Annotated in this window: 50 protein-coding genes, 1 tRNA gene and 1 pseudogene (1 of these 52 running past the window's edge); 36 read left to right on the top strand and 16 right to left on the bottom strand. The window is 72.9% G+C overall.

Annotated features, from left to right (window positions below; genetic code table 11):
* The first annotated feature begins 73 nt into the window (after nucleotides 1–73).
* The 3 genes from AB0883_RS08730 (at nucleotide 74) to AB0883_RS08720 (ending at nucleotide 3498) form a co-directional block, all read left to right on the top strand.
* Nucleotides 74–661, top strand: a complete 588-nt coding sequence (locus tag AB0883_RS08730; RefSeq protein ID WP_121399042.1) for a YqgE/AlgH family protein — start codon at nucleotides 74–76, stop codon at nucleotides 659–661.
* A gap of 88 nt (nucleotides 662–749) precedes the next feature.
* A tRNA-Ala gene (locus tag AB0883_RS08725) sits at nucleotides 750–822 on the top strand.
* A 180-nt stretch (nucleotides 823–1002) separates the two neighbouring features.
* Nucleotides 1003–3498, top strand: a complete 2496-nt coding sequence (locus tag AB0883_RS08720) for a helix-turn-helix domain-containing protein (RefSeq protein ID WP_366640672.1) — start codon at nucleotides 1003–1005, stop codon at nucleotides 3496–3498.
* Nucleotides 3499–3547: 49 nt separating this feature from the next.
* Here the strand turns inward: AB0883_RS08720 and AB0883_RS08715 are convergent, their stop codons facing one another.
* On the bottom strand, nucleotides 3548–6790 hold the full coding sequence (locus AB0883_RS08715; RefSeq protein ID WP_366640671.1) for a S8 family serine peptidase: 3243 nt from the start codon (nucleotides 6788–6790) through the stop codon (nucleotides 3548–3550).
* A 760-nt stretch (nucleotides 6791–7550) separates the two neighbouring features.
* Between AB0883_RS08715 and AB0883_RS08710 the strand changes: the two genes are divergently transcribed.
* Nucleotides 7551–8492, top strand: a complete 942-nt coding sequence (locus tag AB0883_RS08710) for a phytanoyl-CoA dioxygenase family protein (RefSeq protein WP_366640670.1) — start codon at nucleotides 7551–7553, stop codon at nucleotides 8490–8492.
* Nucleotides 8493–8500: 8 nt separating this feature from the next.
* On the opposite strand, the gene mgrA is transcribed toward AB0883_RS08710, so the two are convergent.
* Complete coding sequence (gene mgrA / locus AB0883_RS08705; protein ID WP_366640668.1) at nucleotides 8501–9490, bottom strand: L-glyceraldehyde 3-phosphate reductase; 990 nt, start codon at nucleotides 9488–9490, stop codon at nucleotides 8501–8503.
* An 83-nt stretch (nucleotides 9491–9573) separates the two neighbouring features.
* On the opposite strand from mgrA, the gene AB0883_RS08700 reads away from it, so the two are divergent.
* From AB0883_RS08700 to AB0883_RS08685, 4 genes are all read left to right on the top strand, one after another.
* On the top strand, nucleotides 9574–10542 hold the full coding sequence (locus AB0883_RS08700) for an aldo/keto reductase (RefSeq protein ID WP_366640666.1): 969 nt from the start codon (nucleotides 9574–9576) through the stop codon (nucleotides 10540–10542).
* Between the two features lie 324 nt (nucleotides 10543–10866).
* Entirely contained in the window at nucleotides 10867–12321 is a 1455-nt protein-coding gene (locus AB0883_RS08695) for a magnesium chelatase (RefSeq protein ID WP_366640664.1), read from the top strand.
* Between the two features lie 2 nt (nucleotides 12322–12323).
* Nucleotides 12324–14279, top strand: a complete 1956-nt coding sequence (locus AB0883_RS08690; RefSeq protein ID WP_366640662.1) for a VWA domain-containing protein — start codon at nucleotides 12324–12326, stop codon at nucleotides 14277–14279.
* 85 nt (nucleotides 14280–14364) lie between these two features.
* Nucleotides 14365–14829: a hypothetical protein gene (locus AB0883_RS08685; protein WP_121396436.1), complete on the top strand. Its 465-nt coding sequence runs from the start codon at nucleotides 14365–14367 to the stop codon at nucleotides 14827–14829.
* A gap of 8 nt (nucleotides 14830–14837) precedes the next feature.
* On the opposite strand, the gene AB0883_RS08680 is transcribed toward AB0883_RS08685, so the two are convergent.
* Nucleotides 14838–15122, bottom strand: coding sequence for a DUF427 domain-containing protein (locus AB0883_RS08680; RefSeq protein ID WP_121396435.1), 285 nt, complete (start codon nucleotides 15120–15122; stop codon nucleotides 14838–14840).
* Between the two features lie 109 nt (nucleotides 15123–15231).
* Here AB0883_RS08680 and AB0883_RS08675 point away from each other — a divergent pair, with 109 nt between their 5' ends.
* From AB0883_RS08675 to AB0883_RS08625, 11 genes are all read left to right on the top strand, one after another.
* A complete protein-coding gene (locus AB0883_RS08675) occupies nucleotides 15232–16632 on the top strand; it encodes an FAD-binding oxidoreductase (protein WP_366640659.1) in 1401 nt (466 codons plus the stop codon).
* A complete protein-coding gene (locus AB0883_RS08670) occupies nucleotides 16629–17972 on the top strand; it encodes a class I SAM-dependent methyltransferase (RefSeq protein ID WP_366640657.1) in 1344 nt (447 codons plus the stop codon). The genes AB0883_RS08675 and AB0883_RS08670 overlap by 4 nt, the downstream gene beginning before the upstream one ends.
* 87 nt (nucleotides 17973–18059) lie before the next feature.
* Entirely contained in the window at nucleotides 18060–18617 is a 558-nt protein-coding gene (locus AB0883_RS08665; RefSeq protein WP_366640655.1) for a helix-turn-helix domain-containing protein, read from the top strand.
* A complete protein-coding gene (locus AB0883_RS08660) occupies nucleotides 18610–19488 on the top strand; it encodes an SRPBCC family protein (RefSeq protein ID WP_366640653.1) in 879 nt (292 codons plus the stop codon). Before AB0883_RS08665 ends, AB0883_RS08660 begins: the two co-directional genes overlap by 8 nt.
* A 91-nt stretch (nucleotides 19489–19579) precedes the next feature.
* Nucleotides 19580–19813, top strand: coding sequence for a zinc-ribbon domain-containing protein (locus AB0883_RS08655; RefSeq protein ID WP_366640651.1), 234 nt, complete (start codon nucleotides 19580–19582; stop codon nucleotides 19811–19813).
* Nucleotides 19814–20062: 249 nt separating this feature from the next.
* Entirely contained in the window at nucleotides 20063–20536 is a 474-nt protein-coding gene (locus AB0883_RS08650) for a hypothetical protein (protein ID WP_366640650.1), read from the top strand.
* 91 nt (nucleotides 20537–20627) lie between these two features.
* Nucleotides 20628–21737, top strand: a complete 1110-nt coding sequence (locus tag AB0883_RS08645) for a hypothetical protein (protein WP_366640648.1) — start codon at nucleotides 20628–20630, stop codon at nucleotides 21735–21737.
* A 121-nt stretch (nucleotides 21738–21858) separates the two neighbouring features.
* A complete protein-coding gene (locus AB0883_RS08640; RefSeq protein ID WP_366640646.1) occupies nucleotides 21859–23391 on the top strand; it encodes a hypothetical protein in 1533 nt (510 codons plus the stop codon).
* Between the two features lie 172 nt (nucleotides 23392–23563).
* Nucleotides 23564–25771 carry a tachylectin-related carbohydrate-binding protein gene (locus tag AB0883_RS08635; protein ID WP_366640645.1) on the top strand — a complete coding sequence of 736 codons (2208 nt, stop codon included), beginning with the start codon at nucleotides 23564–23566 and terminating at the stop codon, nucleotides 25769–25771.
* Between the two features lie 174 nt (nucleotides 25772–25945).
* Nucleotides 25946–26704 carry a MerR family transcriptional regulator gene (locus AB0883_RS08630; protein ID WP_366640643.1) on the top strand — a complete coding sequence of 253 codons (759 nt, stop codon included), beginning with the start codon at nucleotides 25946–25948 and terminating at the stop codon, nucleotides 26702–26704.
* A 24-nt stretch (nucleotides 26705–26728) separates the two neighbouring features.
* Complete coding sequence (locus tag AB0883_RS08625; RefSeq protein ID WP_366640641.1) at nucleotides 26729–27013, top strand: antibiotic biosynthesis monooxygenase family protein; 285 nt, start codon at nucleotides 26729–26731, stop codon at nucleotides 27011–27013.
* A gap of 109 nt (nucleotides 27014–27122) precedes the next feature.
* Here AB0883_RS08625 and AB0883_RS08620 read toward each other — a convergent pair whose 3' ends face one another.
* A complete protein-coding gene (locus tag AB0883_RS08620) occupies nucleotides 27123–28670 on the bottom strand; it encodes a gluconokinase (RefSeq protein ID WP_366640639.1) in 1548 nt (515 codons plus the stop codon).
* Nucleotides 28671–28842: 172 nt separating this feature from the next.
* Here AB0883_RS08620 and AB0883_RS08615 point away from each other — a divergent pair, with 172 nt between their 5' ends.
* Nucleotides 28843–31221, top strand: a complete 2379-nt coding sequence (locus tag AB0883_RS08615; RefSeq protein WP_366640637.1) for an acylase — start codon at nucleotides 28843–28845, stop codon at nucleotides 31219–31221.
* Nucleotides 31222–31967: 746 nt separating this feature from the next.
* The gene (locus tag AB0883_RS08610; RefSeq protein WP_366640636.1) at nucleotides 31968–33110 is read left to right on the top strand and encodes a hypothetical protein; all 1143 of its coding nucleotides are present in this window, start codon (nucleotides 31968–31970) and stop codon (nucleotides 33108–33110) included.
* Between the two features lie 200 nt (nucleotides 33111–33310).
* Here AB0883_RS08610 and AB0883_RS08605 read toward each other — a convergent pair whose 3' ends face one another.
* Nucleotides 33311–33868, bottom strand: coding sequence for a hypothetical protein (locus AB0883_RS08605; protein WP_366640634.1), 558 nt, complete (start codon nucleotides 33866–33868; stop codon nucleotides 33311–33313).
* Nucleotides 33869–33984: 116 nt separating this feature from the next.
* Between AB0883_RS08605 and yidD the strand changes: the two genes are divergently transcribed.
* On the top strand, nucleotides 33985–34422 hold the full coding sequence (gene yidD, locus AB0883_RS08600) for a membrane protein insertion efficiency factor YidD (RefSeq protein ID WP_366640632.1): 438 nt from the start codon (nucleotides 33985–33987) through the stop codon (nucleotides 34420–34422).
* A gap of 91 nt (nucleotides 34423–34513) precedes the next feature.
* Nucleotides 34514–35002, top strand: a complete 489-nt coding sequence (locus AB0883_RS08595; RefSeq protein ID WP_366640630.1) for a hypothetical protein — start codon at nucleotides 34514–34516, stop codon at nucleotides 35000–35002.
* 82 nt (nucleotides 35003–35084) lie between these two features.
* Here the strand turns inward: AB0883_RS08595 and AB0883_RS08590 are convergent, their stop codons facing one another.
* The 5 genes and pseudogenes from AB0883_RS08590 to AB0883_RS08570 form a co-directional block, all read right to left on the bottom strand.
* On the bottom strand, nucleotides 35085–35537 hold the full coding sequence (locus tag AB0883_RS08590) for a SitI3 family protein (protein ID WP_366640628.1): 453 nt from the start codon (nucleotides 35535–35537) through the stop codon (nucleotides 35085–35087).
* 14 nt (nucleotides 35538–35551) lie between these two features.
* Nucleotides 35552–35950 carry a hypothetical protein gene (locus tag AB0883_RS08585; RefSeq protein ID WP_366641681.1) on the bottom strand — a complete coding sequence of 133 codons (399 nt, stop codon included), beginning with the start codon at nucleotides 35948–35950 and terminating at the stop codon, nucleotides 35552–35554.
* A gap of 219 nt (nucleotides 35951–36169) precedes the next feature.
* A pseudogene (locus AB0883_RS08580) lies at nucleotides 36170–36670 on the bottom strand (DUF6244 family protein); the annotation flags it as partial.
* A gap of 63 nt (nucleotides 36671–36733) precedes the next feature.
* Complete coding sequence (locus AB0883_RS08575; RefSeq protein ID WP_366640626.1) at nucleotides 36734–37201, bottom strand: VOC family protein; 468 nt, start codon at nucleotides 37199–37201, stop codon at nucleotides 36734–36736.
* 82 nt (nucleotides 37202–37283) lie between these two features.
* A complete protein-coding gene (locus tag AB0883_RS08570) occupies nucleotides 37284–37727 on the bottom strand; it encodes a MarR family transcriptional regulator (protein ID WP_121396415.1) in 444 nt (147 codons plus the stop codon).
* Between the two features lie 79 nt (nucleotides 37728–37806).
* Between AB0883_RS08570 and AB0883_RS08565 the strand changes: the two genes are divergently transcribed.
* Nucleotides 37807–39039 carry a multidrug effflux MFS transporter gene (locus AB0883_RS08565; protein WP_366640624.1) on the top strand — a complete coding sequence of 411 codons (1233 nt, stop codon included), beginning with the start codon at nucleotides 37807–37809 and terminating at the stop codon, nucleotides 39037–39039.
* Nucleotides 39040–39182: 143 nt separating this feature from the next.
* Here AB0883_RS08565 and AB0883_RS08560 read toward each other — a convergent pair whose 3' ends face one another.
* Nucleotides 39183–39734: a heme-binding protein gene (locus AB0883_RS08560; protein ID WP_366640622.1), complete on the bottom strand. Its 552-nt coding sequence runs from the start codon at nucleotides 39732–39734 to the stop codon at nucleotides 39183–39185.
* A 182-nt stretch (nucleotides 39735–39916) separates the two neighbouring features.
* Between AB0883_RS08560 and AB0883_RS08555 the strand changes: the two genes are divergently transcribed.
* The 4 genes from AB0883_RS08555 to AB0883_RS08540 all read left to right on the top strand — a co-directional run bounded on the left by AB0883_RS08555 (nucleotide 39917) and on the right by AB0883_RS08540 (nucleotide 43655).
* The gene (locus AB0883_RS08555) at nucleotides 39917–41044 is read left to right on the top strand and encodes a sensor histidine kinase (RefSeq protein ID WP_366640620.1); all 1128 of its coding nucleotides are present in this window, start codon (nucleotides 39917–39919) and stop codon (nucleotides 41042–41044) included.
* On the top strand, nucleotides 41041–41673 hold the full coding sequence (locus AB0883_RS08550; RefSeq protein ID WP_357867558.1) for a response regulator transcription factor: 633 nt from the start codon (nucleotides 41041–41043) through the stop codon (nucleotides 41671–41673). Before AB0883_RS08555 ends, AB0883_RS08550 begins: the two co-directional genes overlap by 4 nt.
* Nucleotides 41670–42350: an ankyrin repeat domain-containing protein gene (locus AB0883_RS08545; protein WP_366640618.1), complete on the top strand. Its 681-nt coding sequence runs from the start codon at nucleotides 41670–41672 to the stop codon at nucleotides 42348–42350. Before AB0883_RS08550 ends, AB0883_RS08545 begins: the two co-directional genes overlap by 4 nt.
* A 99-nt stretch (nucleotides 42351–42449) precedes the next feature.
* Nucleotides 42450–43655 (top strand): aminoglycoside phosphotransferase family protein, encoded by a 1206-nt coding sequence (locus AB0883_RS08540; RefSeq protein WP_366640616.1) that lies wholly within the window; start codon nucleotides 42450–42452, stop codon nucleotides 43653–43655.
* A 183-nt stretch (nucleotides 43656–43838) separates the two neighbouring features.
* Here AB0883_RS08540 and AB0883_RS08535 read toward each other — a convergent pair whose 3' ends face one another.
* Entirely contained in the window at nucleotides 43839–44849 is a 1011-nt protein-coding gene (locus AB0883_RS08535; RefSeq protein ID WP_366640614.1) for a hypothetical protein, read from the bottom strand.
* A 6-nt stretch (nucleotides 44850–44855) separates the two neighbouring features.
* Between AB0883_RS08535 and AB0883_RS08530 the strand changes: the two genes are divergently transcribed.
* From AB0883_RS08530 to AB0883_RS08520, 3 genes are all read left to right on the top strand, one after another.
* Nucleotides 44856–45167, top strand: coding sequence for a hypothetical protein (locus AB0883_RS08530; protein ID WP_366640612.1), 312 nt, complete (start codon nucleotides 44856–44858; stop codon nucleotides 45165–45167).
* Between the two features lie 71 nt (nucleotides 45168–45238).
* Nucleotides 45239–45592, top strand: a complete 354-nt coding sequence (locus AB0883_RS08525) for a type II toxin-antitoxin system RelE/ParE family toxin (protein WP_366640610.1) — start codon at nucleotides 45239–45241, stop codon at nucleotides 45590–45592.
* Nucleotides 45589–45888, top strand: a complete 300-nt coding sequence (locus tag AB0883_RS08520) for a helix-turn-helix transcriptional regulator (RefSeq protein ID WP_366640608.1) — start codon at nucleotides 45589–45591, stop codon at nucleotides 45886–45888. Before AB0883_RS08525 ends, AB0883_RS08520 begins: the two co-directional genes overlap by 4 nt.
* A gap of 40 nt (nucleotides 45889–45928) precedes the next feature.
* Here AB0883_RS08520 and AB0883_RS08515 read toward each other — a convergent pair whose 3' ends face one another.
* Together AB0883_RS08515 and AB0883_RS08510 are read right to left on the bottom strand one after the other, a co-directional pair.
* On the bottom strand, nucleotides 45929–46825 hold the full coding sequence (locus AB0883_RS08515) for a phosphorothioated DNA-binding restriction endonuclease (protein WP_366640606.1): 897 nt from the start codon (nucleotides 46823–46825) through the stop codon (nucleotides 45929–45931).
* Nucleotides 46822–49896, bottom strand: a complete 3075-nt coding sequence (locus tag AB0883_RS08510) for a DUF3427 domain-containing protein (protein WP_366640604.1) — start codon at nucleotides 49894–49896, stop codon at nucleotides 46822–46824. The genes AB0883_RS08515 and AB0883_RS08510 overlap by 4 nt, the downstream gene beginning before the upstream one ends.
* A gap of 488 nt (nucleotides 49897–50384) precedes the next feature.
* On the opposite strand from AB0883_RS08510, the gene AB0883_RS08505 reads away from it, so the two are divergent.
* Nucleotides 50385–51587 carry a DNA sulfur modification protein DndB gene (locus tag AB0883_RS08505; RefSeq protein ID WP_366640602.1) on the top strand — a complete coding sequence of 401 codons (1203 nt, stop codon included), beginning with the start codon at nucleotides 50385–50387 and terminating at the stop codon, nucleotides 51585–51587.
* 177 nt (nucleotides 51588–51764) lie between these two features.
* On the opposite strand, the gene AB0883_RS08500 is transcribed toward AB0883_RS08505, so the two are convergent.
* Both AB0883_RS08500 and AB0883_RS08495 read right to left on the bottom strand, forming a co-directional pair.
* Nucleotides 51765–52562: an inositol monophosphatase family protein gene (locus AB0883_RS08500; RefSeq protein ID WP_366640600.1), complete on the bottom strand. Its 798-nt coding sequence runs from the start codon at nucleotides 52560–52562 to the stop codon at nucleotides 51765–51767.
* Entirely contained in the window at nucleotides 52559–53617 is a 1059-nt protein-coding gene (locus AB0883_RS08495; protein WP_366640599.1) for a DUF5919 domain-containing protein, read from the bottom strand. The genes AB0883_RS08500 and AB0883_RS08495 overlap by 4 nt, the downstream gene beginning before the upstream one ends.
* A gap of 294 nt (nucleotides 53618–53911) precedes the next feature.
* On the opposite strand from AB0883_RS08495, the gene AB0883_RS08490 reads away from it, so the two are divergent.
* The 4 genes from AB0883_RS08490 to AB0883_RS08475 form a co-directional block, all read left to right on the top strand.
* Nucleotides 53912–54205 (top strand): hypothetical protein, encoded by a 294-nt coding sequence (locus tag AB0883_RS08490; RefSeq protein WP_366640598.1) that lies wholly within the window; start codon nucleotides 53912–53914, stop codon nucleotides 54203–54205.
* The gene (locus AB0883_RS08485) at nucleotides 54202–55278 is read left to right on the top strand and encodes an FAD-binding oxidoreductase (RefSeq protein ID WP_366640596.1); all 1077 of its coding nucleotides are present in this window, start codon (nucleotides 54202–54204) and stop codon (nucleotides 55276–55278) included. The genes AB0883_RS08490 and AB0883_RS08485 overlap by 4 nt, the downstream gene beginning before the upstream one ends.
* A 74-nt stretch (nucleotides 55279–55352) precedes the next feature.
* Nucleotides 55353–55952 carry a class IV adenylate cyclase gene (gene cyaB / locus AB0883_RS08480; RefSeq protein ID WP_366640594.1) on the top strand — a complete coding sequence of 200 codons (600 nt, stop codon included), beginning with the start codon at nucleotides 55353–55355 and terminating at the stop codon, nucleotides 55950–55952.
* A 74-nt stretch (nucleotides 55953–56026) separates the two neighbouring features.
* Nucleotides 56027–57085: the 5' portion of an HNH endonuclease gene (locus AB0883_RS08475; RefSeq protein WP_366640592.1), read on the top strand. 666 nt of this gene lie beyond the right edge of the window; 1059 of the gene's 1725 nt are visible here — the first part of the coding sequence; its start codon is at nucleotides 56027–56029; the stop codon falls past the right edge of the window.

Below are 57085 nucleotides of genomic sequence, written 5' to 3'. Positions count from 1 at the left end.
CATGGCGTTCACAGCGCGGATGACACCGGTGCCCCCGGGCGTCCCGGTCCGGTCGGTCTGACGGGTGTCCGGCATGCAGGGAGAGGGGCAGGCGATCGGCGGGCGGACGGGGTCGATGACCGGGCGGCTGCTGGTCGCGACGCCGGCGCTCAAGGACCCGAACTTCGACCGTACGGTGGTGCTGCTGGTGGCGCACGAGCCCGGCGGCGCCCTCGGCGTGGTGCTCAACCGGGCCACCGAGGTGCCGGTCGCCGACGTGCTCGGCGACTGGAGCGACCTGGCCCGCGACCCGGCGGTGCTCTTCGAGGGCGGCCCCGTGCAGCCCGACTCGGCGATCTGCCTGGCCCGGATGCGCCACCCGGTGCAGCGGCTCAGGGGATTCCACCAGGTCTCCGGGGCGGTCGGCACGCTCGACCTCTCCGTCGACCCGGGGCCGCTGCGGGAGGGCATCACCGGCATCCGGGTCTTCGCCGGCTACTCCGGCTGGGGCACGGGGCAGTTGGAGCAGGAGATCGAGGACGGCTCCTGGTTCGTGCTGGACGCGCTGCCCGGCGACGCCTTCGTCGACCGGCCGGACGACCTGTGGCCGATGGTGCTGCGCCGCCAGGGCGGCATGATGGCGGCGGTGGCCCACTTCCCGCCCGACGTGGCGCTCAACTGAGCCGCGCACGGGTGGGCCCCCCGCGAGATGACCATGCGGCGGGCGCTGTGTATAGTTCTCTCGTGCCCGGGTGACCGGGACGAGGCAAGGGGCCGTGGCGCAGCTGGTAGCGCACCACACTGGCAGTGTGGGGGTCAGGGGTTCGAGTCCCCTCGGCTCCACCCTTGTTTTGCAGGTCAGCGGCCTGGTCGAGAGTGATTCGACCAGGCCGCTGGTGTGTTTCCGGCTCGTCCGTCCCACCGCTTCGCCCGCCTGCTTCGTGCGCCACCCAGCGGCCGGGCGCCCGCCGCCGGCGTGGTTGCCGGCGGGCGCGGCGTGATGCCCCCGGCACACGCCACCCGATGGCGGCGAACGCCTGCTCATCGGGGGTTACACCCGGCACGGACTGCTGGCATGATCGGGCACATGCCGCAGGTGATCGACTCGTCCCCCACGGACCAGGTGACCCGTGGCCACGAGGCGACCCTGCCGCCGACCTGATGGCTTCCCCCGGTGGCGGGCCACCGCGGAGGGTGGGCGGGCAGGCGGCATCGCATCGCTCGTCCCCAGCAGACTGCCTCGACCCGACCGAGCCGAACCACTTCGGTCTGCGACTACGCCGGCATCGCAGCGACGCCGGCCTGACGATCGAGGAGTTGTCGGCAGCGTCGCAGGTCAGCGTGCGGGCGATCAGCGACATGGAACGTGGGCGGAGCCGGGTGCCGCAGCGGCGTACCGTCGAGGCGCTCATTCGGGCGCTGGGTCTGTCGGCCAGCGTGGCCACCGCGCTACGGGAGACCGCCCGCGCCGGCCGTCGCGTCGCGCGGTCCGCGCCGGCGTTGGCGCCGCCGCGGACCGTCGCCGACTTCACCGGTCGGCACGGCGAACTGCGCTGGTTGGGCGACCTCGTCGCCCGCAGCGCCGAACCACCCGGCCGGCAGGGCGCTCCCGTGGTCGCGGTCGTGTCCGGGCCCCCCGGCCTGGGCAAGACGGCGCTCATCTTGCAGGCCGCGACCCGGTACGCCGAGTCGTTCCCGGACGGTGTGCTCTTCGTCGACCTACGCGGCCTGGACGCCGACCCGCCCCGCCCGGAGGATCTGCTGCTACGCCTGCTGACCGCGCTGGGCGTGGAGGAGACCCAGGTGCCGGGTGACGCGCACGCCCGCAGCGCCCAGTACCGGGCCCTGCTGGCCGAGCGGCGCAGCCTGCTGCTGCTCGACAACGCCGTCGACGAGGCGCAGGTCCGCCCGCTGTTGCCGGGCGTCGGGAGCACGATGACGATCGTCACCAGCAGGCGCGGGCTGGTGGGCCTGGAGGCGGTCGACCGGCTTCCCCTGCCGGCGCTGGCCAGGGGTGAGGCGGTCACGCTGCTGCAACAGATCATCGGGCCGGACCGCGCCGCCGCCGAGCCGGACGCCATGCTGCTCGGCCTCGCGCAGGCCTGCGGAGACCTGCCGCTGGCGCTGCGGATCGCCGGCAACCGCCTGCTCAGCCGCCCGGACTGGAGCATCGAGTTCCTGTTGCGCCGGCTGGCCGACCAGGACGACCGGCTCGACCTCCTGGTCGCCGGCGACCTCCAGATCGCGGCGCCGTTCATGCTCTCCTACCGGCAACTGTCCCCTGCCGCCGCCCGCACGTTCCGGCGGCTGTCCCTGATCCCCGGCCCGGACGTCGGCCTGAAGCTGGCCGCGCAGGCGGCCGGCCTGGGCGGCCGGGAGACCGAGGTGGCCCTGGAGGAGCTGGCCGAGCTGGGGCTGCTCCAGCCGGCCAGCGACGGCCGCTACCGGTTCCACGACCTGATGAGGTTGTTCGCCCGGGCACGCATGTCCGCCGAGGAGACCTCGGAGGCGCGGCGACAGGCCGAGAACCGGATGGTGACCTGGTTGCTCGACGCCGCGGTCGCCGCCGGGCGGTGGTTCGAGCCGGAGTACGCCGGCGGGGCCGGCGGCGGGCCGGCCTCGGCCGCGGAGGCCAGCCGCTGGATCGAGCAGGAGAGCCTGAACTGGCTTGGCGCGCTGCGGACGGCCTTCGCCACGGGCCGGCACACCGAGGTGACGGCGGTCGCCGACGCCATGCACTGGTTCTCCGACCGGTGGACGCACTGGGAACACTGGCTGGAGGTGTACCAGCTCTCGGCGGCCTCCGCCGAGGCGCTCGGCGACCCGCGCGGGCGGGCCGTCCACCTGAACTACGTCTCGTGGGCGTACACGATGTGTGCCATGCGTCCCGACCTGGCGGAGGTGCCGGCCCGGGAGGCGTTGCGGCTGGCCGTCGCCGCGGGCGACCCCCGCCAGCAGGCGTGGGCGTGGACCTACCTCGGGTCCGCGGCCCGGCGTCGTGGCGACGCCACCGGGGCGCAGGCGGCGGCCGGACGGTCGCTGCCGTTGTTCGAGGCCGCCGCGGACTGGGACGGTTACGCGCAGGGGCTGTCCCTGCTGGCCGGCAGCCTCGCCCAGGGTGGCCGGCACCGCGAGGCCATCGAGCAGTACCGGCGGCTGGAAGCCCTGCTGGCCGACCCGAGCCGGGCGCTATCCCCGCAGATCGGTGACCTGACCGCCGGTCACCTGCACCTGAACGTCGGCCTGAGCCTGCTGGCGCTGCGCCGGTGGGCGGCCGCCGCGTCCAGCTTCCGGGTGGCGTTGCCGCTGCTGCAACGGTCCGGGGTGCGGCAGAGCGAGGCCCGCTGCCGGTACGGGCTGGGCAGCGCGCTCGCCCGGCTGGACCGGGTGGACGAGGCGCGCGGCGAGCTGCGGCGGGCGGTCCGCATCGCCCGGCACGTCGGCCCAGCGGATCTGGTGGACCAGGCCCTCAGCCGGCTCGCCGAGCTCGGGCCGCCCGCCGGTCGCCGGGTCTCCTGAGACCGCGGGGCCGGGCAGATCATGCCCGACCCCGCGGGTCCCACACCGTTTACCTGACCTGGTAGGCCCGGTAGACGGTGGTGGTGACGGTGTTCCCGTCGCTGTCGACGGCGGTGGCGCGCAACGACGCGAAGACCGACGCCTTCGGGTTCCGCACGGTGGCGGTGTACTTCCCGTGCTTCTCGGCCGTCCGGGCCGCCGTCCAGGTCCGGCCGTCGTCGAACGACACCGACACCTTCGCCGACGTCACCCGGCCCGCGGTCGCCTGCTGGGCGAACGTCAGCGGGACGGTCAGCGAGCTACCAGCCCGGACGCTGTTGTCCAGCGCCAGCGCCGGCTGGAACCCGATCGAGGTGAGCGGTAGCGCCCCCGCCTTGTCCGCGGAGGTGGTGAAGGTCCACTCCGTCTCCAGGCGCCGCGACAGCCGGTACGGATCGGGCAGGTCGAACGCGTACCGCATCCGGTATGAGGTTGGCTCGGGGGCCACCTCCCACGATCCGTACAGGTAGTCGAACTCTTTGAGCAGCGTGTCGCCCTGGTGCAAGGTGAGCTGGTGGTTGTGCATCGCGTACGGCAGACCCACGTGGCCGGCGCCGTCGGTGTAACCACTGAAGGTGGCCCGTACCGTGTTGTCCTCCCGCGAGACGGCCGGCGAGTCGGCGTACACCGGGATCAGGGTGGTGTTGAGCGCCGCGCCGCCCCAGCGTTCGACGTAGCGGCCGCCGGGCCGGTAGGTGACCGAATCCTGCTGCGCCAGGTTGAGGATCAACAGGCCGCCGTCGACGGTCTTCTCCTGGACGTCGGCCTGCCAGGGCCCGTCGCCGCCGTAGTACTCGGTGCGGCGTCCCGGCGTCGGCACCGCCGGCAGGACGCTGGTCAGCACGATCCCGCCGCCCGGTAGTTCGGGGTCGGGGCTGCCGTTGGTGCGGTCCACCGCCACACCGGTCGCGTTCTGCGCGTACTGTGCCTCGACGGTCGACAGGTCACGCCGCGAGACGTGCTTGACGAAGCCGTTGATGAAGGATCCCCGGATCCGCCAACCGAGCTGGTAGACGTCCGGCGCCTGGTCCCGGCGGGCCGGCCCCTCGAAGACCGCGTGCACCTGGGTGGTCACGCCGGGCAGGTCGGTCGGGCCGACGTCGGCGGTGTGGATCTTGTCCAGCTCGCCGCTGACACCGGCGTAGGTCCGCAGCGGGTCGCCGCTGCGCAGAACCAAGACCCCGGCGTCCCGCGCCTGCGCCCGGTCGTCCGGAACGGTGATGTCGAGCGGTCGCGCCCGGCGCGCGTCGAGCACCACCTCCTGGTTGCTGTCGGCGATGATCCGGTTGTTGGTCAGCAGGGAGACCGTGCCGTCGTCCTCCTCGATGTACGCGGACAGCCGCCAGGAGCTGTTCAGCGGCACCCGCAGCGACGTGCTCGACGTGTAGAACGTGTAGTTGGCGTAGTTCTTCGGATCGGGGTTGAACAGCTCGATCAGCACCGTGTCGGCGGCGGCGCCGTCCCGGCCGATGGCGTTGATCTTCAGGCCGGCCGCCGGCTCCTCGTGGTAGACGCTGAACGGGGTCTGGAGCTTGAGGTCACCGGCGGTGGCCACCAGGTGCCCCTTGAACAGGCCGTACGAGGTGCTCGCCCGCTCGTCCACGGTGACCTGCACGGTCGCGTCACCGCCGGCGGGCACGGTCAGGGTGCGGGCGCTCAGCGCCAACAGGCCCGCCGGAGCGTCGCCGGCCAGCGCCAGGTCGAGCGTCAGCGGCTGGTCGCCGCGGTTGTGGTAGGTCATGGTCCGCGCGGTCGGCGCCTCGGTGTGCGGCCATTCGAGGACGCCGAGGCTGAGCGACGGCGGGGTGACGGTCAGCGGCTGGGTCAACGCCCTGCCCACGTTGACGAGACCGGCGCCCTGGGCGAAGACGTCGTACGCCGGGTTCGGCAGGGCCGAGGCCATCAGGGCCTCCTTGAGCTGCGCCGCCTTCCAGCCCGGGTTGGCCTGGGTCAGCAGCGCGGCGGCGCCGGCCACGTGCGGGGTGGCCATCGAGGTGCCGGTGGCGGCGAAGTACGGCCCCACGGGCAGGTGGCCGAGCGCGCTCGGCGACCGGGCGGCCGTGATCTCGGTGCCGGGCCCGCCGATGTCCGGCTTGATGCCGAAGTCACCGAGCCGGGGACCGCGCAGCGACGACCAGTTCAGCTCGCCGGCCTTGTCGAAGTTCGCCACCGACAGCGCCGCGTCCGCCGTGGACGGCGACCCGACCTGGAGCTGCCAGCCGTTGTAGTTGCCCGCGGCGACGACGAAGAGGGTGCCGTACTCGGCGGTCAGGTCGTTGACCGCCTGCTCCAGCGGGTCGACACCGGCGGCGTCCTGGCCGCCCAGGCTCATGTTGACGATGGTCGCGCCGGACTCGGCCGCCCACTGCATGCCGGCGAGGATCGCCGAGTCGGAGCAGCTGCCCTGGCCCCCGACATTCCAGCACACCTTGCCGTCGAGCAGGGTCGCGCCGGGAGCCACGCCCTTGTACCTGCCACCCGAGGCGGCGCCACTGCCGGCGATCGTCGACGACACGTGGGTGCCGTGCCCGTTGAGGTCGACGCCGGTCTCCCTCTCGGGGACGAAGTTGCGCCGCCCGACCACCTTGCCGGTGAGGTCGGGGTGGCTGTCGTCGATGCCGCTGTCGAGCACCGCGACCTTCACGCCGGTGCCGTCGTATCCGGCACCCCAGGCGGCCGGGGCGCCGATCATCGGCACGCTGGTGTCCAGCTTGGACTCGCGGACGCCGTCGGCCCAGATCTTGCCGCTGGTCAGCGACGTCCGGGTGGTCTGCCAGGTCCTCCCCAGGTCGGCGCGAGGCACCTTGGTGGCGAAGCCGTCGACCGCCTCCAGCTCGCGGCCGGTGGCCAGGCCCCGCACGGCGGTGGCGTCGGAGACCACCAACGGCAGGTACGACAGCTCGTCGAAGCCGAATTCGAGCAGCGCGGTGACGTTGAACAGCCGCTCGTCCAGCCGGTCGGCCTTGAGCAGGGGGATGGCGTCGGACGGGATGACGTAGTCGGCCTTGTTCCGCTGGAGGCGCACGAAGTGGACGCCGTCGCGCGGCGTGACGCTCACCTGCTTGCCGCGTACGGTGACCTGGTCGCCGGTGAGCAGGGTCAGGCTCCGCGTGGGCTCCGGGTCGCCAGCCGAGGGGGCTGCCGGAGCCGGTGGTGCCGCCGCGGGTTGGGCGGCGGCGGGTGTGACTCCGACCAGCAGAGTCGCCAGCGTGGCGCCGAGCGCGCCGTACGCCAGGAAACGGCGTTGTCGCATGGGTGGGTCGTCTCCACTTCGGGGTATTGATCGGCACGGTCGCTCGATCGGGTGCGGGGGCAATCGGAATGACGCCACCCGCACGTTTCGTAGCGGCGGCGGCAGCGTGCCGCAATGGTTTCGCCAGTGGCGGCGGTCGCCGGGAGCCTCGACGTATCCGCAGGTCAACTCGATGCGGTCGACAGTTGCCTGTGACATTCACCATCCCTGGCGGCGGGCCTTCCGCAGGCGCTTCTGCCTGTCGTTCTGCCGGAGCCGAACGGCCTGCCGCTCGTCCTGGGCGCACAGCTCCGCGATGACGTCGGGTCCACCACGGCCATCCTCAATGAACTGCCCGACGCCGACGCCCCCCTGGCGGAGGCCGGTCAGCCTGATCGGCACGGACCGGCCCGCCCGCAGCATCGAACTACCACTGGCGCAGATCGGTGATCCGCGTCAGCTCGCGCCCGTCGTGGACCTGCCCGACGTCACCGAGCAGGCCCGAGCCGGTCTGGGCGCCGGATGGCTGGCCCCCACCGGCGGAGCAGGTGGCAGAGTCGACCGATGACCTGCGCCAGTTGGGGTGACAACGCACCCGATCCGCGCAGGTTTGCCGGGTGCCCCGTGCCGCCGGTCGGCGACGGTCTCCGGGAATAGGGGGCCTGTCGCACAAATGAGGCGTTGTCGCACACCGGGCCTTCTGCCACGATCGCCGCACTGGAGGCCCTTCCCCCGTCCGGTGGTGGGGCCCGATCCCGTGCGGCCAGCGAAGGAGCCGATGGTGGACCACCCCCACGCGTTGACAGCCGAGCAGCTGGACCAGTTCCGGCGCGACGGGCACCTGATCCTGCGGGGCGTGCTCCCGACCGGGACGCTGGACGCGCTGCACGGCTCGTTCAGCCGCGTCGTCGACCACCTCGCCCGGCAGTGGCAGCAGCGCGGGGTGATCACCGAGACCTTCGCCGATCTGCCGTACGACCAGCGCTACCTGCGCCTGATCGAGTCCAGCCAGGTCCGCGTACCGGCCGCCTGGCGGCGGATCCTGGTGGGACGGCCGGTGTACGACCTGTGGCGCACCCCGGAGCTGCTCGGCCCGGTGCGCAGCCTGATCGGAGACGAGGTCTACGCGCACGGCGTCTGGAACGCCCGGCCGCGCGACCCCCACGGGCGCACCCAGCAGGTCGCCTGGCACCAGGACGCCTACTACTACAAGGGTTGGGACGCCTCGGTCGGGCCGTTGCTGTCGGTGTGGATCCCGCTGGTGCCCGTCGACGAGGACACGGCCTGCCTCCAGTTCGTCACCGGCTCGCACACCCGGGGCTGGATTCCCCGCGACCGCCTGCCGAACGGCGAGTACGGCACGTCGGACGCGGCCGTCGGGGACGGCCCGGTGAGCACTGCCCGGATGGAGCCCGGCGACGCGGTGATCTTCACGGACACCACGCTGCACCGCTCGACGCCCAACGTGTCGGACCGCATCCGGTGGAACATCGACATCCGGTTCGCCCCCGCTGTCGACGAGGTGATCCGGAACTCGCCGCGCGGCTACCGCTGCTTCAGCGGCACCGACCCGGCGCAGGTCGAGTCGTTCGAGACGTGGGCCGGCCGGTACCGCTACGAGCCGGAGGACCTGCTGACGGAGCTGACGAACTTCGAGGAGGGCTACGACCTCGACGCGCTCAGGGCGTTCTCCCGGGCGTCGCCGTACGCCGACATCTACTGAGGCCCGGCTCAGCCGAGGTGGCGCTCGATCTCGGTCAGCTCCTCGGCGCTGAGGTCGAGGTTGTCCAGCGCGGCGACGTTCGCCTCCAGCTGCGGCACGCTGCTCGCCCCGATGATCAGGCTGGTCATCCGCGGGTCGCGCAGCGCCCAGGCGAGCGCGAGCTGGGCCAGCGACTGGCCGCGCCGCTCGGCGACCGCGCCGAGCGCCCGGATGGTGGCCATCTTCTCCTCGCCGAGGTCGCTCTCGCTGAGGAAGACGCTGGTGCGCACCCGGGAGTCCGCCGGGATGCCACCCAGGTAGCGGTCCGTGAGCAGGCCCTGGGCGAGCGGGCTGTACGCGATGCAGCCCGCGCCGACGCGCTCCAGCGTGTCCAGCAGGCCGTCGTCCTCCGTCCAGCGGTTGAGCATCGAGTACGACGGCTGGTTGATCAGCAGCGGCGTACCCAGGTCGCGCAGGATCGCGGCGGCCCGCTCGGTCTGCGCGGAGTCGTAGTTGGAGACGCCGACGTAGAGCGCCTTGCCGGCCCGGACGACGGCGTCGAGGGCGCCCATCGTCTCCTCCAGCGGGGTGTCCGGGTCGAAGCGGTGCGAGTAGAAGATGTCGACGTGGTCCAGCCCGAGGCGGCGCAGCGACTGGTCCAGCGAAGAGACCAGGTACTTGCGGGAGCCCCACTCGCCGTACGGGCCGGGCCACATCAGGTGACCGGCCTTGGTGGAGACGACGAGTTCGTCCCGGTACGGCCGCAGGTCGGTGGCGAGCATCCGGCCGAAGTTCTCCTCGGCGGCGCCCGGCGGCGGTCCGTAGTTGTTGGCCAGGTCGAAGTGGGTCACGCCGAGGTCGAAGGCGCGACGGACGACGTCCCGCTGCCGCTCGTACGGCCGGTCCGGTCCGAAGTTGTGCCACAGCCCGAGCGAGATGGCGGGCAGCCGCAGTCCGCTGCGCCCGCTGCGCCGGTAGGTCATCTGGTCGTAGCGCTCATCCGCGGCGAGGTAGGTCACGGTGACCGAGCCTATCCCCGCCGGTAGCGGGCGTGCGCGGCGAACGGGCCTGCGACAACGGATGCCGGGGTAGTTTCGGGACCATGCGTTTCGTCCCGCTCGACACCCCCAAGCCCCTGTCCAAGATCGGCCTCGGCACCTGGCAGTTCGGGTCCCGGGAGTGGGGCTACGGCCCCGAGTACGAGCGCCGCGCCGCCGAGATCGTCCGGCGCGCCGTCGACCTCGGCATCACCGTCTTCGACACCGCCGAGCTGTACGGCTTCGGCCGCAGCGAGCGGATCCTCGGCGAGGCGCTCGGCGACGACCGGCAGAAGGTCGTGCTCGCCACCAAGATCTTCCCGATCCTGCCGGTCGCCCCGGTGGTGCAGCAGCGGGCGGTCGCCTCGGCCGCCCGGCTCGGCGTCACCCATCTCGACCTCTACCAGGTGCACCAGGCCAACCCGCTGGTCGCCGACCACACCACCATGCGCGGCATGCGCGCGTTGCAGGACGTCGGGCTGGTCGGCGAGGTCGGCGTCAGCAACTACGGCCTGCGCCGCTGGCAGGTCGCGGAGGCGGCGCTCGGCCGGCGGGTGCTGAGCAACCAGGTCCGCTACAGCATGGTCGACCGCAGGCCCGAGCACGACCTGCTGCCGTACGCGAAGCAGGCCGGCCGCCTGGTCATCGCGTACAGCCCGCTGGCCCAGGGCTTCCTCTCCGGCCGGTACGACGCGAAGAACCCGCCGAGCGGGGCGGTGCGCCGGGCCAACCCGTACTTCCTGCCGGAGAACCTGGAACGCGGCGCGACGCTGATCGAGACCCTGCGGCAGGTGGCCGACGCGCACGACGCCACCCCCAGCCAGATCGCCCTCGCCTACCTGCTGCGCCACCCGAACGTGCTGGCCATCCCCGGCGCCTCCGGCGTGGAGCAGGTGGAGCGCAACGCGGCGGCCGCCGACATCGACCTGGCCGACGACGAGCACGCCGCGCTCGCCCGGGCGGCCAGGGAGTTCCGCCCGATCACCGGGCTCGCGGCGGCGCCCCGCCTGCTGCGGGCCCGCGCCGGCGGGTGACGACACCACGGGCCGTCGCCGGCTGACCTCCTGCTGGAGGCCGCCGAGACCGTGCACGCCGACATCGTCCGAGGCCGGCGGCCCGCTCATCTCCCCGACGCGCGGGTCCCGGCTGGTCCGGGCGGGCGCCGGGCCCAGCCTGGCCACCGCGCCGACGCTGCTCTGGCCGATCCGGGGCGTCGCGCTCGGCGCCGCCACCTACGCGTACCACCTGCGCCGCCGGGGCGCCTGCCGGCGCCGCGGGCGCGGCTGAGCCGTACCCCCGGCGGGGGTGCCCGGTCGGCGGACCGGGCGCCCCCGCTTTCGTGAGCTAGCGTTGGTCGGGTGACTGCGCCTACCCCGGTTACCCCGGCCCCACCGGCGGACCTGCCCGGCACCCTCGGCGAGCTGCGGGCGGCCGGCCACGCGTACCGCACGGTCAAGCAGGAACTCCGCGACAACCTCCTGGCCCGGATGCGTTCCGGCGCCGACCGCTTCCCCGGCATCGTCGGCTACGACGACACGGTGCTGCCCGAGGTCGAGCGGGCCCTGCTCGCCGGGCACGACATGGTGCTGCTGGGCGAGCGGGGCCAGGGCAAGACCCGGCTCATCCGCTCGCTCGTCGGCCTGCTCGACGAGTGGACCCCGGTGCTCGCCGGCTCGGTGCTCAACGAGCACCCGCTGCACCCGCTCACGCCGGGCTCGCGGGCGCTGGTCGCCGAGGCCGGCGACGACCTGCCGGTGGCGTGGCTGCACCGCTCGATGCGCTACGGCGAGAAGCTGGCCACCCCGGACACCAGCGTCGGCGACCTGATCGGCGACGTCGACCCGATCCGCATCGCCCAGGGGCGCACCCTCGGCGACCCGGAGACCATCCACTTCGGCCTGGTCCCGCGCACCAACCGGGGCATCTTCGCCGTCAACGAGCTGCCCGACCTGGCCGAGCGGATCCAGGTGGCGCTGCTCAACGTGCTGGAGGAGCGGGACATCCAGGTCCGCGGCTACCAGCTGCGGCTGCCGCTGGACCTGTTCCTGGTGGCCAGCGCCAACCCGGAGGACTACACCAACCGGGGCCGGATCATCACTCCACTGAAGGACCGCTTCGGCGCCGAGGTCCGCACCCACTACCCGGTCGACCTCGACCTGGAGCTGGCCCTGATCCGGCAGGAGGCCGACCTGGTCGCCGAGGTGCCGGAGCACGTGCTGGAGGTCCTCGCGCGGTTCGCCCGGGCGGTGCGCGAGTCGCCGTCGGTGGACCCGCGCTCCGGGGTCTCCGCCCGGTTCGCCATCGCCGCTGCCGAGACGGTCGCCGCCGCCGCGCTGCGCCGCGCCGGCCTGCTCGCCGCGGCGCAGCCCGCCGAGGGGGTGCGACCGGAGGCGCCGGTCGCCCGGGTCGGCGACGCGGTGTCGGTGACGTCGACCCTGCGCGGCAAGGTCGAGTTCGAGAGCGGCGAGGAGGGCCGGGAGGTCGAGATCCTCGGCCACCTGCTGCGGACCGCGACCGCCGACACGTTCCGGTCCCGGCTGGCCGGGCTGGACCTCTCCGGCTTCACCGCGCTGGTCGACGACGAGGCGGTGATTGAGACCGGGGAGCTGGTCGGCTCCGCCGAGTTGCTGCGTCAGGTGGGCACCGTTCCCGGCCTGGCCAAGGCGCTGGACCGGCTCGGGCTGGGCGACGCGCCCACCCCGGAGCAGGTCGCGGCCGGCGTGGAGTTCGTCCTGGAGGGGCTGCACCTGACCCGCCGGCTCGGCAAGGACGTCACCGACTCCGGCCGGACCCGCTACGGCGGCCGGGCCTGAGCATGGCCGGCGACCGGTTCCGGTACGGGCAGTGGCGGGGCGGCCCCGACCCGCTCGCGCCCCCGTACGACGTGCGGGGGGCGGTGGACGCCGTCGGTGCCGAGGTGCTCGCCGGCGGCAGCCTCCGGGAGGCGCTGCGGGGCCTGCTGCGGCAGGGGCCCCAGGGGCGCGGCGGCCTCGACGACCTCGCCGCCCGGGCCAGGCGGCTGCGCCGGGAGGCGTTGCGCCGGGGCGACCTGGACGGGGCGGTCACCCGGGCCCGGGCCCTGCTCGACCAGGCGCTCGCCGCCGAGCGGGACGAGCTGCGCGGGCGTGCCGACGACGACGCGCGGTTCGCCGAGGCGGTGCTGGACAACCTGCCCCGCTCGACGGCCCGCGCCGTGGCGGAGCTGACCGGATACCGGTGGACCAGCGACGAGGCCCGCCGGACGTACCAGCGGATCCTCGACGGGCTGCGCGACGACGTGCTCGGCCAGCGCTTCGCCGGGCTGCGCGACGCGGTGCGCGCCTCGGCGGACCCGGCCGCGCAGCAGCGGCTGGCCGAGATGATGCGCGACCTCAACGACCTGCTGGCCCGGCACGCCCGGTCGGAGGACACCACCGACGCCTTCGCCGAGTTCATGCGCCGGCACGGCGCGTTCTTCCCCGAGCAGCCGGCCGACGTCGACGAACTGGTCGACGTGCTGGCCCGGCGGTCCGCCGCCGGTGAGCGGCTGATGCGCTCGTTGTCCGACCGCCAGCGCGAGGAGTTGGCCGGCCTGATGCGGCAGTCGCTCGGCGACCGGCTCGCCGGGGAGCTGTCCGCGCTGGACGCCAACCTCCGCGCCCTCCGCCCCGACCTGCACCGGGGCCCGGGCGAGCGGGTACGCGGCGAACGGCCGCTCGGCTACGGCGAGGCCGCCGGGGCGCTCGGCGAGATCGCCGAGCTGGACGAGCTGCTGGACCAGCTCGACCAGGAGCATCCGGGCGCGACCCTGGACGACGTCGACGTCGACGCGGTGGCCCGGACGCTGGGCCGCGACGCCGCCGACGACGTACGCCGGCTGCGGGAACTGGAGCGGGAGCTGCGCCGGCAGGGTTGGGTGAGCCGGGACGCCGACGGGCTGACCCTGAGCCCGAAGGCGCTGCGCCGGCTCGGCGGCACGGCGCTGCGGCGCGTCTTCGCCGACCTGACGGCCGGGCCGCGCGGCCAGCACGACCTGCGCTCGGCGGGCGCCGCCGGCGAGGTCAGCGGCGGCTCCCGGCCGTGGGAGTACGGCGACGAGCAGCCCCTCGACGTGGTGCGGACGCTGACCCGGGCGGTCCGCCGCGCCGGCTCCGGCGTGCCGGTGCGGTTGGCCGTCGAGGACTTCGAGGTGGTGGAGACCGAGCGGCGGGCCTCGGCGGCGGTGGTGCTCTGCGTCGACCTCTCCTACTCGATGATCTCCCAGGGCCGGTGGGGCCCGATGAAGCAGACGGCGCTGGCGCTGGCGCACCTGATGGCCACCCGGTTCCCCCAGGACGCGTTGCAGATCGTCGGCTTCGGCCTGGAGGCGCTGCCGCTGACCCAGCAGGAGCTGGCCGCCGTCGAGCCCGACCTGCGGCAGGGCACGAACCTCCAGCACGCGTTGCGGCTGGCCGCCCGGCACCTGCGGCGGCACCCGGACGCCGAGCCGGTGGTGCTGGTGGTCACCGACGGGGAGCCGACCGCCCACCTGGACCCGGACGACGGGGAGGCGCTGTTCCACTGGCCGTCGCTGCCGGAGACGATCGAGGCGACCGTGCGCGAGGTGGACCGGCTCACCCGCTACGGCGCCACGCTCAACCTGTTCATGCTCGGCGACGATCCCGGCCTGCGCCGCTTCGTCGACGCCGTGGCGCGCCGCTCGAAGGGCCGCATGTTCACCCCGGACCTGGAGGACCTCGGCGAGTACGTGGTCTCCGACTACCTGCGCACCCGGCAGTCGCGCCGGCGCTGACCTGGCGTTTCCGGCCGGTCCCTTCCGGGTGAACCGCCCGCGGGAACGCCGGGTCGGACGGCGCGGGCCGGGATTGACTGGGGACATGGACAGCGGGGCTTTGCGGGGGGCGTACGCGGAGGTGCTCGCGGAGGTCGACGCGGGCGGGTTCGGGCCACCGCCGGCTGGGCAGTTGAGCGCCGAGCAGATCGTCGCGCACCTCGCCGCCAACGACGAGCTGATGACCGAGGCGACCGAGGCGGTCATCGCGGGCGCGCCGTTCGCGTACTACGACCTGGAGACCATCCACCGCCCGCAGGTGGACGCGCTGGTCGTCGAGTGCGGCGGGCTGGCCGGGCTGGCCACCCTGCTGCGGGCCACCAGCCAGAAGCTCTGCGCGCTGACCGAGCGGCTCGGCGCGGCGGCGCAGACCCCGGTCGACACCCACCTGCGGGAGGGCTTCGACCTCGTCGTCGACGAGCCGTTGCCCTGGGGCCGCACCCTCGACCTGCACGCCCGCGTCCACCTGCCGAAGCACCTGGCCCAGCTGCGCATGCTGCGCGCCGGCTGAGGGGCGCGTCAGTCGACGACCCGGACGTCCTTCCAGAAGGCGACCCGGTCGCGGACCATCTCCGCCTCCGGCTTCGGCTCCGGGTAGTACCAGACCGCGTCGGCGCTGGTCCGGCCGTCGTGTTCCAGGGTGTAGTAGGACGCGGTGCCCTTCCACGGGCAGACGGTGTGCGTGTCGGACTCGCGGATCAGGTCGGCGCGCAGGGCGGCGCGCGGGAAGTAGTGGTTCCCCTCGACCAGCACGGTGTCGTCGCTCTCGGCCACGACCAGGTCGTTCCAGACGGCTCTCGGCATGGCTTCCACGCTATGCCGGCGGGCCGGCGACGGCCAGTCGGTCGACGGGGCCGTGAGCGCGCCGGTGGACGTCCCCCGCTGCGGGCGCCCTGGCGCGTACAGTGATCGCATGTGTGCGGTCCGTGTGGATCATCATCCGGTCGACCACGACGGTGCGGTGGCCCGGTTGCGACAGTCGTACGCGGCGGTGCCCGCGGGCGAACCGGTGCGGCTGGCCAAGCGCACCTCCAACCTGTTCCGTCCCCGGTCCGCCCCGCGCGCCCCGGGCCTGGACGTCAGCGGGCTCACGGGCGTGCTCGCCGTGGACCCGGTCGCCCGCACGGCCGACGTGCAGGGCATGTGCACCTACGAGGACCTGGTCGACGCGACCCTGCCGCACGGGCTGATGCCGCTGGTGGTGCCGCAGTTGCGCACCATCACCCTCGGCGGGGCCGTGACCGGGCTCGGCATCGAGTCGACGTCGTTCCGCAACGGACTGCCGCACGAGTCGGTGGTCGAGATGGACGTGCTCACCGGGTCCGGCGGGATCGTCACCGCGCGTCCGGAGGGGGAGCACGCCGACCTCTTCGCGGCGTTCCCCAACTCGCTGGGCAGCCTGGGCTACGCCACCCGGCTGCGCATCGAGCTGCAGCCGGTACGCCGCTTCGTGGCCCTGCGCAACGTCCGGTTCACCCGGCTGGAGGCGCTCGCCGACGCGCTCGCCGAGGTCACGGCGACCCGGTCCTGGGCGGGGGAGGCGGTGGACGCGATGGACGGGGTGATGTTCAGCCCCGGCGAGGCGTACCTGGTGCTCGGCACCTTCACCGACGACGCGCCGCCGGCCAGCGACTACACGGGCCAGGACATCTACTACCGCTCGCTGCGCCGGCGCACGCACGACGCACTGACCACGTACGACTATCTCTGGCGCTGGGACACCGACTGGTTCTGGTGCTCGGCGGCGTTCGGCGTGCAGCACCCGGTGCTGCGGCGGGTGTGGCCGGCGCGGTGGCGGCGCAGCGACGTCTACCACCGGCTGGTCCGTTTGGAGCACCGCCACGGCGTGGCCGCCCGGATCGACCGCCTGCGCGGCCAGCCGGCGCGCGAGCGGGTGGTGCAGGACGTGGAGATCCCGCTGGAGCGGACGGCCGAGTTCCTGCGCTGGTTCGCCCGCACCGTCGGGATGACCCCGGTCTGGCTCTGTCCGTTGCGGCTGCGCGAGCCCTCCGGCCCGGGATCGGCCCGGGCCTGGCCGCTCTATCCGCTGCGGGCCGGGCAGAACTACGTCAACGTCGGCTTCTGGGGCAGCGTGCCGATCGCGCAGGGCGCCGCCGACGGCGACGTCAACCGCGCGATCGAGCGCATGGTGTCGGAGTCGGGCGGCCACAAGTCGCTCTACTCCGACGCGTACTACGACCGGGAATCGTTCGACCGGCTCTACGGCGGCGCGACGTGGCGCGCCGTCCGGGACCGCTACGACCCGGACCACCGGCTCACCGGACTGTACGAGAAGGCGGTAGCACGAGCATGAGCCTGACCGATCGAGACCAGGGGGCGGCGAGCGCTCCCGCCAGCCCGCCGGCGGGGAGCCGGCGCCCGGGTCCGACCGTGGCGGACGTCGTCCGCGCGTTGACCACCGGTGCCCTGCCGGTGCGGGTCACCGGGTACGACGGCAGCGCGGTAGGCCCGGCCGACGCCGGGATCACCCTGTCGATCCGTTCCGAGCGGGGCCTGACGTACCTGCTCACCGCCCCGGGCGACCTGGGCATGGCCCGGGCGTACGTCGGCGGCGACCTGGCGTTGCAGGGGGTGCACCCCGGCGACCCGTACGAGGCGTTGCGGGTGCTCAAGGACGAGTTGCGGCTGCGTACGCCGTCGCTGGCCGAGGGGCTGGCCCTGGTGCGCGGGCTGGGCTGGGAGCGGCTGATGCCGCCGCCGCCCCCGCCGCAGGAGGCGCTGCCGCGCTGGAAGCGCCTGGTGAACGGGCTGCGGCACTCCCGCACCCGGGACAGCACCGCGATCTCCCACCACTACGACGTCTCGAACGCCTTCTACGAGAAGGTGCTCGGCCCGTCGATGACGTACACCTGCGCGGTCTTCCGCTCGCCCGACGACACGCTGGAGCAGGCGCAGGCGGCCAAGTACGACCTGGTGGCGCAGAAGCTGGCGCTCAGGGCGGGGATGCGGCTGCTCGACGTGGGCTGCGGGTGGGGCGGCATGGTCCGGCACGCGGCCCGCGAGTACGGCGTGAAGGCGCTGGGGGTGACCCTGTCCCGGGCGCAGGCCGAGTGGGCCCGGGCGGCCATCGAGCGGGAGGGGCTGACCGGCCTGGCCGAGGTGCGCCACCTCGACTACCGGGACGCGCCGCGCGAGCAGTTCGACGCGGTCTCCTCGATCGGCCTGACCGAGCACATCGGGGTGCGCAACTACCCGGCCTACTTCGGCGCCCTGCGGGACCGGTTGCGGCCGGACGGCCGGCTGCTCAACCACTGCATCACGCGGGCCGACAACCGCGCGCCGCACCGCTCGGGCGCGTTCATCGACCGCTACGTCTTCCCCGACGGGGAGCTGGCCGGCCCGGGGCGCGTGGTCGGCGAGATCCACGACGTCGGGCTGGAGGTGCAGCACGAGGAGAACCTGCGGCTGCACTACGCGCTGACGCTGGCCGCCTGGTGCCGCAACCTCGTGACGCACTGGGACTTCTGCGTCTCGGAGGTGGGGCCGGGCACGGCCCGGGTGTGGGGCCTCTACATGGCCGGGTCCCGGTTGGCGTTCGAGCGTAACGGCATCCAGCTGCACCAGGTGCTGGCCACCCGCAACGGCCCGGAGGGGGCGAGCGGCTACCCGCTGCGCCCCGACTGGCTGCCCTGACCCGCGTCCGGAAGCCGCGCCGCCGTCGGCGCGGCTTCCGGCGGAGCCATTGACAAACAAATTTTGTACGTACAAACTGATTTTGCCATGAGAGACGTCCTGTACCTGGAACAGATCGAGCAGGCCGAGGTCCTGCTCAAGCCGCAGCGCGTCGAGGTGCTGCGGCAACTGGCCGAGCCCCGCACCTGCACCGAGGTCGCCACCCGGCTGGAGCAGACGCCGCAGCGCGTCTACTACCACGTCAAGCAGCTCGTCGCCGCCGGCCTGGTCGAGCTGGTCAACGAGCGCAAGGTCCGGGGCATCACGGAGGGCATCTACCAGGCCGCCGCCCGCTCCTACTGGCTGTCCCCCCGCCTGGTCGGGCGGATCGGCCTGCGCCGCGCCCGCGACGAGCTGAGCCTCGGCTACCTGCTGGACCTGATGGAGGAGGTCCAGGAGGACATCGCCGGGCTGGACCGCGCCGCCCCCGAGCTCCCCTCGATCGGGGTCGCCGGCGAGATCCGGGTGCCGGCGGAACAACGCCAGCAGTTCCTGCACGACCTGCAGACCGCTCTGCGGGACCTGTTCACGCGCTACGGGGGCGCCGAGGGCGACGCCTTCAAGCTCGCCGTGGCCTGCTATCCGAAGGGGAAAGACCGTGAGTGAACCGATGAAGCTGCCCGTACGCCTCGCCGCGCCCGTCGCGACCGTCCGCCGCGCCCTGACCGACCCGGCCGAGCTGCGCCTCTGGCTCGCCGAGCACGCCGAGGTCGAGCTGCCGCGACGGTACGAGTTCTGGGGCCGGTACACCCCGGAGGGCGACGCGCCGCACCAGCGGCTGTTGCACGCCGACGACGACACGCTGCGCTTCACCTGGCTGCTCGACGGCGTCGAGACCACCACCGAGTTCGCCCTGCGCGCGGAGGGCCCCGACACCACCGTGCTGACGTTGACCCAGAGCCACTTCGACTTCGCCGAGGCGATGAGCGGCAGCACCATCCGGGGCGTGCTCCAGACCTTCTGGAGCCTGTCGATCGCCAACCTGGCCGCCCACCTGGAAGGGCAACCGCTGCTGCCGAAGGTCGACTTCACCTCCGCCGAGCTGCGCGGCGAGCTGCTGATCGACGCGCCGACGGCGAAGGTGTTCGAGTCGCTGACCGACTCCGAGCAGGCCAGCGCCTGGTTCGGCTACCCGATCGGCATCGAGCCGTGGGTCGGCGGCCGCTACGCCATGGGCGGCTTCGAGCACGGCTACGCGGCCAGGGTCGTCGACCTGGAGCCCGGCCGGAAGCTGTCGGTGGACTGGGGGCCGACCGGCGTCAGCACCTGGGAGCTGGCCGAGTCGCAGGGGAAGACGAAGCTGACCTTCGTGCAGTCCGGCTTCGACGAGCAGAACCCCCCGTACGGGGCCTGGGCGGGGTCGCTCTCGGGGCTGTTCGAGCTGCGCCGCTTCCACGAGATGGCGGACTGGCAGCCGATCTGGCTCCCCGCGGAGGTGCCGGGCCTGGAACCCGCACCCGCGAAGGCGACCAGCTGACGTACGCCTCGGGCGCGCTCCGACCGGAGCGCGCCCGAGGCCGTCGAAGATCGCAGGTGATAGACGGGCGACTGGTGGGTACTGGGGGGCGATGTTCTTCATCTTCGGGCTCCGGACCAAGGTCAACCAGTCCGGCGTGGTGCAGCAGGTCTGCCGCAACTGCCACAACCACGCCGCGCAGGTGATCACGCGCCGATCGACGAAGTTCAGCCTGTTCTTCGTGCCGATCATCCCGATCCGCACCCGCTACGTGCAGCAGTGCACCTTCTGCGGCGCCCAGTACGAGATCTCCCGGTCCGAGGCCGAGCGCCTCCCGGTCGGCTGAGCCCCACCGATGGCCCGTTTCCTCTGCTGGCTGATCGGCCGGCAGCCCGCCGTGCCCGCCCCGGCTCCGGTGCACACCGTCTCCCGGCCGCCGTGCACCCCCGGACGCCGCCGCCGCCGTCGCCGCGACCGCCGACCGCTGGCCGGCACCGCCCTGCCCCGTTCGCCCTGGAACCGCTCCGCCGGGCGCTGACCGGTCCGTGATCCGTCGGCGCCCGGCAGGCTGGTCGGGGCGTGCCAGGATGTGGCGGTGTCGTACCCCCCTCATGCGTCGTACCCGCACATGCCCGGCCCCGTGACGCCGATGGTGTACCCCCACCCGATCGCGCCACCGCCCGGCTACGCGGTGCTCGTCGTCTCGGTGAACCGTGGCCCGTACATCGTGCCCGCCCCCACCACGAGCAAGTTCAAGGTCAGCGGCCAGACGGTGCCGATCCCCGGCGAGGGCACCTGGTACGTGGTGATCCCTCCCGGCTCGCACGACGTCCGGTACACCGACTTCATGGGCCTGCCGCTGATCACCACCACGCTGGTCGCCCAGCCCGGCGTGGCCTACCACCTGTCGTTCCGCTTCGGTGGCTGGCGCAACCGCGCCTACGACGGCTACGGCACCGACGTGACGAAGTTCGGGCTCTGGTCGAACTACAGCATCGCGCTGCTCACGTTGGGCGTGTTCGGGCTGATCTGCTGCGGTGTCCTGGGGCCGTTCGCGGCCCTGCTCTGAGCCGGCTCCGCCCGGCCCGGCCCCGCGCCGGGTGTCACCGGTCGGGGCGGCGCCCGGCGCGGGCGGCGGTGACCGCCTATCGTGGCGGATCGTGACGAGCACCGAGGAACGACTGGCCGCGATCCGCGGCGGCGTGCCACCGAGGCGGCACAACGCGCGCACCATCGCCGCCCTGACCGGCAACCCGGGCTGCACCCGGCGGGCCGTGCTGGACGGCGCGGGGGTGGACAAGCCGAAGCTGGCCGAGCGGATCGGCTTTCCCGCCCGGTTCGGGCAGTCCCGGTTCGCCATCACCCGGGGCAACGCGTTCGAGGCGCAGGTCAAGGCCGACGGCGGGGCCGAGCTGCTGCGGCTGGTCGCCGAGCGGCTGGGCGTACCGGTGCCGGCGGCGGCGAGCTGGACGGACCTCGGCGACGGCGTCGAGGACGACACGGCGGCCCGGCACCGCCGCTCCGCCGCGCTGCTGACCGGCGCGACCCCCGGCGGGACGGACGACGGCGCCGCGCTGTTCGACCACCCGCTGCTGGGTCTGGACGTCGCCGGCCGCCGGGTGCACCTGGAGCCGGACCTGGTCGCCGCCCGGCTCGCCGGCCGGTTCCACGTCGTCGAGATCAAGTCGTTCCCGGTGGTCGACGGCCAGGCCGACCCGGCCAAGGTGTCCGCCGCCGCGATCCAGGCCGCCGTCTACGTGCTGGCCCTGCGCGAGCTGCTCGCCGCCGCCGGCCACGACCCGGAGCTGGTGTCGCACGACGCGGTGCTGGTCTGCCCGCGCGACTTCGCCAACCAGCCGGTGGCCAGCCTGGTCGACGTGCGCAAGCAACTGCTGGTGCTGCGCCGCCAGCTCGACCGGATGGCCCGGGTCGACGCGCTGCTGGCCACCGTGCCCGAGGACTTCACCGCCGACGTGACGGCGGAGCCCGCGGCGCTGCTCGCCGCGCTGTCGAGGGTGGCGGCCCGCTACGCACCCGACTGCCTGGCGGCCTGCGAGCTGGCGTACTTCTGCCGCACCGAGGCGCGGGGCCACACCGGGGCGCTGGGCCGGCCGGTCCGGGAGGCGCTCGGCGGGGTCGCGGAGGTCGACGAGGTGCTGGCGCTGGCCGCCGGCGAGCGCACGCCGGAGCCCGGGCAGGAGGAGGCCGCCGCGCTGCTGCGGGCCGCCGCCCGGCTGCGCGCCGACGCCCTCACCGGGACCCCCGCATGAGTACGCCGGCAGCCCGTCGCCACCACCCGGCCGATGCCTCGCCGCCCCGCGCCGGTTCACTCGCGGGGCCGGGGCGAGCGGCGCGGCCATCAGCCGCCACCGGCCGTGCGGGCAGGTCGGTGTGAGCACGCTGCGCGCGCTGGCCCGGGCCCAGGCGCTCGCCGCCGGGGTGGCCCAGCCGGTGGCCACCGTCCGGCACCTGCACCTGGCCGAGCGACCGCTGGTGCTGGTGCCGCTGGCGATGGCCGGCGAGGCGAACGCGCCGCTGGCGGCGCTGGTCGGCGACGCCCCGGACGCGGCGCGGCTGCTGATCGTGCCGCAGCCCCGCAACCGCGACCAGCGGTTCGCGTTCGCCGCCGAGCTGGCCGGGATCGTGCTGCCCTACCTGGACGGGTTCCGGGGCGTCTCCGAGGCGGTGCCGGTCGACCGGGGCCGGGACGTGCGCTACCGTCACGTCGACGCCCCGCAGCTGCTGGTGCCGAACCCCGCCGGGATCACCTTCCTGCGGCTGCTCGGCCGCTCCACCCGCTTCCGCCGCCCCGACGGGGAGTATCCGGTGCACCCGTCGGTGCCGGTGCTCGGGCGCTGGCTGACGTTCTTCGCCGAGCGGGCCGAGCATCCCGGCTCGTCGGCGCTCGTGGCGATGACCGACGCGCTGGCCCTGCACTGGGCCACCGGGCAGAGCGTGGTGGAGGACCTGCACCTGCCGGCGCTGCTCGGCTGGATCGACCCGCCCGCCGGGCTCACCGGCGCCGATGCGGCGGCCCGGGCCGAGGACCCGGCGACCTGCCCGCCCGCCGGGCCGGCCACCGACCCGGACTTCGACAACCGGTGGCTCGCCCCGGCCATCGCCGCGTACACCGACGCCGAGGACGACCCGGTCGCGCGCGCCGGGGCGTACGCGGAGCTGGAACGGCTGCTGCGCGACCAGCTCGCGCCCACCTGGGAGCTGATGTGGCGCGGCGTGGGGCTGCTGCGCGGCCTGCCCCCGGGGGCCCGGGTGGCCGGCCGGTGGGACGGCGACAAGGACGCCTTCACCGGCTACGCCGAACACGTCGACTCCGGCGGCGCGCCGCAACCCCGCCGCGACGGGGCGGTCGCCGCCGCCCAGCGGCTGCACCGGCTGGAACGGGCCCTGACCTCGTACGCGGTGCAGCGCGCCTACGACGACCCGCTGGTGATGGCGGAGCACCGGCTGACCGGGGAGGCGTTCGTCGGCGAGGTGACCCTGGCGGACCCGAAGCGGGTGGACGACACCGGCAAGCGGCCGGTGCTGCGCCCCCGGATCCAGTTGGTCAGCACCGAGCCGGTGCTCGTGCCGGTCGGCGCGACGCTGTACTCGCCGGCCCGGCCGGCGCAGAAGGCCCGGGTGGTCTTCGTCACCCCGGCGGCGGACGGCAAGACCGAGGTCGTGCTGGAGCTCTCCGGGGGGATGGGCCGGGGGCTGACCGCGCCGCCGGGCAGCGTGCCCGAGGTGGGGGAGCGGCTCTGCTACACCACCCTGTCGGACGCGTTCATGCCGGCGGGGGCGTTCCCGGCGGTCGATGAGACGCCCTGGACGCACGGCGGACCGCCGGTCGCCGCCTCCCCGGCGGACGACGCTGGACCGGCCGGCTCGGGGCGGGACGGCGACCCGGTGGAGGAGTGGTCCTGAAGGCCCGCCAACGCTGACACACCGCCCCGGATACCGGCCGATTCGACGCCATATGTCCATAGTGGAGGCTTTGCGAGCGGGGCCCCCGGTTCATGTACCCGGCTCGATAGCATGCGCGCGATCCGAGCCGCCTGATCGGCCCGGATGACACCTAGAGACACGGGGGACCACTTTGTCATCTCGTCGTGTACGCCGGTGGGGCGCCGCCCTGCTGGGTGCCACCCTCGCGGCCGGGCTGTTGGGCGGCGGCTCCGCCTCGGCCATCGCCGCCGCCGATCCGGTCCCGGACGGCAGTTACCTCTTCAACGCCAAGATCACCTTCGGTGACGTGCGCGCCTGCTCCGGCGCGCTCATCGACCCGAACTGGTTGGTGACGGCGAAGTCCTGCTTCGCCGACGGCACCAATCCGACCGTCACCGGCGCGCCCGCCCGGGCGACCACCGCGCTCGTCGGCCGCACGGACCTCACGACCACGTCCGGAGTGCATCGCCGCGTCACCCACGTCGTGCCCCACCCGGGCCGCAACCTCGCACTGGCGCGGCTCTCCGCCCCAGCCACCGGCGTGCCCACGGTCGCGCTCGCCACCACCGCGCCGACCGCCGCCGAGACCCTACGGGTCACCGGCTACGGCCGCACCGCCACGGAGTGGGTGCCGAACCGGCTGCACCAGGGATCCTTCACCGTCCAAGACTTGACCGGCGGGTCCGTCGGGCTGGTCGGCGCGTCGGCCGGCGCCACCCTCTGCAAGGGCGACGCCGGCGGCCCGGCGTTCCGCGACGACGCAGGCACCGTCGAGTTGGTCGCCATCGCTGCCACGTCCTGGCAGAAGGGCTGCCTGGGCGAGACCGAGACCCGCGACGGCGCCACCGCCACCCGCGTGGACGACCTCGGCCCCTGGGTCCGTGAGCAGCTCGCCGACGTGCAGATATTCGGTGTCCTCGCCAGCGGTCAGCTCACCTACGGCGTCATCGACTCCGCCACCGGCGACCTGCGGGCCAACCGGCAGTCGACCGCAACCCTCGGCTTCACGCCCAAGGCGATGGCGACGCTGAACGAGAACACGATCCTGATCAGCGACACCGGCGGCACCCTGTACCGGGTGGACGTGACCGGACACGACCCGCTGACCTTCACCACGACGAACATCGCCGCGGGGTGGTCGCCGTACGACCGGCTGGCCTACGACGGCTACGGCTCCCTCTACTACATCAACGGGAGCACCAACCACCTCTACCGGCGCACGATCACCAGCGCCAAGCCGACGGGCGCGGACCTCACCCGGGCGACGGCGGTCTCCTCCGGCTTCGGCCAGAAGACCATCACCTCGCCGGCCCCCGGACGGATCCTCGGCACGGTCTCCGACGGCCGGCTGCTCTCCTACCGCGTCTACGGAGACGGCCCGGGTGGGTGGACCGTCAGTACGCTGGCCACCACGGGCTGGGCTGCCCCGACGCACCTCGTCTCGCCCGGCGGCGGCTTCTACTACGCCCGCAGCTCCACCGGCCGACTGGACCGTTACCGTGACGCGAGCCCCGTCGACGGCAGCGGCACCGATATCCAGAGCTTCCCCACCGACCCGGTCAGTACCTCCGGCTGGAACCAGGTGCTGCTCTCCGCCCGCCCCTGGGCCGGGCTCGTCTCGGTCTTCGGCGCCAAGCCCGACGGCCGCCTGTCGTACACTGCGCTCGATCCGGTGACCGGGGCGAAGAAGGTCAGCACCGTCTCGGCGCAGACCCTCGGCTTCACCCCGAAGGCGATGGCCACCCTCAATTCGGACACCATCGTGATGACCGGCACCAACGCGCACCTCTACCGGGTGGACGTCACCAGCCACGAGCCGCTGGCCTTCACCGTGTCGGCGCCGATCGCCACCAGCGGGTGGACCCATGACCGGCTGGTCCACGACGGCAACGGCGGCCTCTTCGGCACGGCCAACGGCTTCCTGCGCCGCTACAAGGTGACCAAGGCCAAGCCGGGGCCGGGCGACTTCCCCGGCTGGCCGGTGTACGACAACAACGGCGATCCGGCCACCGGGTTCAGCCTGCCCACGCTGGGCGCCACCGGTAGGAACCGGCTCGTCGCCACGGCCGGCAGCATCCTGGTGGCGTACGACGTCGACGCCAACGACGTGTGGCACCGGCAGGATCTGGTGACCACCGGCTGGAGCAACATGACCTCGCTCTTCTCCCCTGGCGGAGGTCACTACTACCGGCGGGACGCCGACGGTGTGGTCACCGGCTACCTGGACGCCAGCCCGTTCAACGGCAGCGGCACCGACGTGACCGCCTACGCGCCGACGGGCCCTGCCAGCACCGGGTGGGACCCGATCCTGTCGGCCGTGCCCTACGACGCGTGGCCGGATAGCACCCGCCGTTGGTGAGGCGCTGACGACTCGACGTAATGACCGTGTGGGCCGCCCGCAGACCGGGCGGCCCACACGCGTTCGGGCGGTACCGACCGATCGCCGGCCAGCCGCGTGGCACAGGTCGCAGAATCGGGCTTGACCCTCACGTAACGGCAGGCGGGAGCCTCGACGGCGGAAGGGAGGGAAGCCATGGCGTACACGGTGGGACAGGTGGCGAAGGCGGCCGGCGTGACCGTGCGGACGCTGCACCACTACGACGAGATCGGACTGCTCTCGCCCGGCGGGCGCAGCGGCGCGGGATACCGGCGCTACGACGACGCCGACCTGGAGCGGTTGCAGCACATCCGCTACTACCGGGAGCTGGGGTTCCCGCTGGAGGAGATCGCCGCGATCCTCGACGACCCGGCGAGTGACCCGGCGGCGCACCTGCGCCGCCAGCACGAGCTGCTGACCGTACGCATCAGGCGGCTCCAGGAGATGGTCACGGCGATCGAGTTCGCGATGGAGGCGAGCAGGTTGAACATCGGACTCACCCCGCAGGAGCGGTTCGAGGTCTTCGGCGACTTCGACCCGGACGCGCACGCCGAGGAGGCCGAGCGGCGCTGGGGCGGCAGCGAGGCGTACCGGGAGTCGAACCGGCGCGTGTCGCGCTACACGAAGGACGACTGGCTGCGGAACAGGGCGGAGAACGAGGACTGGGGGCGGCGGTTCGCCGAGGTGATGTCCTCCGGCGCGCCGGCCGACAGCCCGGCGGCGATGGACCTGGCCGAGGAGCACCGGCAGTTGATCAGCCGCTGGTACTACGAGTGCTCGTACGAGATCCACACCGGGCTGGCCGACATGTACATGGCGGACGAGCGGTTCACGGCGTACTTCGAGAGGATCAGGCCGGGGATGGCCGCGTACCTGGGCGAGGCCATCCACGCCAACGCCATCACCCGCGCCTGAGGCGCGCCGCCCCGGAGGTCAACAGTGCTCATCGTCGCCGGCAGTCTCTACGTCGACCCGGACCAGCGGGACGCCTACCTGGCCGACTGCGTGTCGGTCGTCCGGCAGGCGCGGTCCGCGCCGGGTTGCGTCGACTTCGCGATCGGCGCGGACCTCGTCGAGCCGGGACGGATCAACGTCTACGAGCGCTGGGAGTCCGAGGAGCAACTGCTCGACTTCCGGGGCTCCGGCCCCGCCGAGGAGCAGGCGGTGGCGATCCGCGGCGCGGAGGTGCACCGCTACCTCATCTCCGGGGTCGAGGCCCCCTGACGGTGCCCGCCGGGCGGCACCGCGTCCGGCGGGCCCCGGGGTCACCGGTGTCGGCGACGCCCGGGCCGCTGTCGGCGCCCCCGGCGGCGTCACCCGACCGGGCGGCGCCCTACCGCGTCGGTGGTGCCGGCGCCGGTGTCGGCGGCAGGCCCGGGGCGAGGCGGCGCAGCGCGGTGAACGTGGGGACCAGCGCGTCGTAGAGCCCGGCGAAGAGCGGCAGCAGGGCGGCGTACGTGGCGGCGGCGGCCGGATCCGGGCGTGCCGTCTCCTCGATGCGCACCAGGTGGGCGGCGACGTCGATGGAGGGGATCAGCCCCAGCGCCTCCATGCCGAGCAGCGCCGCGCCGAAGCCGGAGCCCTCACTCGTGGCGGGGAAGTGCACCGGCACGCCGAGCACGTCGGCCAGCATCTGCCGCCACAGCGGGCTGCGCGCGAAGCCGCCGCTGGCGCGGATCTCCCGTACCTCGTTGCCAGCGGCCCGCACCGAGGCCAGCACCAGCGCCAACTGCTGGCAGACGCCCTCCAGCGCGGCCCGCACCAGGTGCGCGCGGCGGTGCCAGTTGGTCAGCCCCACGTACGCGCCGCGCGGCAGCGCGCTCCAGTGCGGGGCGCGCTCGCTGAGCAGGTACGGCAGCATGATCAGACCGCCGGAGCCGACCGGCGCCCGGGCGGCCTGCGCCAGCAGCTCCTCCTCGGCGTCCTCGCCCAGTTCGGGAGCGAGCGCCTCGCCGGTCCATTCCAGCACGACGCCGCCGTTGTTGATCGCCCCGCCGACCACCCAGCGGTGCTCGGTCAGCGCGTAGCAGAACACCCCGCCGAGCGGGTCGACGCCGGGGCGCTCCACCATCACCCGCATCGCGCCGCTGGTGCCGATCGTGCAGGCCATCACGCCCGGGGCGACCGCGCCGAGCCCGAGGTTGGCCAGCGGGCCGTCCCCGGCGCCGACGACCACCCTCGTGTCCCGGGGCAGCCCGGTGGCCGCGGCGGCCTCGGCGGTGAGACCGGGCAGCACGGTGGTGGTGGGGACCAGCTCCGGCAACTGCTCGGCGGTGATCCCGGCGATCCCGAGTGCCTCCTCGTCCCAGGAGAGCTGGTGCAGGTCCATCAGCCCGGTGGCGGAGGCGACCGAATGGTCGGTCACCAGCGCGTCGCACAGCCGCAGCAGCACCCAGTCCTTGATGCCCACCCAGTACGCCACCCGCCCGAACAGCACCGGCTCCTGCTCGGCGAACCAGAGCAGCTTGGGCAGCGGCGCCATCGGATGGACCGGGGTGCCGGTGCGGCGGTGCAGCGCCAGCCCGGACGGGACCGCGCGCAGCCGCTCCGCCTGCAGGCTGGCCCGGGAGTCGGCCCAGGTGACCGACGGGGTGAGCGGGTGACCGTCGGCGTCCAGGCCGATCAGGCTGTGCATCGCCGTGCCGAAGGAGAGCCCGGCGACCGGCCGGTCCAGCTCCGCCACGACCGTGCGCACCGACTCCAGCACCGCCGCGTGGATGTGCCGCGCGTCCTGCTCCGCGTAGCCGGGGAGGGGCTCGTCGAGCGGGTAGCCGACCGAGTGGTGGGCGAGCTGGACACCGTCCACGTCGTACGCGACCGCCTTGGCGCTGGTGGTGCCGATGTCGACGCCGATCACCACCGGGCGGAACGGTTCGCCCACCGGTCCCACCCCCTCGTCGACCCCGGGTGCCGCCGACGTTACCCAGCGTCCGGGTGGTCCGTAGGGGGAACAACCCGGTTTCCCGGTCGGGTCTTCCTCGGCACGCCCGCGCCCGGCGAGAATGCCGGTCGTGTGAACTTCTCACACGTCCACCGGACGGGAGGAAGTCCCGATGAGGCCAAGGCCGCTCTGCGCGCTGGTCACCGCCCTCGCCACGGTCGCCACCACCGCGGTCGCCGGCGTTCCGCCGGCCGCCGCGCGGCACCGTGACGGCGGCTACTCGGCGGAGATCCGCCGGGCGTCGTACGGCGTCCCGCACATCACCGCCCGCAACTTCGCCAGCCTCGGCTTCGGCGTCGGCCACGTCCAGGCCGAGGACAACATCTGCGTCATCGCGGAGAAGGTCGTCACGGTCAACGCCGAGCGGTCCCGCTACTTCGGAGCGGCGAGCCCCACGGACGCGAACGTCCGCAGCGACCTGTTCCACCGCAAGGCGATCGACGACGGCACGGCGGAGCGGCTGCTGCACGGGCCCCGCGACGGGGTGCACTCCCCGTCCGACGAGGTCCGGGACCAGATCCGCGGCTTCGTCGCCGGCTACAACAGCTATCTGCGCCGCACCGGAGCGGCGCACCTCACCGACCCGGCCTGCCGTGGCAAGCCGTGGGTGCGTCCGCTGACCGAACTGGACATGTGGCGCGCGAGCTGGGCCAGCATGGTCCGGGCCGGCTCGCGGGCGGTGCTCGACGGGATCGTCGCCGCCGCCCCGCCCACGGCCACCGGCCCGGCCGCCGCCCTCGACGCGCCGGGCGCCGCGGCGGTCCTCGCCGCCCGCGACGGTGCGCCCGCCGGAGTCGGCAGCAACGCGTACGGGCTGGGCGCGCGGGCCACCACGCACGGCGGCGGGATGGTGCTGGCCAACCCGCACTTCCCGTGGGAGGGCGCGGAGCGCTTCTACCGGATGCACCTGAAGGTCCCGGGCCGCTACGACGTGGAGGGTGCGGCGCTGGTCGGCGACCCGATCATCGAGATCGGGCACAACCGCACGCTCGCCTGGAGCCACACCGTCTCCACCGCCCGGCGCTTCGTCTGGCACCGGCTCGCGCTGGTCCCCGGCGACCCCACCTCGTACTACGTGGACGGCCGGGCCCGGAAGATGACCACCCGCACGGTCACCGTCCAGGTGCCCGCCCCGGGTGGCGGCACCGTGCCGGTCAGCCGCACCCTCCACGACACCCACTTCGGTCCGGTGGTCGTCGTCCCCGGCACCTTCGACTGGACCACCACCACCGCGTACGCGATCACCGACGTCAACGCGACGAACAACCGGGCCTTCGACGGCTGGCTCCAGATGGGCCGGGCGAAGACGGTCCGCGAGCTGAAGCAGGTACTCGACCGGCACCAGTTCCTGCCCTGGGTGAACGTGATCGCCGCCGACTCCCGTGGCGAGGCGCTCTACGCCGACCACTCGGTGGTGCCCCGGGTCACCGACGAGCTGGCCGCCGCCTGCATCCCCGCGCCGTTCCAGCCGCTCTACGCCTCCAGCGGCCAGGCCGTCCTCGACGGCTCCCGGTCGGCCTGCGCGCTGGGCCGCGACCGCGACGCGGCGGTGCCCGGCATCCTCGGCCCGGCCAACCTGCCGATCCGGTTCCGCGCCGACTACGTGACCAACTCCAACGACAGCCACTGGCTGGCCAACCCGGAGGCGCCGCTGGAGGGCTACCCGCGCATCATCGGCAACGAGCGCACCGAGCGCAGCCTGCGTACCCGCCTCGGCGTGGAGCAGGTGCGGGAGCGCCTCGCCGGCACCGACGGGCTGCCTGGGCGCGGCTACACCACGTCCCGGCTCTGGCAGACGGTCTTCGGCAACCGCGCGTACGGCGGTGAACTGCTCCGCGACGACCTGGTGGCGCTGTGCGCCGCACATCCGACCGCGACCGCCTCGGACGGCACGAGCGTCGACCTGCGCGGGGCGTGCGCGGCGCTGAAGGGCTGGGACCTGCGCGTCGACCTGGACAGCCGGGGCGCGCACCTGTTCACGGAGTTCGCCCTGTCGGGCGGCATCCGGTTCGCCGACGCGTTCGACGCCGCCGATCCGGTGCGCACCCCGAGCCGGCTGAACACCGCCGACCCGCGCGTGCTCACCGCGCTCGCCGACGCGGTCCGCAAGCTCGCCGGCATCCCGCTCGACGCGCGGCTGGGCGACATCCAGACCGAGCCGCGCGGCGACCGGCGCATCCCGATCCACGGCGGACGCGCCGAGGCCGGCGTGTTCAACATGATCGTCAGTCCGCTGGTGCCCGGCGTCGGCTACCCGAAGGTGGTGCACGGCTCGTCCTTCGTGATGGCCGTCGAGCTGGGCCGCGACGGCCCCTCGGGGCGGCAGATCCTGACCTACTCCCAGTCGGCCAACCCGAACTCGCCCTGGTACGGCGACCAGACCCGGCTCTACTCGGGCAAGGGCTGGGACACCATCAAGTACACGGAGGCGCAGATCAAGGCCGACCCGAACCTGCGCACCTACCGGGTGGGGGAGGGCCGCCGCCACTGACCCGTCGTCCGTCGCGCCCGTCCGTCGCGCCCGTCCGGTCACCGCGACCGGGCGGGCGCGACCGCGTTCACGGCTGCGCGGTTCGGGGGTGGTGCGCTCCGGGCTGCGGGGCCTGGGGTGCCTGCCGGCCCGGGGTGCTTGCGGCGCTCGGGTGGTTGCGTTTCTTCTTCGGTTGTTGCGGGACGGTGGGTGCTTGCAGGGCTCGGGGTGGTTGCGACCCCCGGGGGCGTGGAGTGCCTGCGAGAGCTGAGGTGCTGGCGGGGCCTGGGGTGGTTGCGCCGCGAGGGCGCTTGCGGCGCCGGGGGTGGCTGCGCTGTGTGGGGTGGTGCGGGTCCGTCGTGGTGGGGATGTGGCCCGCCGTACCCGGCTCCGGGCGGTCAGGCTTGATCCCTGCGCCGGGCACGGCGGGCCACACCCCGTCGGTGCCCACTCTCGCGTCCGCCCGCTGGCCTCCTTTCGAATCTTGGCGAGAAACGGCCCCTCCAGGGGCCCTCTCGTACCAAGATCTCCACCGGTCGCCCGCCGGCACCCGCCGGCGTCAGTGGACCGGGTGCCGCTGTCCCGTGCGGTGGGGCGCGGTGCCGGACACGCCCGACTGGCGCGAAACGAGTCGGCGAAATCCACCTATCGCCCGTTTTCGCCCGTCGTTCGGCCATTTTGCCCGTTGCGGCGTGTCCCCATCAACCGTTGTCACAGTTGACAGCTGTGACACCCCGGTTGGTGGCCTGCGCGGCGAAGGAGTCGGCGTGGCAAGGACTGATTCGACGGGTTCCACGTGGCGGTACCGGTGGGTGCACCGGCAGAACGAACGGCGGCGGCGGGAGTTCCGCAGCGCCGACAAGGCATGGCGACGACGCGACGACGAACTGCGCCGCCTGCGTACCCTCGCCGAGGAGTTCCAGGGCTCGGCCGCGGCGGGCGCCGGCCTGGCCCTCGAACTCGCGCCCGACGAGGTGGTGTTCTGGGTGCTGCCGGCCGCGCAGCTGGTGGAGGTACGACACACCACCGTGCTGCCCGCGCCCGACCTGACGGTCGCTCCGGCGGCCGCGCCGCCGCGCCCCCGCAGGCCGGACGGCGTCCGGGTCGCCGACGCCGGCATGGCGGTGATCACCAACCGCCGGCTGGTGCTGCTCGGCGGTCGCGGCCGGCGCGACTGGGCGTACGGGAAGATGACCGGCCTCGCCCACGACCCGCACGCGCCGGTCACCCTCATGCAGGTGCTGGACCGGCGGCGCACCTCCGGCCTGATGCTTCCGGCCGACGTCGCCGCCGACTTCCGGTTCAAGCTGACCCTGGCCTTCGCCGACGCCATCGAGCAGCGCGGCGCGGTGCTCGACCAGCTCGACGAGGCGATCGCCGAGCACGCGCAGCTCAAGCCGTTCCGGCCGCTGATCGCCACCCCGGCACAGGCCCAGCCCTTCGCGTTCGTGCCCGGCGGCCGGCGCACCGTGGCCGTCGCCGTCGGCATCGCCCTGCTGGTGCCGGCCGCGCTGCTGGACACCGACCCCGCCGATCCGACCGGCTCCGAGGTCGCCGTCGCCGCCACCCCCGCGCCGGACGTCGCCGTCCCGCCGGTCGCCCTGCCGACCGCGCAGGCGAAGGCGCCGCCGGTCGCGTCGAAGCCGCGACGAACCGCCTCGCCGTCGCCGACACCCGCCCGCGAGCGGCTCTGTGGCGCCCCCGCCAACCCGATGGGGTACGACTTCTGCGGCGGCGACCGCATCCGCCGGCCGGCGGTCGAGATCTGCGACTGGTTCGACTGCGCGCCCGAGTTCTGGGCCGGTCGGGGCTTCCTGGTGCAGTGCCGCGACGGCTCGGTCAGCCTCACCGGCGGGCGACGCGACGCCTGCGCCGCGCACGACGGGGTGCGCCGCACGGTCTGGCGCTGACTCTCCGCACTGCCCCCCCGTCCCGGATGTCCCGCCCCGCCGGGGCCCGGGCGCCCGGCGGGGCGGCGACCTGGTAGCCCGGTGGCCCGGTGGCCCAGCGGTGCGGTGGCCCGGCGGCGGTGGTGCGGCGGCCCGGTGGCGCGGCGGCGCGGCGACTGGGCGGCCCGGAGGTGCGGCGGTGCGGCGGTTCGGGCGGGTGCTCAGCGGAGGCGTTGCAGGGGGAGCAGGCCGGCGAGGATCAGGGCGGCGGCCAGCGGCAGCAGGTCCAGGTCCACGGCGATCCCCAGGAAGCCGAGCAGGACCGGTACGGGCACCCACGGCGGCAGCAGCCGGGGCCGGGTGGTCCCCGCCTGCACCAGCAGGACGAGGATGCCGACCTGGAACAGCAGCGGCCCCAGCGCCATGGCAGGGTCGGGCAGCGGCGCGGCGTCGGCGAGGCCGGGGAAGAGGTCGCCGAGGATGACCCAGACGAAGGCGGCCACCCCGACCAGGCCCAGCACGGTCGCGGCCTCGGTGAGCACCCGTCGCCGCGGCGCGGCGGCGAGCAACCGTCGGCGCAGGCCGACGACCAGCGCGCCGAAGAGCAGGATCCCGACGAGGAAGAAGGTGTGGCCGACGTTCCAGGCCCAGCCGTCGCCCCGGTCGCCGTCGAGGCCGTCGACCAGGCGGAGCAGGCCGTAGAGCAGCAGGAGCGCCGGGCCGCCGACGGCGGCCGCCGGCACGAGTCTCGCTGACGTCCGCGCATCGGTGTCGGTCATCCGTCCAGCATCGTCGCGTGACGGACCGTGCTCCATCCGGGACTTCCCGTACCGGCCCCCGACCCGAGCACCCCGAGCGCAGGCCGAGGGATCGCGGGTGGCGCGGCCGGCGCATCATGTTCCCTGTGATCAACCTGAGGGGCGACCGGCGTCGCAAGAAGAAGAAGGACTGGCTCGACAACTGCGACGCGTGCAACTGCAACACGCCCAGCTGCGACGTGCCCTGCTGCGACCTGGGGCTCTTCTCGTTCCTGCTCACCCTCGGGGCGCTGTTCGCCCGGCTCGTGGCGCCCGGCCGGGCGTCGACGACGCGGACCGCTGCCGCCGGGCGGGTGCCGCTGGTGGACCGGGCCGGGCGGGCCGCGATCCTGGGCTACCGGCGCTGGCTGTCGCACCGCTGGCCCGGGCAGTGCCGCTTCACCCCGACGTGCAGCGCGTACGGGCTGGCCGCCGTGGAGCGGTACGGGCTGGCCGTCGGCGGGCGGATGGCCGCCGATCGGCTCCGCCGCTGCCGGCCCGACGTGCCGCGCGGCACTCACGACCCGGTGCGCTGACCGGCACCCGCCTCCCGGTGCGCTGCCCGCCGGGTGCCCTGACCTGCGTGGATGCCTCATCAGCGCCCCCGGGATCGGTCATGATGGCAGCATGGAGATCCGCTCCGACGACGGCGCCCGGGTCAGGATCCGGCCCGTGGGCTACCAGCCCGGGGTCGAGCCGCCGGACGACCCGGACGAGACGGCGGACTGGGACGACTGGCTGCTCGTCGAGACCGACGCCCGCACCGCCGACGGGCAGGCCTGGTCGCACCTCGAACCCTGCCTGACGGTGGCCGAGGCGTACGTGCTGGCGGGCTGGCTGCGGCAGCAGGCCGAGACGACCGGCGACCCGGCGGAACCCTCGGCGGTGGCCCGCTTCACCGAGCCGAACCTGGCCTTCCGCACCCGGGTGCTGCGACGCCGCCGGCTGGCGCTGACCGTCGAGTTCGCGTACGAGTCCCTGCCGCCGTGGATGCGGCGGCAGCCGCCGGGCACGGTCTACCCGCTGACGCTCACCGTCTCCGCCGACGCCCTCTCCGTGGCCGCGGAGCAGTGGGCGCGGGAGGCCGACGCGTACCCCCGCCGGGTCGCCTCCTGACCGTCGCGGACCCGGCCGGAAGCCCTGCACGGTGCTGCCAGCGGTGGTGTGCGGGCCCTTTCCCGTTGCCCGGTTGCGGCGGCTACGGCTGGACGATCTGATCGTCCGCCTGATGGTGGCTCCACCACGTCGGACGGTGTTTGCGCAAGCTCCCCGCGACGCGGGTCAGCAGCAGCAGGTCGTGGTTGAACAACAGGGCCGCGTCCTCGGCCCGTTCGTTCAAGACCCGGGCAGTGGTCGCCAGCACGTTGGGGATCCCCTTGTCGACCAGGACGTCCTTGCGCATGTAGAAGCCGATGTCGACGTACGTTTCCGGCTCCCACACCCACAGCGAACCATCGTCGTTTTCGGCTTCGTAGTAGCCGTGGCGGCCCTCGGTGATGTCGACGACGAATCCACACTCCTCGTTGAGTGCGGAGGTGAGCATGCGGTTGCCGGACACGGTGCGCGTCTCGACGGCGTTCGGTGCGGCGAGTGAGGCGATCTCGTCGAGAGCGGTCTCGCCTGCCAGCACCAACTGGAACTCAACAGCCATCCGAAGTCACTCCCTCAGTTCCGCCGTACGATCTGCGTGATCACACCGCTCCGCTGCACCGCCACGAGTTCCTTCAGCCTGGGCACGGGCCAGTCGTCGAACTGCTTCTCAAGGGCGGCGAGGTCCCCGGTCCAGTCCTCCAGGTTCAGCACCACGCGTTGAGTCTGCCCCTTCTCGACCTTCTCCGAGACCGCGGCCCAGATGCCGCGTACCGTCTTCGGGGGAGTGGGAGAGTAACAGTCGAACACGTGGCCTTCGACCAGGTAATCCGGAGTCTTCTCCGGATCTCCCGTGTCGCCGGCGCTGAGCCTTCCTGCTGCGATCTCCAGCTTGGTGGGGTTCTGGTGGATCCGATAGCCCCGGTCGGCGATCGTTTCGGCGCACTCGTTCTCCAGTTCCAGTGCACGTCGCACCTCGTCATCCGACTTCGGGGGAATCCTGGTCGGTGCTCCCGTCGGCGAGCCCCCGACGGCGCCGCTGGGTCTTCTGTCCCAGGACGAAGTTGGACCGAGGCCAGCGCAGGCGGCTTCACCGGTAGCCGCTGACGTCGGGGGATCGATGACGGCAGACACGAGGCTTTCCGGTGTGGGTCCACCAACCGCGATCACTCTCCCGGCTGCCCCGAGTTGTCGTACCTCGGCGATCGCCGCCTCGACGATCTGCCGGGCGGTGCCGGTACGCTGCGCCACTGGTAGCAGGACCTGCCTGACGCTCTCCAGAGCGTGTATCAGTGGCCCGGGCTGCCCGCCGTGCAGGATCACGGCGGCGGTCTGCTGCGCCCCTCCGACGCGGGCGATGGCCTCGCTCGCCGCGTCACGAGCCCGGTCAACCGCGCTCATTACGGTTTGCAGCACGGCAGCGGCCCCCTCGGGCGTGGCCTCGTGGGGCAGGGCTGCGGTGGCTCCCGCCGCCGCAGTGAGCGAGTCGACGAAATCTGCCAGGGCCCCGTGGAGTTCCGTGATCCTGTCGCGTACGCGGGCGGTGCCTGACACCACAGCGGTGAAGCCGCCACCCGCGGCCCGCAGGCCGATTTCCTGCGCCCTCCTGTCGGCGGCAGCTGCCAGCCCTCGCGCTCGCTCGACGCCTGCCGACAGCGCGCGGAGTTCGCCGTTGATCTTATCTACGTGCGGCATGCGGGCGATGCCCTCCGATCGAAGGCGGTTGAGTTGCGCGGCGACCGGGGCGACGACCCCGTGTCACTCCGTGTCCCTGTCACCTTCCACGTGCTCCGCGCGCCGGTCGAAGTCGGGGACGGTGAGCGAGCCGTCGGGGCCGAGCGGGAAGCCCGGGTTCCAGGCGATCTCCCAGACGTGCCCGTCGGGGTCGGCGAAGCAGCCGGCGTAGCCGCCGTAGAAGGTCTCCCGTGCCGGCACGGTCACCTGCGCCCCCGCGTCGGCCGCCGCCGTCAGCAGGTCGTCGACCTCGCCCCGGGAGCGGACGTTCTGCGCCAGCGTCATCCCGCCGAACCCGCCCGCGCCCCGGTCGGGCACGCCCGCGTCGGCGGCCAGCTTCTCCCGGCCCCACAGCACCAGCGCCAGGCCGCCGGCCTGGAAGAAGACGGTCTCCTCGACCTCCTGGCCGCGCCAGCCGAGCCGCTCGTAGAAGGCGCGCGCCCGGGGCACGTCGGCGACGCCGAGCGTCACGAGGCTGATCCGCTGCTCCATCACCCGACGACCTCCACGCGCGAGCCGCACCGTCCACCGTCACCGTAGCGCCGACGCCGCCGGCCGGCCCGGCTCCGGTGGCTCAGCTCCGTCCCGTCATCCGGTCGGCGAGGCGGCGCAGCGCCGGGGCGGCGGCGAGCAGCGCCTCGCGGTCCGGGCCGTCCAGCTCGGCCAGCGCGGCGCCGAGCAGGTCGCGCCGGTGCCGCCCGTACGCGGCCATCCGCTCCCGGGCCGCGTCGGTCAGCTCCAGCCGGGCGGTGCGTCGGTCGGCCGGGTCCCGCTCCCGGCGCAGCAGGCCGGCGGCGGTCAGCTCGCCGACGAGGGTGCTGATCGTGTTGGGGGCGGTGCCCAGTCGCTCGGCGGCCTCGCGGACGCCGATTCCCGGCCACCGCTGCACCAGTCGCAGCACCTCCACCTGGGCGTCCGGCAGGGCGGTGCGGCCGGCCCGCTGGGTGGCCGCCCGGCGCAGCACCCGGTGCAGGTCGCCGAGCGCCCCGGCGAACTGGTCGACCGTCTCGTCCGTCACAGTCGGGCCCTCCGTCGGTGCAATAGCTCTGTAGTCAGAGCTATCTTAACCGGGCCGAGCCGTCAGTGAGGGGACCGTCATGCCGCACGCCACCGCACCGCCCGTCCGCCGGGACGAGCGCGTCGCCGCGCCCACCGGCCGGGCCGCCGTCGTGCTGCTGGCGCTGCTCGGCACGCTCACCGCGTTCGGGCCGCTCTCCCTGGACACCTACCTGCCGGCGTTCCCGGAGATGACCCGCGACCTGTCCGCCAGCCAGGCGCAGATCCAGCTCTCGCTCACCACCTGCCTGATCGGCATGGCCCTCGGCCAACTCGTCACCGGCCCGCTCAGCGACCGCTTCGGGCGGCGCCGGCCCGTGCTGGTGGGCGTCACCGCGTACACCCTGCTGTCGCTGGTCTGCGCGGCCGTGCCGTCGGCCGAGACGCTGGCCGCCGCGCGGCTCGCGCAGGGCTTCGCCGGCGGCATGGGCGTGGTCGTCGCCCGCGCCGTCGTCCGCGACCTCTACTCCGGCCGCGAGGCCGCGAGGTACTTCTCCCGCCTCACCCTGGTCTTCGGCATCGCGCCGATGGCCGCGCCCGCCTTCGGCAGCCTGGTGCTGCGCTTCGGCGACTGGCGTACCGTCTTCGTCGCCCTCGCGGTGATCGGCGCGCTGCTCGCCGCCGCCGTCGCGTGGCGGCTGCCGGAGACGCTGCCCGCCGCGCGGCGCAGCACCGGCGGCCTCGCCGCCACGGCCGCCGCCGGCCGCTCGCTCTTCACCGACCGGATCTTCCTCGGGTACGCGCTGGCGCAGGGCTTCGCCTTCGCCGCGCTGTTCGCCTACATCTCCGGGTCGTCCTTCGTCTTTCAGGACGTCTTCGGCGTCTCGGCCGGCGCGTTCAGCCTCATCTTCGGCGTCAACGCGCTCGCCCTGGTCGCCGCCGGCCAGCTCAACGCCCGCCTGCTGGACCGCTTCGAGCCCCGCACGCTGCTGGTGCGCCCCCTGGGCGTGGGGCTGGTGGCCGCCGCCGTCCTGCTCGTGGGCGCGCTGCTCGGCAGCCTGCCGCTGGTGGCGGTGGCGCTCTTCGTCTTCGTCGGCTCGCTCGGCATGGTGATGCCGAACGGCACCGCGCTCGCCCTGGACCGGCACCCCGCCCACGCCGGGACTGCCGCCGCGCTGCTCGGCACGATCCAGTCGCTGGTGGGGGCGATGGCCGCGCCGCTGGTCGGGCTCGGCGGCGAGGGCAGCGCCGTCCCGATGGCCGTGGTGGTCGCGGGGGCGGCGGTGGCCTCCCTCGCCGTCGTCGGCACCCTGGCCCGCACCCGCCGGCCCTGACCGGGTGGCCGGGCGACGTGACGACCGGCCCAGGTCGGGGCATGTGATGACCGTGCGTGCGACAGGTCCGGCGCCGTGAGAGACGACAGGGACCGGGCTCCGGCCTGCCGCCCGGGGCCCGGTCCTGTGCCAGTCAGCCGACCTCAGCGCAGGGTGGCCGCGCCGGCCTCGGCGTACCGCTCGTCGAGGTCGCCGGAGGGCGCGCCGCCGACCCCGATTGCGCCCACGACCTGCCGGTCGACGGTCACCGGCACGCCGCCGGCGAGGAACAGCGTCCCGGGCATGTCGCGCAGGGTGGCTCCCGGCCCGGTGACCCGACCGGCGAGCGCGGAGGTCGGCTGGCCGAAGGAGACGGCGGTGAACGCCTTGCGGGTGGCGGACTCGGCGGTCTGCGGGCCCGCGCCGTCGCCCTTGAGCTGCACCTGAACGGTGCCCGACCGGTCGAGGACGACGACGGTTACCCGGTGGCCGTCCTTCTCGGCCGCCTTCAGGGTCGCCTGGGCCGCGCGCAGCGCCGCGTCGATGTCGAGCGACGGGTTGGCGACGACGTCGCCCCGGGCCGCCGACGCCGCAGGCTGCGCCGGTGTCGTCGTCTCGGCGGCGGAGGCGTTGACGGCGACGCTGGTGACGGCGGCCACGCCCAGGGCCGCGGCGCCCAGGCCGAGCGCCGCCCGGCGGCGGATGTTCTTGATCATGTGGTGCTCCTCCGGTCGAAGGCGTCGGGTCGAACTGGCACCCCCAGCCTTGCCGCGGCACACGGCGCCGGCATGGCGCGCCCGATGCAACCCAGATACGTCAAATGGTTGATTCAGCCGGGCCGCAACTGCCGTACGCTGGACTTCGTCAAGATCAAATGTGCGGAGCGGGAGGTGGAACGATGCGGAGGGACCGGCTGCGCCCGGCGATGCGGTGGGGGTTCCTGCTCCTGCTGGCCGCCGCCGCCTCCCGCTACGCCGTACGCCACGGCTGGGAGGACCGCACCGCCGTGGTGCTGACGCTGGCCGGGGCGCTGCTGGTCGCGTACGCCGTGAACGAGCTGGGGCGGCCCGCGCCCGCGACGCGCTTCGCGGCGGTGCTCGTCACCTTCCTCGCGCTGGTGCTCGTCGCGCCGAGCTTCGCCCTCGTGGCGATCCCGCTGTTCTTCGTCGGCCTGCGTCAACTCCCGCGCCGCGCGGTCTGGCCGCTGACCGCGCTGCTGACCGGCGCGGTGATCGTCGCGCAGGTCCGGCTGGCCGACCGGCTCGACCCCAGCCTGGTGCTCGGGCCGGTGGGCGTCGCCGCCATCACCACCGTCGTCTTCCTCGAACTCGACCGGCAGAACCAGGCCCGGCAGCGCGCCCTCGACGACCTGCTCGCCGCTCGCGACGAACTGGACCGCAGCCAGCACGAGGCCGGGACGCTGGCGGAACGGGCCCGGCTCTCCCGGGAGATCCACGACACCCTCGCCCAGGGCCTGTCGAGCATGAACCTGCTGCTCCAGGCCGCCGACCGGGACTGGGACGCCGAGCCGGAGCAGGCCCGCGGGCACGTGCGGCAGGCCGCCGCGACGGCCCGGGAGAACCTGGCCGAGGCGCGCCGCTTCGTGCGGGGCCTGGCCTCGCCGGCGCTCGACGGCGCCTCGCTGACCGACGCCCTGCGGCGGCTCTGCGCCGCGACCGAGCGCGACACCGGAACCCCGGTCCGGTTCGCCGTGACCGGCACGGTCGCGCCCCTGGGGGTCGACAACGAGGTCGCCCTGCTGCGCGTCGCGCAGGGCGCCCTGGCCAACGTCCGCAGCCACGCGCAGGCAAGGCAGGCCGCCGTCACGCTGACCTACGGCGACCAGGAGGTGATGCTCGACGTGTACGACGACGGCACGGGTTTCGACCCCACCGTGACCAGCGGCTTCGGGCTGACCGGCATCCGGGAGCGGATCGCGTACCTCGGCGGCACCCTCGCCGTCGAAAGCGCGCCCGGGGAGGGCACCGCGCTCGCCGTCAGCCTGCCGTTGCGGGACACCCGGTGACGCCCCCGCTGCGGCTGATCCTGGTCGACGACCACCCGGTGGTCCGCGCGGGGCTGCGGGCGCTGCTGGGCAACCGGCCGGACATGACCGTGGTCGCCGAGGCGGCCACGGCCGGTGACGCCGTCCGGCAGGCCGCCGCGCTGCGCCCCGACGTGGTGCTGATGGATCTGCAACTCGGCGACGGGGTCGACGGCGTCGCCGCCACCGCGAACCTGCTCGCCCTGCCGGACCCGCCGCGCGTGCTGGTGCTCACCACGTACGACACCCAGGAGGACATCGTGCGCGCCGTCGAGGCCGGCGCGACCGGGTACCTGCTCAAGGACTGCCCGCCCGACGACCTCTTCCGCGCCGTCCACGCCGCCGCGACCGGGCAGACCGTCCTGTCCCCGCCGGTCGCCGCCCGGCTGATGGACCGGATGCGCGGCCCGCAGACCACCCTCAGCGCCCGGGAGGTGGAGATCCTGACGCTGCTCGCCCGCGGCCACGCCAACCGGGAGATCAGTCGACGGTTGTTCATCAGCGAGGCCACCGTCAAGACCCACCTGGTCCGCATCTACGCCAAGCTCGGCGTCGACTCGCGTACCGCGGCGGTGCACGCCGCCGTCGAGCGGAAGCTGATCAGGCTGTGAGACGCCGCGCCCTGCTCGCCCTCGCCGTCGCCGTCGCGACGGCCGGATGCACGCCGCCCGAGACCACACCCGCCCCGGAGGACACCATGACCAGACCCGCCGACCAGGACCTGCTCGCCGCCGCGAGCGCCGGCGACCCGACAAAGGTGCGCGAGGCGCTGGCCGCCGGCGCCGACATCGAGGCCCGCGACGCGCGACGGCGTACGCCGCTGCTGCTGGCCGCCGCGAACGACAACGTCGAGGCCGCCCGGGTGCTCGTCGAGGCGGGCGCGGACCCGGACGCGCTCGACGAGCAGCACGACACCCCGTGGCTGGTGACCGGCGTGACCGGCAGCGTCGCGATGCTGGAGGTCCTGCTGCCGGCCGGTCCGGACCTGACGATCGTGAACCGCTACGGCGGCATCTCCGTCATCCCGGCCAGCGAACGCGGCCACGTCGACTACGTCCGCCGCGTCGTACGCACCGGCATCGACGTCAACCACGTCAACAACCTCGGCTGGACCGCCCTGCTCGAGTGCGTGATCCTCGGCGACGGCAGCCGGCCGTACCAGCAGATCGCGGAGATCCTCGTGGCCGCCGGCGCGCGCGTCCACCAGCCCGACCGCGACGGCGTCGACGCGCTGGAGCACGCCCGCCGGCGCGGCTACGCCGAGATCGTCGCCATCCTCTCCCGTTGACCGGGGGTGCTCCCGGCGGCCAGTCGCGCTGACGGCGGTACGGCCGGCCACCGGCTTAACCCGTCGCCGAGGTTCGCGGGTGGGCGGTAGCGTGCCGGCGTGTCCCGCTCCGTCACCCTCGTCCTCGTCGATGCCGCCGGCGCCCCGCTGGGCGCCCTGCCGCCGTTCGACGTCCCGTCGCCCTGGTGGCAGGAGGTCGGCCCCGTCGTGGCCGAGGCCCGCCGGCGGTACGGCGTCGAGGTGGCCGTGCTCCGCCTGCTGACCGGCGACGCGCCGCAGCCGATGGGCGGCGCGGTCACGTACCTCGGGCAGGTCGACGCGCCGCCCGCCACGCCGCTCGTCCCGGCGAAGCTCGACCTGTCGGCGGACCCGCTGCGCGCCCCCTACGCTGAGCCCGGCGGACCGGCGCGCAGCCTCGCCTGGGCGACGGGGGAGCTGCGGCGGCTCGGCCGCCCGGCGGAGACCGCCACCCAGCAGCGCACCTGGAACCTCTCGGCGGTCTGGCGGCTCGACGGGCCGGGCGGGACGGCCTGGCTGAAACAGGTGCCCGTGTTCTTCCGGCACGAGGCCGCCGTGCTGCGCTGGCTCGGCCGGGCCGCGCCGGGTAAAACGTCGACGCTGCTCGCCGACGACGGCGACGGCCGGATGCTGATCGAGCACGTGCCCGGTGAGGACCGCTACGGCGCGCCCGTCGAGGAGCGCCTGGCGATGGCGGCCGACTTCCACCCGGTACAGGTGCGGTCCACCCCGGACGCGGCGGAACTGGTCGCGGCGGGCGTACCGGACCTGCGCGCGCACGCCCTGCCAACCTGGATCCGCGACCGGCTGGCCGGCTACGACACCTCCTCCGTGGCGTCGCTGCTGGCGGGCCTCGAGGCGCGGCTCGACGAGGTGCGCGGGTGCGGGCTGCCGGAGACCCTGGTGCACGGGGACCTGCACCCCGGCAACGTGCGCGCCGACGCCGGCCGGCACGTGGTCATCGACTGGGGCGACGCGTTCGTCGGGCACCCGGCGTTCGACGCGCTGCGGCTGGCCGAGGGCCTGCCGGACGACGCCGCCTCCCCGGTGCTTTCCGAGTGGTGTGCGCGGTGGCGGGCCGACGTGCCGGGGTGCGAGCCGGAACGGGCCGTGGAGCTGCTGCGGCCGGTCGCGGCGCTGCGGATGGCGGCCGTGTACGCGATGTTCCTCGACGGGATCGAGGCGAGCGAGCGGGTCTACCACGCGACCGACGTCGACACCTACCTCGAGCGGGCGCTCGCGCAACTCGGGCCGCCGACCTCCGGAGACGGGTACGCCCTCAGGTAGGCCCCGTCGCCGGGCGGGCGTGGGTTACGCGGGTTCGTACAGCCACACCTGCACGTCCGGCAGCTCGGCGAGAGCTTGCGAGGCCCCTGCCCGTCACGCCGACGGTGTTGACGGGATTGACGAGGGCCTCGACGTCCGCGCCGAGCAGGTCGCCGTGCCGGATGCGATCACCGCACCATGCTGTCAGCCGGCTGTGACACCGCCCTTGTGCTGTTCGCCCTTGGTCACCTCGGGCGAGCGGCCACGGTAGCCAATGGCGCCCTCGCCCACCCGCTGGTACGTGCCGACGAAGGCGTCGCCGGGGCCGGTGAACGCGACAGTTCCGATGTTGCCGCGCTTGTCCCGCCAACTGGCCCTGGTCGGCGGCAATGAGTCGGCGCCGATCGCGAAGGCGATCTCGTTCGAGCGGTGCCAGCCGCCGCCCCACCCCTCCTCCGTCTCGAACGAGCGCCTCGCCACGGCGGCGTCGGGGTGATCGGCGCGCCACCGCCCGGTCAGCGAGCCCCGGATCTCACACGGAAGCTCTGCGCCAGCCGGTCGGCACCAGCCGTAGAAGGCGTCCAGCTCGGCGGTGAGGGTGACCGCGTACTCCGCGCCGGAGGCGTCCGCCCAGGCGAGGTCGGCCAGCAGGCTCTGCTCGCCCCGGTCCACGTACACAGTGATGTCCGGGCCGGGCTGCCACCGGCGGCCCTTGGCCGGCAGGAGTCGGGTCGAGTACCGGAGCACCGGTTCCTCGGCCTCGCGCTGGTCCATGGCCCGCGCGGAACGGCCCCGGTCGAACACCGCGTCGACGGTGATCCGGTTGAGCCAGAGCATGCTGCGGGCGTCGACGGCAGTGGCGAGCCGGAGTTTGTTGCCGCCCGGCCGCAGCCAACCGGCGGGTACGACGAAGTCCATCTGCTGAAAGAGGTCGCCGCCGCCCGGGATGCGCCAGCCGTGCACCAGGCACCGGTCGTTGACGGTGATGTCGAGCGGCGCGAACCCGACCGTGCCGCCCAATTTGGACACCAGCGCCACAATCCCAAGGGTGGCCTCCCCGCCGGCGTCCGCCGCCGGAACGTCGAACGTCATCTCCACGTAACCGTCGGCGTCGAGCGTGAGATGCCCCCCGGTCGCGGTGCCGCGGACGACGCGCAGGACGGCGTTCGCGGTCACCGCCGATCTTCCGGCGAAGGTCACATAGGTCGGTTGCATCGCGCGATGCTATCCGCCGCGCGCAGGGGCAACGGCTCACCTCGGGTTGGCGCCCTCGCCATCCCGCCGGGCCAGCGTGGCGCCCACGCCAGCCTGCTGCTGCGGATGGCGACGGGGAAGGGCGGCCTCGCCACGGCCCGGCAGCTCCTGCACCACCCGCTGGTCTCCGACGGGTTCACGGCGCTGTGGGAGCGGGGGCGGGTGGACCTGACCGCCGAGGCGGTGGTGATCCGGCCACGCTTCCGGCCGCTGTTTACCGACGAGGAGTTGGCCATCCCCAGCAACCGAGTGGTGGACGCCTCGGCACACGCGTCCTGAAAAGCAGTTTCGTAACGACATGCGGGGCGCAATGCCCAGGGGAGTTATCACGGTGCCATAGCATCGATGCTATGGCCTGGGGTAGCGTGGAGCTGGAACCAGAGATTCGAGACTGGCTGGAGGGGCTGCCAAGCGCCGACTTCGCGCGAGCGGCGTTTTATATCGACCTACTTGGGAGTAAGGGAGTTCTCCTCGGCGAGCCGCACTCCCGGCAGCTCGACGGCAAGCTGCGGGAGCTGCGTTTCTACCTGGAGCGCGATGCGGTCCGGGTGACGTACTGGATAGCCTCCGATCGGCGGATCATCCTGCTGACCGTGTTTCGCAAGACGCGTATGCGGGAGGACCGGGAGGTGGAACGAGCCCGCCGGGCGCTTGAGCGATGCGTGGCGGAGCGGCACACGGTGAACGAGGGGGCAGAGCGATGAGTGATCGCGTCGACTGGAACGACCTGCGAGACCGCCGGATGGCGGAGCCCGGAGCCGCCGAGGCGTACGAGGCGACGCGCATCGCCTTCGAGCTCGGTCTGGAAGTGCGGCATCTGCGGGAACACAAGGGATGGAGCCAGAGCCAGTTGGCGAGGTCTGCCGGCATGACGCAGTCCGCCGTTGCCCGGTTCGAGGCGGGCGGCACAGTGCCGACCCTGCCGGTCCTGGAGCGTCTCGCACGGGCGCTCAACATGAAACTGGACGTCAGGTTCGCTCCGAACGCCGACGCCGCCTGAGCACTCCCTCCCGAGACGCGGTTTTGATCCGAGGCCGTGACTACGCAGCCAGGGACTCGCCCTTGAACACCTCGCGGCGGTGCCAGGAGACGTGTTCGATTGCGGGAACTTGCGTCCCGGGGCGAGGCTGCAACATCCTGCCGTGCAGGTCATAGGTCGACCGACCTGCCGGCGTGCGAGCGGTGAAGGCGGCCGACACCTCGATGCGCAGGTCACCGTCGAGCCCCAGCGCGCCGTAATCGAACAGTTTGTGGTGCAGCACGCAGAGAGCCAGGCCGTTGTCGGGGCTGTCCGGGCCCTCGAAGGCCCACCAGCGCACGTGCGCCGCCTCCACCCCGACCGAGGCGTGGCCGAGCTGACCGTCGTACCCGCAGAACGCGCACTGCCGATCCCATGCCTGAAGCACCTTCGATCGCCAGGCCGCGTCACGCCGCCGTACGGCCACCGGCGTGACGCCCGGCGCGTGGAGGATGTCGTCGGGATCCAGGCCGGCGGCGGTGAGCACGTCGGGTGCGATAGTGGGCGGAAAGTGCTGCTCCACCAGGGCGCGGGCGACGCGCCGCACCAGATCGGGGTCGCGGCGCAGGGCAGATTCGGTGGCGGCGTCGAGGCGCCCGACCACGTCGTGGGCCGCCAGCGGCCCGACGAGATCCATGGGCACGTCCCGGTTCAGCGTCCACACGCCATCGCTGCGGAGCCGGGTGAACGGGTACGCGGCGCTCTGCGCCCGCCCGGTCTTCGACGCCGGGCCGAACTCGGCGATCAGATCGCTGAGGCGCTCCTGCGCCTGTGACCACGGCAGCTCGCTCGAGTCGCCCCGGGTGAGCTGGCCGAGTGCCAGCAACACCAGCAGCGGCTTGTGCGGTGCGCGCCGGCCACGCTGCTGATGCAGCCGCAGGGAGGTCAGCCGGTCCAACACCTCCGGGCGGGCGCTCATGCGGCGATGGTCCGGGCGGTGGCGTACACGTCGGCGGGGAGGGCGTGTGCCAGTCGCCAGATGATGCGCATCGGGCGGTCGCCGGTGTGCTCGCGATAGGTCATCGGGCCGGCGTAGAGGTAGGCCGGCGCTCCCAAATCCCGATCGGCGACCCGGGTCTCGCGTACGAACAGGTGCACCGTCGAGCCGCGTGAGGCGTGGTGGATGTAGCGCTGCCCGGTCACCGAGGCCGACGACGTGGTGCTCTGCGACTCCCACTGGAACAGGCTGTCGGTGATGGCCCGGTCGGCGTACATGGTGGTGGGGGAGTAGTGCGCCTCCGACTTGACCAGGGTGACGAAGAAGAGATCCGCCTGGGCGTCGGGCAGCCACTTCACCCCCTCCCGTAGCGAACCCGGGTTCGGCATCCCGAAGGCCGCGCACGCCTCGTTGCGGCTGTAGCGGGCGTGGACCCGCAGCGGCACCGCCGCCGACAGCGGCTGCGGCGTGACCCGGTGGATCCGGTCGCGCAGCACCTCGGCCACCTGGCGCAGCTCGGCGCAGCGGGCCGGCTCAGCCCAGAGCCGCGATAGGCGCTCCTCCCGCGAGGTCAGCGGCGCGTTCGGCCCCCACAGGTCGAAGTGCAGCATGTCCCACAGCCGTCCGGCGTCCGGCCGCTCGCCCGCCGCCACCCGGGCCAGCAGGTCCAGGCGGTCCGGGTCGTCGAGGTGCAGCATCCGGCCGATGGCCCGGCCCAACTCACGGTCGTCCGGCCCCGGCGTCGAGGGTTCCAGCCCGGCGAGCCGCCGCAGCCCGGTCCATCCGCCGATGGTCGCCGACCGGTACACGTCCTCGATCTCCACGCCGGTCTCCCGCAGGAACCCGGCGAGGCTGACGTCCCCGAGGTGCCGCAGCTCCGCCAGCAGGCCGTTCTTCGACGTCGGCATGACGGTACGCAGGTTGTCGAGCACGACCTTGCGGGCGACCGGGTCCAACTGGATGTGGCAGCCGCTGGGCAGCGACGGGAAATCCTGCTCGACGGCGTCCCTGATCTCCCGGCGGCTGACGCCGGTCAGTGCGCGCCAGCGCAGGTCGAAGCGGAAGTTGGCGTGCTGCCCGCCGATGAAATCGAGCACCGTCAGGCAGGGCTTGTCGTCGTCCAGGCGCAGCCCCCGGCCGAGCTGCTGAAGGAAGATCGTGGCGCTCTCGGTGGGCCGCAGCATCAGGATCGTGTCGACCATCGGCAGGTCGACGCCCTCGTTGAACAGGTCCACGGTGAAGAGCACCCGCAGCTTGCCGGCCTTGAACTCCCGCAGCAGGTCATGCTGCACGGGCCGGTCGACCTGGGAGGTCACCGCGGCCGACGGCACGCCGTGCCTGGTGAACCACTCCGCCATGAAGCGGGCGTGGGCGATGCTCACGCAGAACCCCAGCGCCCGCATCCGATCCACGTCGACCGTGTCGCGTGCCGCCTTCAGCACCAGCCGGGCCCGCGCGTCGTTGCCGGTGTAGAGGCCGTCGAGTTCGCCGAGGTCGTACCCCTGGCCGCGCTTCCAGCGCAGCCGCGAAAGGTCCACGTCGTCGTGCAGCCCGAAATACTGAAACGGCGCGAGCAACTGCCGCTCCAACGCCTCCCACAGGTGCAGCTCCACCGCCACGCGGCCGTCGAACCATCGCCGCACATCGCGACCGTCGGCCCGGTCGGGGGTCGCCGTCAGCCCCAGCAGTACGCGCGGTCGAAGCCGCTCCAACAGCCGGGCGTACGTCGGTGCCTCCGCGTGGTGGAACTCGTCGACGATCACCATGTCGTACGCCTCGGGGTCGATCTCCCGCCGGTGTAGCGACTGGATGGAGGCGAAGACGTGCCGCCACCTGGTCGGGGTTTTGCCCCCGACCAGCGTCTCGCCGAAGCTGCCGTCGAGCATCACCTGCCGGAACGTCGCCAGACTCTGGGTGAGGATCTGCTCCTGGTGGGCGACGAAGAGCAGCGAGTCGACCTGGCCGTTGCGGTGCAGCCGCCGGAAGTCCAGCGCCGCAACGACCGTCTTGCCCGTGCCGGTTGCCATCACCACCAGGTTCCGGTGCCGGCCGTGCACCTGCCGCTCGGCGTCCAGGTCGGCGAGGATCTCCGCCTGGTACGGGTACGGCCGCACGTCCAGGTTTGCGATCTGCGTCGGTGAGTCCTCGCGCCGCTCCCCGCTGAGGGCATTCCGCAGCCGCTCGGCGTCCCGGGTGGCGTCGTAGTCCTCGAACGCCGGGTCGTTCCAGTAGTCCTCGAACGTGGCGGTGAACGTGTCGATGACGTGCGGCTGCTCGACGTTGGAGACGCGCACGTTCCACTCCACGCCGTCGATCAGCGCGGTCTTCGACAGGTTGGACGATCCGACGTACGCGGTGCTCATGCCGTTGCCTCGGCGGAACAGCCACGCCTTGGCGTGCAGCCGTGTGGTCCTGGTCTCGTAAGACACCTTGATCTCGGCGCCCAGCTCGGCGAGCCGGTCGAGGGCCCGCTGATCGGTCGCGCCGAGGTAGGTCGTGGTGATGACGCGCAGCTTGCCGCCCCGGGCGATCAGGTCGCGGATGGCGGGCTCGACGATGCGCAGGCCGTACCACTTGATGAACGCGCAGAGCAGGTCCACCTGCTCGGCCGACGCCATCTCGTGGGTGACCTCGTGGCCGATGCGGGGCTGGTGGCGGCCGTTGACCAGCAGCGCGCCCGTGGAAAGCGGGGTGGTGGGGCGTTGGGGGAAGGCTGGTTGCGCGGGCGGGGTGGGTGGGGCGGCGATGGCGTGCAGGAGGTGCCTGGCGTCGGTTACCTGGTCCTGTGTGGTCGACGCGTGCGGGCTCTCGGCGGCGATGACGTCGGCGATGCGGTTGGCGAGCTCGATCTGGCGGTGGAGCTTGTCGTCGCCGCCGGGGACGGCGTGCAGGGCGCGGTGGGCCAGGGCGGCGATGTGACGGGCGAGGGCGTCGGGGGCGTCGGCGGGGTCGAGCCTGTGGTGCTGGACGAGGGCGGGGTCGACGTGCTGAAGGCGACCGGCCAAATCACGGGTGATGAGGTGCTCGTAAATGCCCCGTTCAAGATCCGTCACCCGGGCAAGGTAACTTGCTCCGCACTGCGTTGCTGTCCTCTGCGGCCGCAAGGCACGACAATTGCTGTCGGTTCTACGACAGTTCTAGGTCTGCTGCTTGCGGTGGGCCTGGTCGGCATGGCGGATAGGCGTCCAGGTGAGTTCGGCTATGAAGATCCTCAGCCGCTTGACCTGCAGGAATAGCTGACCATGGCAGATAATGCCTTGGGGGAAGTCGCCTTGGTGGATTTTTGCCAGCCCAGTTGGGCGAAGCGTCGCTGGCCGAACGGGTGCCTTTCACGGGTCCCGTCAGGAGTGAGGCCGCCGGAATGATGAGTCCTCACCTAGAGATTTCAAGATCTTGCTTGTCCCTATTGGATCTTGGGGATATGGTGTCGTTGTTGCTGCGCCCCCTCAGGGGGTAGCCTGACCCACAGGGGATTGTCATTAGCATCCAGGTTGACGCACTGCGGCTGTCGAAGCCTCAGGACTCCAGTACCTATCTTGCGATGAGGACCATCCAGGGAGGGCGCGTCGTTTACAGCACGCGGGTGCCTCTGGCTGACCTCTCTACGATTCTTCCGGTCCCGGACCCGAATAATGTCGACAAGGACAACCGTAAGGTCGACCGTCTCCATGCTAAGCAGTTCGGCGAATACCTCGACAGTAAGCAGGACTGGGTCGCCCCCGCGCTGCTCGCCCGTGACAGTGGAGGCTGCGCATTTGAGAAGGTCGATGAGCATGGTGCTGTCGGTTATCTGACCGTCCCGTGGGCCATCGGCGGCATCTCGCCTATGCGTACGATTGACGGCCAGCACCGGGTCCTAGGTGTCTCCATCGAAAAGCAGCGCATCACTGATGCCATCGCGGCCATCGACCGCGAAACTGCGCGCAGGGTTAGTGCCGAGAAGCAGGCAAAGCTTCAGAATGAACGCGAAAAGCTCATCAGGCAGATGAGCCGGCTGAAGAACGAGTACGTCGGCTTGGACATCTACGTAGAGCCGGACCCGATCAAGGCCCAGCAGATGTTCGTTGACGTCGCCGACAACGCCAAGGGCATCAGCAGCGCGGTCCGTGCCCGCTTCGACAGCTACAAGGTTGCCAACCGGACCCTCTCCGACGTGATCGATCACCCTCTGCTCAAGGGCCGGGTTGACGCCGAGCAGGATCGCATGACTCAGAAAAACCCCAACCTCATGGGCGCGAAGCATGTCGCTGACATTACCCGCGCCGTCATCGCTGGTGCTGGTGGTCGAATCAGCAAGAAGGCGGAGCAGACGCTGACCGACGGCGAGGTGATCGAGCAGGTCAAGGACTTCCTGGACGTCATTTCCAACGCCTTTATCGGTCTCGCAGCTGTCACTGAAGACGACCCCGAGGCGGACCGGCGCCCTGGTGAATTGACGAAGGCCCAAGAGCTGCGACGCACGTCGTTGCTTGGGTCGGTTGGTATGCTGCGCGTCCTCGGCGGTGTGTTCCATGAGCTACGCAAGGGCGATAACCCGGCCGAGCTTGGCGACATCACCGAGTTTTTCAAGCGCCTCGACCGGCATATGGCAGCTCCGGTGACGGAGAGCAGTATCTGGCGTGTGAGTGACGCTGTTAAGGACTTCGAACCGGACGCGGCGGCGCCGATCATGCGTCAGCAGAACATTGTTCACCTGGTGGGTGTCATTGTCGGCTGGTATAAAAAGGCGCCCGCTGCCCTTTGAATCAGGGGAAAGGTGCGGAGAGATATCCTTCCCGTCGTCGGTGTGGCGCCGCACCGCTTGACGAACAATGGTCTCCTCATACGCGCCCCCCCGGCAGTAGTATCCCCGAGAGGTCGGCAGCGGGGCCAACCGGGACAGCCTGAGGACTTGGTGGCTGGACTGACCCGGATAATGCCCCTATTTTGCGACCCGTGCTGTATCTGTGAAAAGGAGAAGTGCCTTGTCAGTCAGGGCTGGTGCGAATCCTAAGGTCGCAGATGAGTTCGCGCTGTGTCTGGTTCCGTCCCAGTCGACCACGCATGCTCCCGCCTCCCGCGCGATCGCCACCCCGGCCGTCATGTCCCAAGAATGGTTGGAGAGCGTGAGCGCGCCATCGAGCTTGCCCTCCGCCAGCCAAGCCAGGTCAAGCGCCGCCGAGCCAGTCATCCTCACACGCTGCACGGACTCGGCGAGCCGTGCGGTCAGTGCGAGCCGGTGTCGGTTCTTGGCCGCCGCGTCCTCGCCAACGGCGTAGTCGCCGATCGCCACGATCGCCTCGCTCAGCCGACTCGTTTGGCTCACCCGAATCGGTTTGCCGTCGACCGTTGCGCCGTCGCCTTGGGCGGCGGCGTAACGGTTGCCGAGGAAGGGCAGCTCGATGACGCCGAGGACCGCCTCGCCGTTGTGTAGCAGCCCGAGCGACACCGCGCAAAGGGGGATGCCTCGCACGAAGTTGGCCGTCCCGTCGATCGGATCGAGCACCCACTGCAGCTCTCCCGACCCGCTGATGCCGTCCTCCTCGCCGAGGAACCCGATGTCGGGAGTTGCGACACGGAGAAGCTCGCGGACGCTGCGCTCGATCTCGTAGTCCAACGCGGACGCCATGTCGCGGTCGCCCTTGACGGTGAGCGCGCCCGGTGGTTTACGCCGCATGTCCTCGGCCGCCCGCGCAACCGCCTCGATCGCAACAGGCAACAGTGGCCCGTAGTCGCTCACAACTGCTGCCCCCGTCGCCACTGCGTCTCGAAGTGCTGTTCGAACACCGGATACAGGCCACCGCGAGCCTGTCTCCGCCTGACAACGAACGCGGGGGAGTCGACTCCACGGCTCTCCGCCAGGTAGGGCTGGGCGACGCAGAGATCGTCGACCAGGATCACATTGAAGCGCAACGTGTCGTCGTAGACCGCCAGTTCCATGCGGTCCTGGAGCCCGTCGGGTAGCCGGTCACGCACCCGCATCAGCGTTTCGATGTTGAGCTTCGTCAGCCCGGACAACTGCCCCGCCGGAAAGCCTTCCTCCGCCTCACGTGCCTGGACAGCCTGCCCAGATGGATCGAGGAACAGAAGGCGGACGTGCGCGCCGGCCTCGACCAGGTCGTGCCAGCGGCGATCCGGATACCCCTGGGATAGCAGGTTGAGCGACAGGCCAACGGCGCGCACGGTGCTCGCGCCGCCGAACAGTTGATCAGGCGGGAGGTTGATGGAGAACTCGGAGCGGTTCGGGTGGACGGCGACGAGGTCTCCGAACCGATCTGTGCCCTGGCTGGCTGCGGAGGACGGATCGAGAATCGCGGAGAGTGCGAGCACGACGTCCCCGGGTGGGACCGTGCTCGTCTCCCAGTTGGTGATGTCGTCACCGGTGGGCCGCCACGTCAGCGTTCGGGCCAGCACGGCGGCGAAGCCTCCGACGCTCAGTCCGAGGGCCTGACGAGTCCGCGCAACCTGCTCGCGCGCGGCGGCTCCAAGGTCGAGCCCGTCCCCGGAACCCGGGGCCGGCGGGTTCGCCTGAGGTAGCGCCGACGCGAACCGGTGTTGTGCCTCGTGAGCAGCCTGGGCGAGGGCGGTGTCCAGGGCCGCCTGCATCTCAGGACGGGGGTTCACGCTCTTCCCGCCGGCTTCCCACTTGGAAACGGTCCGTTCGGCCACGCCGAGGTGCACGGCGAAGTCACGGATGCTCATGCGGAGCGCATAGCGGAGCGCCTTCGTCTCGCGGCCGGTCCATCGCTGCACGGGTGTCATCGTGCCGCCTTCGATCACGTCGAGAACGGTCATCGTGCACCTTACCGGCAGCAGTTGCAGCACAGTTACCGGCCAAGTGCAGTGCGTGTTCGTTCTGGTCTTCCCGCAGCTCAGAAATGGTGGATCCATGGCCCGGGGCGGGTGCTGGCTCCGGAGCTGCGTCGGTCCCCGAACGACACAGCTCCGCTCCCGCCCGCCCCGGCGCCACTCCACCAGCCGTATCGCGAGGGGGCAGAAGAACATGAGAACCCTGATCGACGCCATCCCGGTCCTGACCACTGCCACCGCAGAGGAAGCCGAAGCCCGGGTCGAGCTGGGCGGCTGGGCGTGACCGCGCAGGAGGCGGTCGGCCAGTGGCTGCAGCTCGTGGTGGCGGACGCAGAGCTGTCGCCGTACCTCATCGGGGTCGACCTGGAGCGGCTCGGCGCGCACCTGGCGGCGGGCCTCGCCGCGGCCGTCGAAGGCCAGCCGGCGACCGACCCGTGGCGCGGGTTCGGCCTGTCGGAGGAGCAGCACCGGCGCATCATCGACTACCTGGCGGGGGTGCTCTGGGCGCTCGACGTGCCCGACGAGCGGATCGCCCGCGCCCGGCGGGCCTTCGCCGGCGAGGTGGGCGCGTGAGCATCCTCGCCGCCTGGGAGGCGGCCGTCGACAAGGCCGTCGGCAGGGGCGCCGACGACTTCTGGTGCACGCTGGAGGACCGCCGCCCCGGCCTGCTCCCCGAACGGGACGCGCCGCTGCTCTTCGCCGCGCTCGGCCGCCTCACGGTGGGCGGCGACGACCCGGCCGGGCGGGCGGCGCTGCTGGCGGTGCTCGGCCGCGCGTACCGCCGGCATGGCCTGCTGCCGCACGCCGCCACGATCGGCGACGCGCTACTCGCCGCCGTCGCCCGGCACGCCCGCCCACAGTGGACGCCGAATCTCACCGACGCCTGGGAGCGCGCCGACCGCCGCGCCGCCGAGGCCGTGCGCCACGCCGCCGCCCGCGCCGACGATGGCCCGGCCTGGTGGCCGGCCGAGGTGATCGGCCACGACCGGCCGTGCGACACGATCGCGATCCTGACCGTACGCCCCTGGCAGCGCCTGCCCCACCTGCCCGGCCAGGCGGTCCCGGTCTGCACGCCGCGCCGGCCCGGCCGCTGGCGCTGGCTCTCCCCGGCCAACGCCCCGCGCCCCGACGGGACAGTCGAGCTGCACGTCCGCGCCATCGCCGCCGGGGCCGTCGCCCACCGCCTCGTCCACGACGTACGCCCCGGCGAACTGCTCTGGCTCGGCCCGCCGCGCGACGCCGGCCTGCGCCTGGACCCGTCCGCGCGGCGGGACCTGCTGCTCGTGGCCGGCGGCACCGGGCTGGCGCCGCTGCGCGCCCTGGTCGAGCAGGTCGCCGCCGCGCCCGACGGCTGCTGGGTGTCCCTGGTCGTCGGCGTGCGCACCTTCGCGGACCTGTACGACGCGCCAGCCCTCGACAAGCTCCAGCAGGCCCACGACTGGCTAACCGTCGTGCCCGCGTTCAGCCACGACCCCGCCGCCGAGCCCGCCGAGCGGGGCGACGCCCTGACCATCGCCCTTGACCACCACCGCCCCGATCACGAGGTGTACGTCTGCGGCTCACCGCCGATGCTCGCCGGTGCTCGGCTGCGGCTGCTCGCCGCCGGAGTGCCTGCCGAGCGCATCCACCTGGCCGCGACGGCCTGAGGGCAAGGAACGTCCGATTCGGTCGACTCGACCAGGAATCAGGGTGTCGTCACCGGGACAGTCTGGTGCCGTGGTTGAGTGACGCGATCGACGACCACCGCAGCATGGAGATTGTGATGACCGACGGGCTCCGGGAGATCGAGGTCAAGTACCGGGTCAACGATCCCGAGGTGCTGACCGAGGCGCTCAGGGCCCGAGGAGCGACGTTCTCGAAGCCGGTGCACCAGGACGATCAGGCGTACGCGGCGGTCGGCTGGAGCTACGGCCAGAGCAAGGCGGGCGCGGTGTTCGCCCGCCTGCGGACGGAGGACGGTCGGCACGTCTTCTGCGTCAAGAAGCCGCTGGACAACGAGCTGGCCTGTCAGGAGCACGAGACAGAGGTGCTCGGCCGGGACCAGATGCACGAGGCGATCCTGACAATGGGTTTCTATCCCACGGTGCGCATCGTGAAGACTCGGCGTACCGCTCGGCTCGGGCACATGTCGCTCTGCCTGGACGAGGTGCGTGGTCTGGGCGCCTTTTTCGAGATCGAGGCGATGGTCGGCGGGCAGCGCCCGGCCGCAGAGGTGCAGCGCGACCTCGACCGTTTCGCCCGATCGCTCGACGTGGAGTTGGAGCGGAGCACCGAGACCTACGATTCACTGATCCGGGCGGCGCTGCCGGTCGGGGTCTGACCGTCGCTTTTCGCGCGCTCAGCAGTACCCGGACCGAGCGGAGGCGTGGGCATCGGCGTCGGTAGCCTCCCCGGATGCCTGACTCCACACTCGACGGTCTGCTCGCCGCGTTCACCGACCCGCAACCCTTCACGCGGGAGACGGTTGCCCAGGCACCACTCGCGCCAGGGGCACACGTCGTCCTCCTCGATGGAGACATCGTCTACGTGGGCGAAACGGGACGCACCCTCAGGGAGCGACTCGGGACCCACCTGCGGGGCAACCGGGGCTCGTCGGTGCTGCACAAGCAGGTCGGCGAGCTGCTCGACCGGGAACTCGGCCGGCAGGCCACCGCCGCTGAGATCGCCGCCTGGCTCGGTCGGTGCGAGATCAGGTGGCAGGAGACGGGTGGCCCGAAGGCGCTCAAGGAGGCCCTGCTCACCCGGACCGCTCCACGGTTCAACCGGCTGCTGCCCGGGCAGCGGGTCACGTCCACGAATGCCGGGGGCCGCTTCGCGCGGCTGGCGGACGGCCCGTACTTCGACTCCGTGGTAATGGCCAACCGGACCTACCTCGACGCAGTCGTGCCGGACGCAGCGACCACCGAGCGGGAGTACTGGGCGCTCTCCTGCCTGCCCAGCACCAGGACGACCCCGCGCCGACTGTCGGCGGTCTCCATGAAGACCATGGAGACGTTCGTGTTGCACGAGCCGGCCACCGGTGCCCGGGCCGAGGGTTTTCTGGTCGTCCGTAAGTCGGTGCTCGACCGGCACTGGACGCCGGCGGAATTTCGAGCATCCCATCCCGCCATCACCAGGTGGCCGTCGGACTACGTCGACGCCGGGCCCGACCAGGAGTGCCTCGCCGGTGGCGTCGACGACCTGATCGCCGCGCTCGGGGACGAGCGCGTCGTCCTCGCCGCCCGCGCCCTCACCGAACCGCTGCTCCGGTCGAGGACCCTGCATGCTCGCGGACACGATCAGGAACTCGCCGACGCGGTGCTCGGCCGGCACGAACACACCGACTGGATCTTCCCGGTGAACGTGGGCGGCGGCTCGTCGGGGGAGGACCGCGACGTCTGGGAGTACTTCCACAGCGACGCGGTGGTCGACTGGCGGCTCTCCGCCGGCTACCACCAGATCGCCGCCGGGGAC

The sequence above is a fragment of the Micromonospora sp. NPDC047812 genome, from assembly GCF_040704175.1.
In the GTDB taxonomy this organism is placed as follows: domain Bacteria; phylum Actinomycetota; class Actinomycetes; order Mycobacteriales; family Micromonosporaceae; genus Micromonospora.
Note: the sequence above shows the minus strand (reverse complement) of the source record. Positions and strands in the feature narration are given on the sequence as shown.

Bases quoted from the DNA above. Each gene is read 5' to 3' on its own strand.
- AB0883_RS08730 (WP_121399042.1), top strand. From the start codon at position 74: ATGCAGGGAGAGGGGCAGGCGATCGGCGGGCGGACGGGGTCGATGACC.
- AB0883_RS08720 (WP_366640672.1), top strand. From the start codon at position 1,003: ATGGCGGCGAACGCCTGCTCATCGGGGGTTACACCCGGCACGGACTGC.
- AB0883_RS08715 (WP_366640671.1), bottom strand. From the start codon at position 6,790: ATGCGACAACGCCGTTTCCTGGCGTACGGCGCGCTCGGCGCCACGCTG.
- AB0883_RS08700 (WP_366640666.1), top strand. From the start codon at position 9,574: ATGCGTTTCGTCCCGCTCGACACCCCCAAGCCCCTGTCCAAGATCGGC.
- AB0883_RS08690 (WP_366640662.1), top strand. From the start codon at position 12,324: ATGGCCGGCGACCGGTTCCGGTACGGGCAGTGGCGGGGCGGCCCCGAC.
- AB0883_RS08685 (WP_121396436.1), top strand. From the start codon at position 14,365: ATGGACAGCGGGGCTTTGCGGGGGGCGTACGCGGAGGTGCTCGCGGAG.
- AB0883_RS08680 (WP_121396435.1), bottom strand. From the start codon at position 15,122: ATGCCGAGAGCCGTCTGGAACGACCTGGTCGTGGCCGAGAGCGACGAC.
- AB0883_RS08675 (WP_366640659.1), top strand. From the start codon at position 15,232: ATGTGTGCGGTCCGTGTGGATCATCATCCGGTCGACCACGACGGTGCG.
- AB0883_RS08670 (WP_366640657.1), top strand. From the start codon at position 16,629: ATGAGCCTGACCGATCGAGACCAGGGGGCGGCGAGCGCTCCCGCCAGC.
- AB0883_RS08665 (WP_366640655.1), top strand. From the start codon at position 18,060: ATGAGAGACGTCCTGTACCTGGAACAGATCGAGCAGGCCGAGGTCCTG.
- AB0883_RS08655 (WP_366640651.1), top strand. From the start codon at position 19,580: ATGTTCTTCATCTTCGGGCTCCGGACCAAGGTCAACCAGTCCGGCGTG.
- AB0883_RS08630 (WP_366640643.1), top strand. From the start codon at position 25,946: ATGGCGTACACGGTGGGACAGGTGGCGAAGGCGGCCGGCGTGACCGTG.
- AB0883_RS08615 (WP_366640637.1), top strand. From the start codon at position 28,843: ATGAGGCCAAGGCCGCTCTGCGCGCTGGTCACCGCCCTCGCCACGGTC.
- AB0883_RS08605 (WP_366640634.1), bottom strand. From the start codon at position 33,868: ATGACCGACACCGATGCGCGGACGTCAGCGAGACTCGTGCCGGCGGCC.
- yidD (WP_366640632.1), top strand. From the start codon at position 33,985: ATGTTCCCTGTGATCAACCTGAGGGGCGACCGGCGTCGCAAGAAGAAG.
- AB0883_RS08595 (WP_366640630.1), top strand. From the start codon at position 34,514: ATGGAGATCCGCTCCGACGACGGCGCCCGGGTCAGGATCCGGCCCGTG.
- AB0883_RS08590 (WP_366640628.1), bottom strand. From the start codon at position 35,537: ATGGCTGTTGAGTTCCAGTTGGTGCTGGCAGGCGAGACCGCTCTCGAC.
- AB0883_RS08575 (WP_366640626.1), bottom strand. From the start codon at position 37,201: ATGGAGCAGCGGATCAGCCTCGTGACGCTCGGCGTCGCCGACGTGCCC.
- AB0883_RS08565 (WP_366640624.1), top strand. From the start codon at position 37,807: ATGCCGCACGCCACCGCACCGCCCGTCCGCCGGGACGAGCGCGTCGCC.
- AB0883_RS08560 (WP_366640622.1), bottom strand. From the start codon at position 39,734: ATGATCAAGAACATCCGCCGCCGGGCGGCGCTCGGCCTGGGCGCCGCG.
- AB0883_RS08555 (WP_366640620.1), top strand. From the start codon at position 39,917: ATGCGGAGGGACCGGCTGCGCCCGGCGATGCGGTGGGGGTTCCTGCTC.
- AB0883_RS08535 (WP_366640614.1), bottom strand. From the start codon at position 44,849: ATGCAACCGACCTATGTGACCTTCGCCGGAAGATCGGCGGTGACCGCG.
- AB0883_RS08530 (WP_366640612.1), top strand. From the start codon at position 44,856: ATGCTATCCGCCGCGCGCAGGGGCAACGGCTCACCTCGGGTTGGCGCC.
- AB0883_RS08525 (WP_366640610.1), top strand. From the start codon at position 45,239: ATGGCCTGGGGTAGCGTGGAGCTGGAACCAGAGATTCGAGACTGGCTG.
- AB0883_RS08520 (WP_366640608.1), top strand. From the start codon at position 45,589: ATGAGTGATCGCGTCGACTGGAACGACCTGCGAGACCGCCGGATGGCG.
- AB0883_RS08515 (WP_366640606.1), bottom strand. From the start codon at position 46,825: ATGAGCGCCCGCCCGGAGGTGTTGGACCGGCTGACCTCCCTGCGGCTG.
- AB0883_RS08505 (WP_366640602.1), top strand. From the start codon at position 50,385: ATGAGGACCATCCAGGGAGGGCGCGTCGTTTACAGCACGCGGGTGCCT.
- AB0883_RS08495 (WP_366640599.1), bottom strand. From the start codon at position 53,617: ATGACCGTTCTCGACGTGATCGAAGGCGGCACGATGACACCCGTGCAG.